The sequence below is a fragment of the Cellulosimicrobium arenosum genome, assembly GCF_014837295.1.
Classification (GTDB): Bacteria; Actinomycetota; Actinomycetes; order Actinomycetales; family Cellulomonadaceae; genus Cellulosimicrobium; species Cellulosimicrobium arenosum.
Genome location: NZ_JACYHB010000014.1, coordinates 56,689 through 114,359, shown reverse-complemented (window position 1 = coordinate 114,359; position 57,671 = coordinate 56,689). Strand labels below are relative to the sequence as shown.

Here is a 57,671-nt window from a genome sequence, read left to right as displayed (position 1 = left end):
CTGGGCCCAGGTGCCTGCACCACGGTCGCGGGTCCACGTGGCGACATCGTCCGATGTGGAAGCCAGCCTGGATGCGGCGGCTCGCCACCTGCGGGCGTGGGAGGCGCAACGGTCCGACGACGGACCCGATGACCCGTGGGCGGGTCAGGGCCCGGGCACCGGCGGCCACCAGCACGCCGGCAATGACGGCTCCGAGAGCGGTGACGGTCACGGGGGGCACAGTCACGATGGTATGGACGTCGCCGGTCTGCCGATGGCGTCCTCGGCACCGGACCGAGACGGACTCGACCTCGAGGCCCTGCGCGTGAAGCTGGGACCCTGGTTGCCCGGATGGCCCAACGGCTTGGTCGTCGAGGCGTCGATGCAGGGCGACGTGTTGTCCGACGTCGCGGTGCACTGGGTCGACGACGCGCACCCTGGGACGGTCGGCCCGCAGGAGAACGCGCTCGATGCGCTGGTCCGGCTGCTCACTCTGACCGGGCCCGCGCCGACCCTGCGGCGGTGGCGTGAGACTCGCGCCGCCGTCCGCCAACAACGGCCCGGCGCCGTGGCGCAGGCCGCACGGTCGGCGCACCGGCTCGCACGCTCCCGCGTGCTGGCCTGGTCGCTGGGCGGCGGGCCCGCGTTGGCCGGCGGGAATGCCGCGGATGTCCTGCACCGCTGGTGCGACGTGCTGAGCGGAGGCTCTCCGGCGGGCGGACGCGATCTTGTCGTCGACCCGCAGGAGCTGGCAACGGCGCTCCAGGGCGCGGATCTCGCCGGCGCCCGCCTCGCTGTGGCGAGCGTCGTCGTCGGTCCGGGACGCACCCCGGCGCACGGTGAAGGCGAGGACGGTGACGCGCACGTCGGGCACGCGGGCGGCCACCACGGGGGCGGGCATGGCTGATCCGACCACCTGGACGTCGGTGTGGGCGGGACTGGGCGTGGTGGCCGGCGCGCTGGTGCTCGGGCTCGTCCTGGCGTGGTTTGATGCGGTGGCCCGCGCCGGTGTCCGCGTCGGCTCCCGGGCGGTCCTTGTGCCGGCCGCGGCCGCACCGGTGCGCGAAGGTATGCGGTTGTTGCTGGGTCAGCGGCGCACCACCGTGGCCCCGGACCGGCTGCTGCGTACCCTCGCCGTCTGCGCTGTGCCGGTGCTGGCACTGACCTCCGCCGCGGTGCTCCCGCTGGGAGGTCACAGCGTGGTCTCCACGTCTGCTGACCTGGTCTGGTTCAACGCAGCCGAAGCGCTGCTGTGGGTGGCCGTGTGGATGCTGGGTTGGGCGCCGAACGCGGTGCACTCCCTGGTGGGCGCCTATCGGTTCCTCGCCCAGGGTCTCGCCTACGAGCTGCCGTTGATGTTCGCGATCATCACGGTAGGTGTGGGCGCCGGTTCCTTGCGCGCCACCGACGTGGTGGCCGCCCAAGCGGGTGGTGCGTGGTTCGTGTGGACCATGCCTGTCGCACTCCTGGTGTTCCTCCTGGGCGCGGCGGCCTTCACCTTCTGGGGCCCCTTCGGCGCGCCGGCCGCACGGGACATCGCCGAGGGGGTGCTGAGCGAGCTTGCCGGTCTCGACCGGTTGCTGGTCGAGCTCGGGCGTGCTGTCTTCCTCGGCGTCGCGTCCGCGACCGCGGCGGCCTGGTTCCTCGGGGCCGAGGACGGCCCCGTCCTGCCCGGGGCCTGGTGGTACGCAATCAAGACGCTGGCAGTGATGGCCTTCCTCGTGGGTGTCGGTCGACGGCTCCCGCTGGTGCGTCCCGAGCGGTTCGCCGACATCGCCTGGATGGTCCTCCTGCCGTTGACCATCCTCCAGACGGCCGTCGTCGCGGTCCTCGTCCTGGGAGGTTTCTACGGATGACCGAGCTGCTCGTGCTCTCAGCCCTCGGCGCCGCGGCGGTGTGCACCGGGGTGCTCGTGTTCGTCGTCGACTCCATGGCTCGCGCCACGTTCTGTCTGTTGGCGTCCTTCTTGGCGACCGGCGCGGCGCTGCTGGTCATGGATCTTCACTACCTCGGGCTGCTGACGATCCTGATGATGACGATCGAGATGGCGATCATGGTCGTGTTCATGATCATGCTGATGATGAACCCGGCCGGCCTCATGCCGATGACGATGGTGCACAACACCAAGGGCTCCGCCGCGGTGGGGGCCACGGTGTTCGTCGTGCTGGTCGTCGGCATCTGGACGGTGGACTGGCCAGAGCGCACCGGTTCGCCGCCGGCCGATCCCACGCGTCAGGTCGGTGAAGCGATCATGGGTCCGCAGATGCTGCTGATGATCGTCGTCGGCGTCGTCCTGCTGGCGACGATGGTCGCCGGCATCACGCTGGCGACGCACCGCGGGCGCTACGACCGGTTCGGGCCCGACCTGGACCGAGGAAGACCCGACGACCCCGTCCGTGGAGGGCTGCCTCGATGAGCGTGCTGACCTTGCAGATCGTCCTGACGATCGCTGCCGCGCTGGTGGGCACAGGATTGTTCGGCGCGCTGTCGCAGCAGTCGATCGTGATGGTCATGATGGGGCTCGAGCTCGTCGTCAACGGTGTGCTCCTTGCTGCCGGCTCGGCCTGGTACTTCTTGACGCCGCAGCTTCCGGACGCACAGGTGCTCATCCTGATGGCGACCGTCGTCATGGCAGTGGAGATGGCCATGGGGTTCGCCGTGGCACTGGCCATCTACCGCGCGCAGCAGGTCGACACGGTCGACGCAGCCGGGGAGCTCGGCGGATGAGCGCGGCGTTGCTCGCCCTGGTCCTGCTGCCCGCTTCCGGGGGGATGTTCTTGCTGCTGGGTAGGCATCGGTTCGATCGCGGCGCCGTCCCGCTCGCCCTCGTGCTCGGTGTCGCGGGCGTGTTCCTCGCAGGCACCGCGGCCGTCACGCGAGCCTCGTTATCGGTGCCCTTCCTGAGCAGCGGTGGCCGAGCGGTCGTCGACGGTGCGGATGTCGGCCTGGCGGTCGACGGACTCTCTGCCGTGCTGACGGTGACCGTGGCCGCCGTGGCCCTCGTGGTGTCCGTCTTCGCCGCCGCCGACCACGAGGCGCGGTCCTCGAGGGCACGATTCTTCGGCTACTGGTTGCTGTTCGTCGCGGCGATGCAGCTCACGGTCACTGCCACCACGTTCCCTGCTCTGCTCGTCGGTTGGGAGCTCATGGGTGCCACCTCCTACGCCCTGATCGGCTTCCGGTGGCGCGCGGCGGGCAAGACTGCTGCGGGCACCACCGCGCTGCTCACTACCCGGGCGACCGACCTCGGCCTGTATGTCGCGGCCGGTGCCGTCCTCGCCGGCAGCGGGAGCCTGTCCCTCGATCTTGTCGGCCTCGGATCACCATGGCTGGGAGTGGCGTCGACCGGCGTCGTGCTGGCTGCGCTCGGAAAGTCTGCCCAGCTGCCGTTCTCGGGCTGGTTGTCCGCGGCGATGCAAGGGCCGAGCCCGGTCAGCGCGCTGCTGCACTCCGCCACCATGGTCGCCGCTGGCGGCTACTTGCTGTTGCGTCTGCACGACGGGCTCGCCGGCCCGGCGACGGTGGTCGTCGTCTGGGCCGGCGCGTCCACCGCTCTCGTGCTGGGCGCGGTCGCCGTGGCGCAGACCGATCTCAAGCAGCTCCTCGCGGCGAGCACCGCTGCACAGATGGGGTTCGTCGTCCTCGGTGCGGGGGCCGCAGCCGCAGGCTCCGACGCCGGCCTGCTCGGTGGTGCCGAGCACCTGACCGCTCACGCCGCGGTCAAGGCGGGGCTCTTCGTGGCTGCCGGCGCATGGCTCAGCACGCTCGGCACCAAGCAGCTCGCCGGGCTGCGCGGAGCGGCACGTCGCACGCCCGCGGTGGGCGTCGCAGCGGTCGCGTGCGCCGCGGTGCTGGCGGGGATCCCGCCGCTGTCGCTGTGGACGACGAAGGACGAGGTGCTCGCTGGGGTCCAGGCTGCCGGCCTGCCCGCCGGTACCGTGCTGCACGTGGTCGCGCTGACGGCCGGGGCGCTCTCGGCCGCCTACGCCGCGAAGATCGTGGCGCTCGTCCTGGCTCCGTGGCGGGGCCCTTCCGCGCAGCGGGTGTCGGCCGCGACGACGGTCGCGGCCCTCGTGCTCGCGGCATCGGCCGTCGCGTTGGGAGCCGTGGCGCTACCGGCTGTGCGCGACGCCGCCGCCGACCTCTTGGGTGTACCACCGGGCCAGGGACCGGGGGTGGGAGCACTGGTGCTGTCGGGGAGCCTGGCGCTGGTGGTCGGCGCCGTCGTCCTGGCTCGGCCAGCTGTGGCTGGGGCGTTCGAACGCACCAGTCTGGCGCCGTGGCTCGGCACACTTGCGCTGCTGCGCGCCGTCGGGCGCGGAGCGTTGGGCCTCGCTCGGGCCGCCGACCGTACGGACCGATCTCTCGACCATGGCGTCATGGCGCTGTCTGCCGGCGTCCTTGCCACTGCTCGTATCGTCGAAATCGCGGACGTGCGGGGCATCGACGGAGCTGTCGAGGGCGCTGCCGTCGGGACGGTCGGAGCAGCCCGACGGACCGCTGTTCTCGACGACCGGGTCCTTGACGGCGCGGTGCGGCGAGTCGCGGGTACGGCCGGTCACCTCGGCGTGCTGGCGCGCAGACCCCAGACTGGTCTGCTGCACCAGTACTACGCCCAGGCCGCCGTCGGAGTCGGTGTGCTGTTCCTCGTCCTGCTGATCGTGAGGTGACGCCGTGCTGCTGACCGTCCTCGTCCTGCTTCCCGCGGTCGCCGGGATCGTCCTGATGGCTGCCCGTGTCCCTGAACGCGCGGCGGCATGGGGGTGGGTGGCGGCGTCGTCGGTCGTCGTTGCCATGGTCGCCTGGACCTGGTGGGGTCTGGACCCCGACGGTGGGATCCAGTACGACGTCAAGGTGCGCTGGATCCCCACCGTGGACGCCTCCTACCACGTGGGCCTCGACGGACTGTCTCTTCCGCTCATGGCCCTGACCGCCGTCCTGTTCTGGTGCTGCGCGATCTGGTCGCTGCGCAGACCCGAGCGGGCCCGCAGCCACGCGGCGATCTTCCTGCTGCTCGAGACCACCTGCCTGGGAACGTTCGCCGCTCTCGACCTCATCCTGTTCTTCCTGTTCTTCGACCTGTCGATCGTCGCGATGTACTTCGTCATCGCGGGGTGGGGACACGGCGACCGGCAGCGCAGCGCCCTGAAGTTCTTCCTGTACACGTTCGTCGGATCGCTGGCGCTGCTGCTCGGCTTCATCGGCCTGTTCCTCGGATCCACGCCACGAACGTTCGACATCGTGCGGCTCACCGCGAATCCGCCCTGGCATGACGCGCCCGGCACCGCCTCGCTCGTGCTGCTGGCCCTCTTCATCGGGCTGGCCGTCAAGACCCCCGTGTTTCCGTTCCACACCTGGCTGCCACCCGCCCACACCGACGCACCTGCCGAAGGATCGGCGGTCCTGGCCGGCGTGCTGCTGAAGCTCGGCACCTTCGGGTTCGTCCGGATCGCCATGCCGACCCTGCCGGACGCTTGGCAGCGTTGGGCCACCTGGATCGTCGTCATCGGCGTCGTCAGCGTGCTCTGGGGCGCGCTCGTCGCGCTCGCCCAGACCGACCTCAAGCGCATGATCGCCTACACCTCGGTCAACCACATGGGCTACGTGCTGCTCGGCCTCGGTGCCGTCGGAGTGCTGGCACGCGAGAACGGCGACGCCGCAGACGACATCGGGTCCGCAGGCGTTGCAGCAACCGGCGCCGTCGTGCAGATGGTCAGCCACGGTCTGCTCACCGGCGCGCTGTTCCTCGTGGCCGGCATCCTGTGGTCACGCGGGCGTTCCTACGCCTTCTCGCAGTGGGGCGGCCTCTCGCGCGTCATGCCGGGGTTCGGCGTCGTCCTTGCCGTGGCGGCGTTCGGCTCCCTGGGATTGCCCGGGCTGTCCGGCTTCGTGGCCGAGTTCGAGATCTTCGCCGGGTCGCTCGCCGGGGTACCCGTCGCGGTGACCGTCGCGGTCCTGGGCATCCTGCTCACGGCCGGGCTGTTCCTGCGCGCCTTGCGCCATCTGCTGACCGGCGACCTCACCGTGCCCGACGGAGTCGATGCTCGCAGCATCCAGGACCTGACAGCATCCGAGCGGGTCTCCATCGTCCCGCTGCTCGCGCTGAGCGTCGCCGTCGGCCTGCTGCCGTGGCTGCTGCTCGACGTCGTCGGCCCGGCGGCCGACGACCTGGTCGCCCTCGTCGCCAGGTAGGCCGCCGTGATGCCGATGCACGAGGACCCCCTCGCCCTGCTGCCCGAGATCATCTTGCTGGTCGCCGCGGTCGGTGGGCTGCTCCTGGGCCTGTGGACGCCTCAGCGGGCCCAACGGCGCGTCGCCGTCGTCGCCGCGACCGGCTGCCTCGGCAGTGCTGCGGCCGCGCTATCGACGCTCGCAGGACCTGCCCGCACGGTGTTCGCCGGGACCTGGACCGTGGACGCGACCACCACCGTCGTGCGCCTCGCCGCAGCGTCAGCCGCGCTCGCCGTCGTCGTCCTGCTGCGCACCGAGATCTCCGGGCACCCGCGCGAGACCGAAGCCTATGTCCTGGTCCTGCTGGCCGTCCTCGGCGCCGACGCCCTCGCCGCCGCGAGCGACGCCCTGATGCTCGTGGCCGCGTTCCTGCTGGCGAGCGTGCCGCTGTACGCCCTGGCCGGGTTCCGCAAAGACGCCCGTGCCACCGAGGCCGCGCTCAAGTACTACCTCCTCAGCGCCCTCGTCGGCGTCGTGCTCCTGGTCGGCGTCACCGCGCTCGTCCTGGACGGAGGGCGGACGACCTACGCGCTGCTCGGCGGCACCACGGCGAGCACCGCGCCCGCCCTCGTCGCGGTCGCTGCGCTCGGGTTGCTCACCGCCGTGCTGTTCAAGGCCGGTGCCGTCCCGGTGCACTTCTGGGTGCCGGACGTGCTCGACGGCACCAGCCCGGCCATCGCGGCCTGCATCTCCACCATCCCCAAGCTCGGAGCCCTCGCCGCAGCCTTCCGTCTCGTCGACGAACCGTTCGCAGACGCCCCGGCCGGCCTCCCGGTCGTGGTCGCCGTCGTGGCCGCCGCGAGCATGACGCTGGGAAACCTGGCGGCGTTCTGGCAGCAGTCGCTGCTACGCCTGCTCGCCTACTCCACCATCAGCCAGGTCGGCTACCTGCTCATGATCGTGGCCGCCGCCGGTGCGGATCTCGCCGCCCCGGCCCTGCAGCTCTACCTCGCCGCCTATGCCACGACGAACATCGGGGCGTTCGCGGCAGCGGCATCTCTGCCGCGACGCACCACCCTGATCGGCTGGGCCGCGGGGGTCGCGGGGCGGCCGTGGCTCCTCGTGAGCCTGGTCGTCTGCCTCCTTGGCCTCGTAGGCACACCGCCGACCGCGGTCTTCCTCGGAAAGTTCGCGGCGTTCACCACGGCAGCAGACCAAGGATTCGCCTGGCTAACCGTGCTGGCAGCCGCCAACTCCGTCGCCAGCCTGTTCTACTACCTTCGCTGGATCGCGCCGGCCTTCCGCGCCACGGCCTCAGCCCGTCCCGCACGAGGGACGGCTTCCGCACCGGCTGCTGCCGTGCTGCACGTAGCGGCCGTGGCGAGCCTGCTTCTCGGCATCACGGTCGGGCTGATGGCCACCTACCCGTAGGTCTCCACAGATGACCACCAGAGCACCGAGAAGGCCACGGGTCACTGCTACCTGCCGGTGATCGGTGCGTTCGCAGCCGCTGTGACCGTGAGGTCCACGGTCCCGACCGCAGGCAGCGCTCGGCGCACGGCGTGCTCGGCGGCGGCCGCCGTCCGGTCAGCGCCTGCGACCGTGGTGCCAGCGGGCAGGAGCAGTCTGGCCTGGACGGCGAGGCGATGGCCGGTCCACCGAAGTCGGACGTCTTCGACGCCGACGATCCCGGGCTCGGATTCGAGGGCACGCCGGGCGCGGTGGGTGAGGTCAGGGTCGATGCCGTCCAGGAGGCGGCGCCCGACGTCGCGGGCGGTGCCCCACAGCAGGATGAGGATGGCGGCGGTGATGAGCAGGCCCACGAGGGGGTCGGCGATCGGGAAGCCGGCCCAGACGCCGACGACGCCCAGGACGACGGCCAATGATGTGAACCCATCGGTGCGGGCGTGCACGCCGTCGGCGACCAACGCGGCCGAGCCGATGCGGCGTCCGACCCGCATCCGGTAGACGGCGACGGCCTCGTTTCCAGCGAACCCGACGACGCCCGCGGCCATGACCCAGCCGAGGTTGTCCAGGGGCTGCGGGTCGGCCAGGCGACGGATCGACTCGACGCCGGCGACGACGGCGGACAGGGCGATCATCGCGACGATGAACAGACCGGCGAGGTCTTCGGCGCGTCCGTACCCGTGGGTGTATCGCGTGGTCGCTGCGCGGCGGCCGAGGACGAACGCGATCCACAGCGGGACCGCGGTCAGTGCGTCGGAGAAGTTGTGGATCGTGTCCGCGAGCAGCGCGACCGACCCGCTGATCGCGACGATCCCCAGTTGCGCTGCAGCGGTGATGCCGAGCACGACGAGGCTGACCTTGACTGCTCGTACGCCCTCGTTGCTGGCCTCCAGAGCATCGTCGATCGAATCGGTGACGTCGTGGGAGTGCGGCACGAAGTCCTCGTGCAGCCAGCCCTTGAGGCCCGTCGGGTGGGTATGCCCATGCACATGGTCGTGGTGTTCCTCGGGCCGGACGTCCTCGCTCACGACGGCCGCCCGTGGTCGGGGTGGGCATCGTGGTGGGCCGGCTCTGCGTCGACGGTGTGCTGAGCCTGGAACACTGCCTGGGTCACCAGGGTGCGGGCGTGCTCGTCGACCAGCGAGTAGAAGACCCGGTTGCCTTGCTGACGCGCCCGCACGATCCGTCCCCATCGGAGCTTGGCCAGGTGCTGGGATACCGCGGTCGGGGACATGGCCACGACGTCAGCCAGGTGGTTGACCGAGAGCTCCTCGCCCCGCAGCGCCAGCACGATCCGGATGCGCGTCGCATCGGCCAGCAGGGTGAAGACCTCAGCGGCTAGGTCCACGTACTGCGACGCTACTCCGAATGTGCACATCTTCACATCTTCGTTCATACGCAGATACTACCGCGGTGCCGACGACTGCGGCCGGGTATGTGAAAGGGAAGCTATACCCCGCACGGGTACGCCTGCGTGAGGAAAGTGAAGGGCCCCACCTGGCTGGTGGGGCCCTTCACGCGTCAGCCGACGCGGATGTAGGTCGGGTTGGACTGCCAGATCTGCCCGTACCGGACGGTCTTGCCGGGTGAGGGCGCCTCGATCTGCATGTTGTCCCCGGCGTAGATGCCGATGTGGCCCGGGCTCCAGATCAGGTCACCGGGTTGTGCCTGGTCGCGGGAGATGACGGTGCCTGCATACCGCTGCTCGGAGGACGTGCGGGGCAGGTTGATGCCGACCTGGGCGTACACGTAGGACGTGAACCCGGAGCAGTCGAATCCTGCCGGTGTGGTCCCGCCCCATTGGTAGGGCACGCCGAGGTATTGCATCGCGACGCTGACCACACTCGAGCCCGCCGCGGACGGCGGAAGGTCGACGGGAGCCTGGGCCGCACCGGTGCCCGCCTGCTCTTGCGGAGAGGGAGCGCGCTCCTGGCTGCGGGATGAGCGGTCCTGGCGTTCCGGCTCCAGCTCCGGCTCGGGTTCGGGTTCGGGGGCGGGGGTGACCGCGACCGGTGCCTGTTCGATCAAGAACGCGGCGTCGGCTGAGACGGTGACCGCTGGGGCGGCGCTGAGCGCCTGGCGGGCGGGCTCGGTCAGCGCGCTCAGGTTGACGCTGGAGACGGCCTTGGGGCGGTCGGTGTTCGGTGCGGCGCTGGCCGGTGCCGCGAACACCGACACGAGCAGGCCAGATCCTGCCGCGAGCAGGGCGCCCTTGCGGGCGGTGTTGGCTGATCCTTCCTGGGCTGCGCGGGCTATCGGGGTCAGGGGTGTGATGGGTCGGTGGGACGCGCGGTGGCGTCCCGGCTTTCGTGCGGTCATGGTGTTCTCCTTCGCGCCTGCGGGGTGAGCTGTCGGGTTCGGGTCGGAGAGTGACCCGGCCTCACCGCTGGGTGCGGTGCGGCTTCACCCCGAGGGCACCGTGGTGCCCGGTTGAGTGGTTCCCCCGTCCCTGTCATGGGTGTTGGTGGTGTGCTCCAAGAGGTGACAGGGTTCGGCGCTCTCTTGGATCCCTCGCGGATGTCCCGGGAGGAGCATGGGGTGGTTCGCCGCGCGCGACCGTGCGGGCACGGTCGGTTCGCGGCGGGTGGGGCGGGATTGGTCTGTCGGCGCGCGGCCGGCCGGTGTCTCACCCGGTCTCCTGGCCGAGCACCGGGTCCCAGCTCGCGCCGAGGTCGCGGCTGGTGAACAGGCCGGTGTCGGTGACGATGACAATCCACGGCTGGTTCCCGGGACTGTCGTCGGGCACATAGGTCATGGCCTGCACCTGGCCGGGAGTGGCTCCGTGCGCGGTCCAAGGCTCCACGCCTGGGGTGCTGGTCCACACGGTGCCGCTTGGGTCCAGGCCGATCAGCTCGGCCCCGAGCCCTGCCTCGACGAACGCGAGGGTGGGCGCGTCCCGGTCCGGGGTGAACGTCTGTCCCGCGTCGTGGCTGACCTGCAGGCCTGTCGGTGTGGTGACCAAGACGGTTTCCGGGTCGCCGTCCATGACGTGCACGTCGCGAGCCGGCACGGTTGCCCCCGGTGTCCAGGTTGCTCCGGAGTCGTCGCTGATCAGCAGGCGGGAGGTAGCCGAGTCCAGGCCGACGACGCGCACGGTGCCAGCACTGGTGGTCGCGGTGCTCAGCGCGTGGAAGTCGACCTCCCCGGTCAAGGAGACCTGCTCCCAGGTCGCGGCACCGTCGGTGCTGCGGATCAGGCCCAGGTTGTGCGCCTTCAGGTCGGTCTGCTCCCCCGGCGCGGGGTGGCCGGAGGCGTAGATGGTGCCGTCGACCGCGAGGGTCATGCCCATCGTGTCTTGTCGGCCTTCCCCGGCCCGCTCCGGTCGTGCTGGTTCGTCGCCGAACGGGTCCGGCACGGTCCATACCCCGGTGTGGGTCGCGACCAGGATGGTGTTGTCGACCGGGTCGACCTGCACGTCGTGCACGTGGCCGAACTCGGCCACGTCCTGTGGCGGCTGGCTCGTGGGGGTGTTCGCAGGCGGCGGGGTTGGGGTGCAGGCGGCCAGCAGCAGTACGGTTCCTGCTGCTGCGCACCGGCTCGCCCATCTCTTCAGGGCAGGGTTCATCGAGGCAGTCCTTCGGAAAGGACCCGCGGTGCGTGCGCGACGCAGTGCACGCGCCGCGGGGCGAGGGTCACAACGAGGCGAGCAGGTCTTCCATGGTGGAGATCTCGGCCTGCTGGGTGTCGACGATCTGCTGCGCCATCGCGACGGCGTCCTCGTTCTTGCCCTCGTCCACCTCGGTCTGAGCCATCTCGATGGCGCCCTGGTGGTGGACGATCATCTGCTCGAGGAACAGGCGCCCTGCCTCGGCGCCCTGCGCGTCCTGCAGGGCCTGCATGTCCTCGTCGCTCATCATCCCGTCCATGGACCCGTGGTCCATGGAGTCCATCGAGTCGAACTCCGGAAGCGGCGAGCCCCACTCCCCGAGCCAGGTCGTCAGCTGCTCGATCTCGGGTCCCTGGGCGTCCTTGATCTGGTTCGCCAGGTCGGTGATCTGAGGGTCGACGATCTGAGGGTCGACGCCCTCCTTGGCCACGATGACGTCGGACATCTCGATCGCCTGCTCGTGGTGAGGAACCATCATCCGGGCGAAGTCGACGTCCTGCTGGTTGAACCAGTCGCCCTCTGCCGGGCTCTCCTGCTCCCCGGCCTCGGTCGAGGACATCGACGCCATGTCGTGCCCGGGCTCGTCGTCGTTCGAGCACGCCGCGAGACTCGCGGCGGTAACCAGCGCGATCGCCGGAACAAGCACACGCTTGAAGTTCATGGGAAAGGACCTCTCAAGTCAGCACCTAGAAACCACACACGGGCCCCACAAGAAGGGGGCATGAAACGGTCGACGCGCGCGTCGACGGCGTGTGGTTCCTACGTTCGAGAGATCCCCAGGACGTACAGCGACGGTGCGGCACCGGCGACCGTCGGCGTCCAGCGAGCCTCGACCAGGGGCGACCACACCGGAGCAAGACGCGCCAGCAGGCTCGCTCCCGGGCGGGTGAAGGCCAGCAGCGCGACCAGCACCATCAAGCACATGGCAGACGCCATCTCGTGGCCCCCGCAGTCGGTGCACCCGCCCGGCGCGTCGTGTCCGTGCGCCCCGGTCTCCTGCGCCCCGACCTCTGAGGTCGGGGCGTCGTGGTGATCGGGGCTGGCCATGATCGCCGCCGCGGGACCCACGTGCGTGTTGGCCGACCCGCTCATCGCATGCATCGTCACGACGCCCAGCAGGAGCGCCGCGATCAGCAGGGCACCCGAAAGCCCTCGCCGGCGACCGGCGAGCAGCGAGCGGAACGATGCCATGAGGTTCATGTCCCGGTCAGCCTAACCACTGCCCCCGCAGTTCTTCCAAGACCAGCCCTCGCCACGGGCTCATCCGAGCGCGGACAGAAGCTCTCGGCACGCCTGCTCGCACGCCCGGCACGAGCGCGCGCACACCGCGCAGTGCTCGTGCATCTGCGTGCTACTCACACTTGGCCCCGCACGCGACGCACACCGCCACGCACGCGTGCAGCTCTGCGCGCAGGACCCGCATCACCGCCGGCAACTTCCGGGTCCTCGACCGCCTCGCCACCCAGATCGAACGCATCCAGCAGGTCAACGACCTCCACGTGCTCACCCCCGAGATCGTCGACGCCGCCCGAGAAACTCTCCTCATCGGCCACTGATCGATCCAAGAACCACGCCATCGAGCGTCGTAACTCACACGCCGGGTAGAAACCGTCGCAGAACGAGCGTCCGGAAACTCTGCCGCCGCAGAGCGCGAACCGGGGGGTTTTCGCCACCGCCGCCTGCACCGCCCGATCGGGCAGCGCGCTCTGCCCTGCCAGGTAGCCGACCGGCCCTGAACACGACGCCACTGCCGGGCCACGCTGTCTTCACCAGCGTGTTCTCTAGGAGGCGACGACGACATGACGACGTATCTCTCTCCCGGCGTGTATGTGGAAGAGGTCGAGGCCGGCTCCCGGCCCATCGAGGGGGTCGGTACGTCGGTCGCGGCGTTCGTCGGACTCGCGGCCAAGGGTCCGGTGAACGAGCCGACGCTCGTGTCCAACTGGTCCCAGTTCTCGCAGACGTTCGGTGACTTCGTACCCGGCTCGTACCTCGCGCACTCGGTGTACGGGTACTTCCTCAACGGCGGCGGCAACTGCTACGTGGTCCGGATCGGCGGGGCGGCGCCCGCGTCGTCGGGCCGTGGCAAGAACGCCCCGAAGGCGCTCGCGGGACCGCCGGTGGCGGCCCTGGGCGGCTACCGGGTCACCGCGCTCGACGGCACCACGTCCGGCAAGCCGAAGAAGATCTCCGTCGAGGTCGCGGACGCCGGCGGCGACTCCGCGCCCGACGACCAGTTCAAGCTCGTGATCAAGGTCGACGGCAAGGAGGCGGAGTCCTTCGACAACGTCACGACCAAGCGCGGCGCGGACAACGTCGCGACGAAGGTGAAGGCGGACTCGAAGATCATCATGATCGAGGAGGTCGCCCAGGGCAGCGCGCTCATGAAGCCGGACAAGGGCGCCGTCGAGCTCGTGGCACCCGAGCCCGAGCCCGAGCCGCCGTCGACGGACGACCTCGGTGCCGAGGACTACATCGGCGACGCGGCCGACCGCACGGGCTTCAGCGGCCTCGAGGCGATCGACGACGTCACGATCGTCGCGGTCCCCGACCTCGTCGCGGCGCTCGAGCAGGACGCGATCGACCTGGAGACGTTCCAGGCCGTCCAGCTCGCGATGATCGCGCACTGCGAGCTCATGGGCGACCGCATGGCGATCCTCGACCCGCCGCCCGGTCTGAACGCCCAGCAGGTCAAGGAGTGGCGCGTCTCCGGAGCCGGCTACGACTCGAAGTACGCGACCCTCTACTGGCCGTACGTGAAGATCTTCGACCCGCTGTCGGGGACCAACGTGTTCGCTCCGCCGTCGGGGCACATGGCGGGCCTGTGGGCGCGCAACGACGGCGAGCGCGGCGTGCACAAGGCGCCGGCGAACGAGGTCGTCCGCGGTGCGATCACCCTGCAGACGAACATCACCCGCGCGGAGAACGACCTGCTCAACCCGGTCGGGATCAACTGCATCCGCGCCTTCCCCGGCAGGGGCGTGCGGGCGTGGGGTGCGCGCACCCTCTCGTCCGACCCGGCGTGGCGCTACATCAACGTGCGACGCCTGTTCAACTACCTCGAGGAGTCCATCCTCGTCGGGACGCAGTGGGTCGTGTTCGAGCCCAACGACCCGGCGCTGTGGGCGCGGATCCGCCGCACGATCGCGAGCTTCCTCGTCAACGAGTGGCGCAAGGGCGCGCTGTTCGGGCTCACGCCCGACGAGGCGTTCTTCGTCAAGTGCGACTCCGAGACCAACCCGGCCGAGGGCATCGACGCCGGCCAGGTCGTGTGCCAGGTCGGGATCGCCCCGGTGAAGCCCGCGGAGTTCGTCATCTTCCAGCTGTCCCAGTTCTCGGGCGGCACGAGCCTCGTCGCCGAGTAGCGCGACCGGCCTTCCTGACATCCACCGCACACAAGGAGCGCATCATGCCACTCGCCGACCCCCTCGACTCGTCCGCCGCGAACGGGTTCATCGTGACGATCGACGGGATCCAGGTCCCGAAGGTCGTCGAGGTCAGCGGCATCAAGGCCGAGGTCGAGAAGATCGAGCACAAGCAGCAGACGTCCGACGGCAAGTACGTGGTCCGCAACCTCATCGGACGGCCGAAGGCCGGCGAGTTCACGGTGACGCGCGGGCTCACCGACAGCAAGACGATCTCGGACTGGCTCAAGACCGTCATGGCGGGCGACGTGAAGGGGTCCCGCAAGACCGCGTCGGTCGCCTTCCTCGACTACGCGGGCACCACGCTGCAGTCGTACAACTTCACGAACTGCTGGGTGTCGAGCGTCGAGGTCTCCGCGATGAAGGCAGGGGCCACGGAGCCGGCCACCGAGAAGTTCACCGTCTCCTACGACGAGATGACGGTGGCCTGATGCAGCGCGGTCCAGCCCTCGAGACCCTGGACCGCGACGCGCCGGGCGAGCAGGAGACGCCCGGCGCCGGGCGGTCGTCGGGGACGCCCGCGCCGTTGCGCACGGAGTTCGACTTCGAGCTCCCGCGCGGGTTCGTCGACGCCGACGGGGTGCGCCACACCCGCGGCACCATGCGCCTCGCCACGGCCCGTGACGAGCTGCTGCCGCTGTACGACTCGCGCGTGCAGGAGAACGCCGCGTTCACCACGGTCGTCCTGCTCAGCCGGGTCATCACCTCGCTGGGCTCGATGTCGAGCATCTCCACGAACGTCGTGGAGAACATGTTCGCGTCCGACGTCGCGTTCCTGCAGGACTTCTACCGCCGGGTCAACGCCGAGGGCCACACGAAGGCTGCGGTCACGTGCCCCGAGTGCTCGCACCGCTTCACCATCGACCTCGCCGGCGGCCGCCTGGGGGAATCGTGACGTACGCGACCGACCGGCTGTACGAGGAGATCGCGTACGTCGCCTTCCACTTCCACTGGTCGCCGGACGACATCCTCGACCTCGAGCACGGCGTCCGGCAGCGGTACGTGCGCGAGATCTCGAAGATCAACACGCGCCTGTCCGAGGGGGGCTGAGGCGTGCGCTGGCCGTGGAGCCGCCGGGCGGCACGGCCGGGGGCGTCGGCGGGATCCGGCACGGCCACCGTGCCCGACGCCGGTCCGGCCGGTCCCGCGAGCGCGAGACCGCACGTGGGGTGGGCCTTCGTCCCACCCCTGCAGCGCACGCTGGGAGATCTCCGGACGACGACGGCGCCGACCGAGTTCGCGTCGTCCCTCGCGTCATGGTCGAACCCGACGTTCGTCGGGTCCATGGGGCACGCGGTGGACCACCGTGCGCCGTCGGGAGTCGTGGACGGCGACGGGGCGCGGCAGGTGCAGCGGGTCGTCGTCTCGTCCGACGACGAGCTCGCGCTCCTGATGCCCGAGGTCGCACCCGCGGAACCCGCGCCCGTAGAAGCGGCGGCGGCCTTGCCCGGCCCGGCCGTGCCGCGACGTTCCACCCCGCTGACCAGCGCCGCCTCCGTGATGGACCGCCTGCCGGCGAGCCGGCCGGTCGTCGTGGCCCGCACGGCGGCCGACCGCACGGTCACATCCCCCACCGTCACGGCACCCACGGGCACGGCACCCACGGTCACGCCTCCTGCACCTCCCTCGACCCTCTTCTCTTCCGCGCCGCCGCCCGCGGCACCGGCCGGGCTCGATACCGCGCACGCACCTGTCGAGCCCTCCCCGCCCGCCGCGCCACCGGCCGGACTCGCGATCGCGCACGCCCCGATCGGGGCCCCCGGGGCACCCGACGCGCCCGCAGCCCTGACGCCGCCGACGGTCACGGGAGGGCGCGTGGCCGGTGGACAGACCGTGCAGCGCACGGTCGGCTCGCCACGCCCGTCGATGCCCGACGTCGCCCCCGCCGTCGGTCCTCCCGTCCCGGTCCTCGCCGAGGCGGGGTTCTCGGACGGGAGCGGGATCGTCGTGCCGCTCAGAGCAGCTCCCGGCGGGGTGGAGCACGACTCGCCGAGCACCGCTGCCGCGTCGAGCAGCGCTGCCGCACCGGGCGACGTCGGCCTCCCCGCCACGCCTGGCGTCCCGCGTGCGCCCGGCGGGCTCGACGTACCCCAGAGGCTCGACGCACCCCAGAGGCTCGACGTACCCCAGAGGCTCGAGGTACCCGAGCGGCTCGTGGGTGTGCCTGCGCCGGTGCAGAGGGCCACGGGACCCGGGGCGACCCGCCGGCTCGGCCTCGGCGCACCGATGACAGCGGCCGAGCTGTCGCTCGGCCGGTCGCCCGCGGCACCCGTCGTCGCCCCCGGACCGGCCGGAGCGGACGTCGCGCCCCCTCAGGCGTCCCCTGCCAGCGACGGCGAGCCGACGTCCTCCGGACCGGGACGCACTGCCGTGGCCGCCTCCGCGTCCCGTCCCGCACCGTCGGCGCCGTCGCCTGCGGAGAGCCCGGACGTGCCGACGCTCGGCGCCGTGCAGCGTTCTGCGCGCGCCGGGGACGACGACACGCACGTGCTGGCCCCGACGACCGGCACCCTCGCACCGGTGGCACCGGCCGAGCCCGGACCTGCCGAGCCCGGACCGGCCACGCCCGGACCGGCCACGCCCGGACCGGCCGCGCCCGGACCGGCTGCACCCGGACCTGCCACGCCCGGACCGACTCCACCCGGAACGGCGACGGCCGAACGGCTCTCGGTCGCCGCGGGACCGGTCGAGGACGCGCGCGGGGAGTCGTCCGGAGTACCCACGTCTCCGCCGTCGGACGCGACGAGCCCAGGAACGGCAGTGTTCGTGAGTCGGGTCGTGGCACCGGACGTCGCCGGCGACGTGCCGGTGCTCGGCAACAGGTCGACCGTCGCCCCCGCGGTCGAGACGGCGACCTTCTCGACGCGGGCCGGTACGGTGCCGCGTCCAGCCGCCTCCCCGAGTCGACGAGCACCCTCCGCGGCCGAGGGCCGCAGCGTCCAGCGCGCGTCCGGGCTCCCGGTGCCGCCCGCTGCCGCGGCACCCGGGTCGGCCCCGGCGCCGAACGCTCCGGCCACGTCGATCCCGGTGTCGCGCGTCGCCGCCACGTCGGCGCCGCTCGCGACCCCCGAACCCCGCGACGCCGTGCCGGACCGAGTGCTCGAACCGCGCAGCCGTCGTTCGGCGCCCGACGCATCCGCGACCGCAGGCACGATCGTGTCACCGCCGAGTGCCAGCATCCCCGCCTTCCCCGTCGTCGTCTCACGCACCGGCACCGGCACCGGCACCGGCACCGGCACCGGCACCAGTGCTTCTGCTGGTGCCCCGACGGCCGGCCTCCCGCGCGGGGCCGGCGGGAGCACGGTCACGGGAGGTGCCTCGGTCGAGGTCCAGCGCTCGAGAGAGAGCCTCGTGGTCCCGGGCCCGGGGACCCGTCCCGCTCCGGGGCTCGCGCGGGTACGACGCTCGGCGGCCCATGGCGAGGGCTCGCCCGTGGCACCGCCGAGGACGCTCGCGGACGGCACTCCCGTCACGCAGCGCATCCCGGTCGAGGCGACCACCGGCGCCGCGTCGTCCCGTGGCCCGCTGACCGACGTCGCGCCGCACGTGCCCGGCCGGCCCGCCGACGTCGGGCTCGTTGCGACGGGTCGCGCGGCACCGACGAGGTCCGCCCGCCCGGTCCTGGCGCAGCGGTCGTCGTCAGGTGGAACGGCCACGCGGCCCGCGCCGGCACCGGTGCGGGTCCCGGTCGTGAGCAGCTCGTGGCCGGAGGCGCGCAGCCAGGCCGACCCCACGGACCCGGTCGGCCCGGTCGGCCCGGTCGCCACTCTCCACGCGTCCGTCGCGCAGGGTCCGGTCGTCGCCCGCGCGCGGGACTGGACGGCCGCGACGACGACACCTCGACGGTTGCGCTCGGCGCTCGGCGGTCACCGTGGCACGGCGGGGCAGGCCGCGGCCGCACCCCGCGCGGTCTCGGCGGCGCTCGCACCGCCCCAGGCACTGCTGGAACCGCACGGCGCGGACGTGGCGGACGGCGGCGTCGGGCACCTCGCGGCGCTCGCCCCGGCGGCACGGTCGGCGCCGTCGGTGCCCACCCCGCTCGTGCCCCCCACGACGCCCGTGCTCCCGTCGCTCGCGGTCCGTGCCGCACAGCCGGCACCTGCGGCTCCGGCTGCTCCCGCGGCTCCCGCGCCGGTGCCGGCGCCCGCCGCGGCGGCACCGCCGAGCCCGCCGACTCCCCAGGTGCCTGCGCGCGCGGACTCCGCGGCCGCACCGCAGGCGGCGGCGTCCGGCGCCACGCGCGTCGCGACGGACGAGGCGACCCTCGACGACCTCGTCCGCCGCCTGACCGACCCGCTGCTGCGGCGCCTGCGCCACGAGCTGCTCGTCGACCGCGAGCGCCTCGGCCTGCGGACCGACCGGAGGTGGGAGCGATGACGATCTACGAGGACACGACGCTCGCCGTCGGGATCCGGTACCGGATCTTCCTCGACGACTGGAACCTGGGGCTGTTCGGCTCGTGCTCGGGTCTGGGCGCCGAGGTGACGGTGGAGACGCGTGAGGAGGGCGGCAACAACGGGTCGGTGTGGCAGTTCCCGACGCGCCTGCGCTTCCCGAACGTCACGCTCACGCGGCCGCTGAACAAGGACAGCGCCAAGATCGGCGAGTGGTTCACGACCATGGTCACGAGCGGCTACAAGTTCGGGACCGCGACCATCGACGCGATGACGGCGGCGGGCGACGAGGTCGCCCGGTTCGGGCTGATGGGCATCGTGCCGGTCCGCTGGTCGGGCCCGACGCTCTCGACGACCGACTCGAACGTGGTGGTCGAGTCGGTCGAGATCGCGCACCACGGGTTCGTGCCGCCGAAGGCCGGGGGGTGAGCTGACGATGGCCGCACCGGTCGGCCTCGAGGCCGCGGGAGCCGGCGCCTCGGGCGCGGGCTCCAAGCTCGAGCACGCGTACCTGCTGCTGTTCGAGCCGTCGAAGGACGGCTCGCTCGCGAAGCCGGGACCGGAGATCGGGCGCATCGCGTTCCAGTTCAACCCGACCGAGCTCGCGCTCGAGAAGGCGGCGACGTGGACCCGTCCGACGAACCCCGGCAACCGGCGCTCCAGCCCGCCGCAGTTCCAGGGCCCGGCGCCGTCGCGCCTGTCCCTCGAGATGTTCTTCGACGCGTCGCAGGACCACGACGACGCCGTGGTCAAGGCGGTGGAGAAGCTGTTCACGAGCTGCGTCCCGACGTCGGCGTCGCACGACCAGCGCAAGGACTCCCCGCCGTGGGTGCTGTTCCGCTGGGGGAGCCTGACCGGGTTCCTCGCGTACATCAGCAGCGTCCAGGTGCGCTACACGCTCTTCACGTCGAGCGGGCTGCCGATCCGGGCGGTGTGCACGGCGACGCTCGAGGAGATCGCCGGGGAGGCGCCGCGGCAGAACCCGACGTCGGGCGGGCTGGTCCCGCACCGCGAGCACACCGTCGTGCATGGCGAGACGCTGGCCGGGATCGCGTACCGCGAGTACGGCGACCCGGCGCTGTGGCGCGCGGTCGCGGAGGCGAACGGCATCGACGACCCGTTCCGGCTGGGCGCCGGGGACCGGGTGCTGCTCCCGGCGGCGGAGGACCTGCGGGACCCGGCGATCGGGCGGCGTGGCGCGGGGGTGGTCGCCGGTGCACGGTGAGGAGCACAGCGCGCAGCTCGTGGTGAAGGTCGACGGCCGTGAGCTGCCGGCCGACGTCCACCCGTACCTGACGAGCGCCGTCGTGGACGCCCGCCGCGACGCGCCCGGGCTCTTCGTCCTGCACCTGGCCGACGAGCACGGCGTGCTCCTGGACAAGGCAGGCATCCGCATCGGCTCGGTGGTCGCGCTGCAGGTCCAGCTCAGCGGCTCGGGCGGCCCGACGCCGCTGGCCACCGGCGAGGTGACGTCGCTCGAGACCGAGATCGGGCCCGGCGGACGACGCACCACGGTGCGCGGGTTCGACAAGGGGCACCGCCTCGCGGGCTCGCGTCGCACGGCGACGTACGTCGGCATGTCCGCGTCCGACGTGGTGAGCAAGATCGCGGGGGAGCACGGGCTGTCGGGCGGCCGGATCGAGGCGACCACCGGCAAGCTCGATCACCTGTGGCAGCCGAACATCAGCGACTGGGACATGCTCCAGCGGCTCGCCGACATGTCGGGGTCGGTGGTCGGCGTCAGCGACGGCCGCCTCGACTTCCGGAGACCCACGGCGGCGACGGGCGCACCGGCGGGGGCGACGGGCTCGCGCCAGGACCCGCTCGTGGTCGAGCAGGGGGTCAACCTGCTCGACCTGCGCGCGACGGTGACCGCCGCGTCCCAGGTGTCCAAGGTCGAGGCACGGGGCTGGGACCCGAAGACGAAGAAGGCGGTCGTGGCGAGCGAGACCCCCGCGACGAACAGCGCCCGGCTCGCCGCGACGGACCCGGCACGGCTGGGCAAGGTGTTCGGCGGGGCTCCGCTCGTGGTGTCGAGCACGGGGCTCGCGACGCAGCAGCAGGCGGCGGCGAGCGCGAAGACCGTCTCCGACCGGGTCGCGGGTGGCTTCGCCGAGATCGAGGCGACCGTGCGGGGCAACCCGCAGATCGCCGTCGGGCGCCCGATCGCGCTCGCCGGGTGCGGGGACCCGTTCGACGGCAAGTACGTCGTGAGCTCCGTGCGCCACGAGTTCTCGGGCGAGCTCGGGTACCGGACCCACCTGACCGTGTCGGACGCGTCCGACCGGTCGACGTACGGCACGGTCGCGGGCCCGGCCCGCGGCGGGGCCCGCGGGGCGGCGCTGTACCCGGCGGTGGTCACGGCGACGAAGGACCCGGACAAGGCGGGTCGCGTCAAGGTCAAGATCCCCGCGCTCCACGACTCGCTCGAGAGCTGGTGGGTGCGCGTCGTGTCGCCGGGCGCCGGGAAGGAGCACGGGCTGTTCGCGCTGCCCGAGGTCGGGGACGAGGTCCTGGTGGCGCTCGCGGAGGGCGAGCTCGACCAGCCGTACGTGCTCGGGGGGCTGTACAGCCCCGTCGACGTGCCGCCCGCGCCGGGCCAGAAGGCGGAGTACGTCGACGCGAACAGCGGCGAGGTCACCCGCCGCTGCCTCGTGTCGCGCAGCGGCATGTACGTCGAGCTGGTCGACGCGGCCCGCGACGAGCGCATCGTGCTGTCGGACAAGGACGGCAAGGTCCAGGTGGTGATCGCGAAGAAGCCGGACGCGGCGATCGAGATCACGTCGTCGGGGCCCGTGACGGTCAACGCGAAGCAGAAGGTCGAGGTGACGGCCGAGCAGGACGTCACGTGCACCTCGAAGACCGGGAACGTCACCGTGAAGGGCGTCAAGGTCGCGCTCCAGGGCACCAGCGAGATCGACCTCAAGGCGCCGAAGGTCTCGATCACCGCCGACGCGCAGCTCGCGCTCAAGGGTGCCATGGCGACGCTCGCCGGCACCGGTACCACGGAGGTCTCGTCGTCGGGCGTCACGACCGTGAAGGGATCGCTCGTGAAGATCAACTGACGCGACGGGACGCAGGGACGGGTACGGCGGGGATCGACGAGGACGAAGGAGGAGCCGTGGGCCAGGAGTTCATCGGGGCGGGCGTGGGGTTCCCGCTGCGGACCGACCGTACGGGGCGCATCGCGCTCGTGCACCGGACGCAGGAGATCGAGGAGAGCATCCGGCTCATCCTCGCCACCGCCCCGGGGGAGCGGCCCATGCGCCCCGAGTTCGGCTGCGCGGTGCACGACTACGTCTTCGCGCCCGCCGACGCGGGGACGGCGGGCGACATCGCCTACGCGGTCCGGGTCGCGCTCGAGCGGTGGGAGCCCCGCGTCGAGCTGCACGACGTGCTCGTCCGGTTCGACCGCGCCGACCAGGGCGTGCTGTACATCGACGTCCGGTACGCGCTGCGCGGCACCAACGACCCGCGCAACCTCGTGTTCCCGTTCTACGTCATCCCGCGCGAGACGCCGAGCGGCGGCGCGCTGCTCGACGTCGGGGCGGGTGAGTGACGTGCTGCCCTCCCCGGACCTCGACGACCGCCGTTTCCAGGACCTCGTCGACGACGCGAAGCGCATGGTCCAGGCCCGGTGCCCGGAGTGGACGGACCACAACGTCTCCGACCCGGGCGTGACCCTCATCGAGACGTTCGCCTTCATGACGGACCAGCTCCTGTACCGGCTCAACCGCGTCCCCGACCGTCTCTACGTCGCGTTCCTCGAGCTCCTGGGGATCACGCTGCACCCGGCGACCGCAGCGCGTGCGGACGTCGTCTTCTGGCTGTCCGCGCCGCAGGACGAGCCGGTCGAAGTACCCGCCGGGACCGAGGTCGCGACCGTCCGCACCGAGCGGGAGGACGCCGTCGTCTTCCGGACCACGGCTGACCTCACGGTGCCGCCGCGCAGCCGCGCGCACCTCGTCAGCAAGGGAGCCGACGCCGCGGGCGTGCGTCGTGGGGACGCCGTGCAGACCGGGGCCGGGTTCCCGGCCTTCGGCGAACCGCCGGCACCGGGTGACGCGCTGCTCGTCGGTCTCGACGACGCCGCGCCCGGCTGCGCCGTCGTCCTGCGGTTCGACTGCGACGTGCAGGGTGTGGGCGTCGACCCGCGCCGGCCCCCGCTCGTGTGGGAGGCGTGGGACGGCGAGCGCTGGGCGCGGTGCGACGTCGACTCCGACGGGACCGGCGGGCTGAACCGCGCCGGCGACGTCGTGCTGCACCTCCCCGCGCACCACGCGACGTCCGTCGAGGACGGGCTGCGCGCCGGCTGGGTGCGGTGCCGCGTCGTCGAGCCCGAGGAAGGGGCTCGCACCTACAGCTCGTCCCCGGTGGTCCGGGACGTGTCCGCGTTCACGATCGGCGGCACCGTCGCAGCCGTGCACGCCGAGACCGTCACCGACGAGGTGCTCGGCACCTCCGAGGGGGTCCCGGGGCAGACGTTCGGGCTCGAGCGTCGTCCCGTCGTCGCCAGCGGTGGCCCGCTGACCCTCGAGGTCGCCTCCGGCGACGGCTGGCGGACGTGGACGGAGACCGACTCCTTCGCGGGTGCCGGTCCCGACGAGGCCGTGTTCACCGTGGACCGGGCGACCGGAGAGATCCACCTGCCGCCCGCGGTGCGCGACGTCGACGGCACGCTCGTCCCGTACGGCGCGGTGCCCCCCGCCGGCGCGCTCCTGCGCGTCCCCGCCTACCGCGTGGGTGGCGGGCCCACCGGCAACGTCGCGACCGGCGCCGTGCGGGTCCTGCGCGGGACCATCGGGTTCGTCGAACGCGTCGAGAACCGACGACCGGCGCTCGGCGGGGTGGACGCCGAGTCGGTCGACGAGGCGCGGGCCCGCGGCCCGCTCGCGCTGCGCACCCGGGACCGCGCGGTGACCGCGGAGGACTACGAGCACCTGACGCGCGCCGCCGCACCCGACCTCGCGCGCGTGCGCTGCGTCCCCGTCGTCGGGGCGGCGGAGGCCGTGCGCGTCCTCGTCGTGCCGGCCGTCCCGGCGGACGACGAGGGCCGACGCCGCTTCGAGGACCTCGTGCCCGACCCGGAGGTGCTCGCCCGCATCGTCGACCACCTCGAGCCGCGCCGGACCCTGGGCGCGCGGGTCGTGGTGGAGCCGCCCTTCTACCAGGGGGTGACCGTCGTCGCCCGGATCACGGCGCGCCGCCGGGCGCACCGGGTCCGGCTCGAGGTGGCGGCGACGCGGGCCCTCCACGAGTACGTCGACCCGCTCGGCGGTGGGCCCGACGGGCGGGGCTGGCCCTTCGGCCGGGCCGTCCGGGCCGGGGACGTCTACGCCGCGCTGCAGCGCGTGGACGGGGTCGAGACGATCGAGGACGTCAAGCTGTTCGCCGCCGACCCGATCACGGGCGAGCGCGGCGAGCCCGTGCAGCGCGTCGACGTCGCGCCGCACGCGCTCGCGTTCTCCTACCAGCACCAGGTCCGGGTCGTGGAGCAGCCATGAGCTCCGGGTCGACCGGGGGTCCGCTGCGAGGTCGCGGCGCCGTCGACGGGCTCGTGAGCCCCCACCCCGTCGCGTCCATGCTCCCGGGCGTGTACCTCGACGACGAGCTCCTCGGACGGTTCGTCACGGCGTTCGACGAGGCCCTGGCGCCCGTCTTCCTCACGCTGGACACGCTCGAGTGCTACGTCGACCCGCGCCTCGCCCCCCGGGACCACCTCGAGTGGGTGGGCCGCTGGGTCGGGGTCGAGCTCGACCCCGGCTGGGACCTCGCCCGGTGCCGGGAGGTGGTGGCCGACGCCGCCCGCACCCAGCGCCTGCGCGGGACGTCGCGCGGGGTGGCCGACGCGGTGCGCGCCGTGACCGGGGGCGACGTGGAGGTCACCGACACCGGAGGAGTCGTCGCGTCGACGACGGCGGGCGCCGACCTGCCGGGGTCCGACGGGCCGTCGTTCCACGTCCGGGTGCTCGCCGACGCACCCGGCGACGTCGACGACGCCCACGTCCGGGACGTCGTCACGCAGTCCTGTCCCGTGCACGTGCCGTACACGCTCGAGGTGGTGGAGAGACGATGACCACGACGACCATGACCTGCCCGACCTGCGGCCAGGCGAACGAGACCGGCGTCTCGTTCTGCGGGTCCTGCGGCGCCTACCTGGAGTGGGAGGAGCCCGAACGTCCGGCGGCGGCCGAGCCGGCGAGCGCCCCGGCCGCGTCTGCGGCCGTTCCTCCCGCGGCGGCGGCTTCCGGTCCGGTGGCCGCGTCGGTTCCCGGTCGTCCTGCGGACCAGGGGGTGACGACGGCCCGACCCGACGAGCCCGCCCCCGCGCCACCCGCTCCCGCGCCACCCGCCCCTGCGCCAGCTGCCCCTGCGCCACCCGCCCCGCCGTCCGATCGGGGCCGGTCGGATCCCGCCCCGCGTGCCCCCGCGGCCGTCCTGCCCGGTGCGCCCCGCGAACGCCCCGCCCCGCGCGCGCCGGAGCCCGACGAGCCACCACCGGAGGTCGGCGACCTGATCTGCGGCTCGTGCGGGACGGGCAACGTCCCGAGCCGCCACTTCTGCCGCCGGTGCGGCTCGAGCCTGACCGACGCGCGGGTGCAGGGCCGGCGGTCGTGGTGGCAGCGCGTGCTGCACCCCGACCGGAAGGCTCCCGTCGCCGGGACGCGGCCGCACCGCCGGCGGCGCCGGTTCCCGACGAAGTCCGTCGTCGCGCTCGTGGTCGTGGGAGGTCTCGCGTTCGCCGGGTACCAGCTGCGGGACCAGATCGGTGGCGGGGCCACGACGGTCCAGGACCGGCTCCAGGGCGGCGAGGTCTACAACCCGGTGGCCGTGCGCGCGTCGAGCGAGGCGAGCGACCGGCCCGCCACGCAGCTCGTCGACGGCACGAACGACCTCGCGTGGTCACCGGAGGCGCCGGGGGACGGCGTCGGGCAGGCGATGGTCTTCACGTTCGACGAGCCGTTCCGCCTGGTCAGCATCGTCGTCACGGGCGGCGCGTCCACCGTGCAGGAGGAGTACCTGCAGGGATCGAGCCCGCGGACGCTCGACGTCGTCGTCACGCGCGCCGACGGGTCGACGGGGGAGCACCGTGTGACGCTCGACGACGTCCCCGGCCCGCAGCCGTTCGACGTGGCCGAGGACGACGTGGTGGAGGTCAGGCTCACCATCGCCTCGACGTACCGGTCGAGTCCGGAGACGTCCGTCGCGGTGGCGGAGGTCGAGTTCCGGGGGCGGTCGTGACCGGTCCCTGGCCCCCGGGACCACCTGGCACGCCGAGCTCACGGAGCACCGCGCCGTGCTCGCGGCGCGCGTGCTCCGCCGCGGCGTGGTCGCCCATCGCGGTGAGCGACTCCACCAGGACCCGCCACGGCACGTCCGCCCAGCGGTTCAGCTCGATGCTGCGCCGCGCGGCGGCCACCGCACGGTCGAGATGCCCCTCGTGCATGACACCGACGGCCAGGAGCTCGGCCGCTCCCGCCGCCTGCAGCATGTACCGGTCGCGCAGCGGCACGACCCACTCGGCCGTCCCCTCCTCCGGGAGGAGGTCACCGCCGTAGGCGTCCAGCGCCTCCTGCCACGCGGCCGCGGCCGCGGCCGGCTCGTCGCGCTCGATCCGCCGCGCGCGTGCGATCCGCTGCTCGAACCGCGCGACGTCGCAGTCCGAGCCGGGCGGCAGCGGCAGCATGTAGCTCTCTCCGTCGCGTCGGACGAGCCCCTCGCCGCGTGGCGCACCGGCCGGTTCGAGCGCCCGGCGCACCGCGGAGACGTTCACGTGCAGGTTGTGCAGCGCCGGGCCCCGGTCGAGCTCGCCCCACAACGCCTCCGCGATCCGCTCGCGGTGCACCGGCCGACCGGCGTGCATCGACAGGAACCGCAAGGTCCGGCGCGCGCGGGGACGCAGCCGGGAGAGGTCGACGAGAGCGCCGTCGACCGCGATCGTGTACGCACCGAAGCACCGGACGGTCACGACCCTCCCCTGGCGGTGGACCACGGTGGGATGGGTGACCTCGGCGTCGTCCGCGGCCGGCTCGACCGGAGGTGCGGAACCCTGGGCAGACGGCGCGCGCTGCGGCGGCGCGGCAGGGTCGGGCAGACCGACCGACCGTGCGGTGGACGACGCGAGCGACAGCAGCTCGGCACGCTGGGCGGGCTTGCACCCGGCGAGCGCGACGTAGGCGAGCGCGAGCGCCCCCGGGACCTCCGCCGACCGCGCGAGACCCTCCGCCTGCTCGGCGAGGCCCTCGGCGTCGGGAAGCCCCACCTCCACCGCGCTCACGGCGAGGCGGGCGCGGGCCCACGCCTCGAGCGTCCCCGCACCGAGCACGCGGCAGCGCCGGGCCAGGTCCTCCCAGCCCTCGGGGTCCGCGACGCCTCGCCGCGAGCGCGCGATGACCTCCGACCCGGAGACGAGGAGCGCGCTCCACAGGTCACCGTCGCGCTCGCAGTGCGCGACGGTGCGCGCGACCTGGCCCCGCGCGCGCACGTCGTCGTCGAAGGCCATGACCACCCCGTGGGTGATGCGCGACAGCCAGACCAGACCGCGGCGCTCGGCCTCGGAGTGGATCCGGTCGAGCACCTCGTCGAGAGCGTCCTCGACCTCGTCGTCGGCGCCGGTCCCGTCGGCGCCGGTCCCGTCGGCGCCGGTCCCGTCCGTGCCGGTCCGCTCGACGAGCGTGGCGGTCACGAGCTGCGCCAGGAGCATGACCGTCGGGTCGGTGTCGACGTCGTTGGTCGCCGCGCGCAGGACGGCGCGGGCGCCCGCCCGGTCGCCGGCGAGGATGCGCGTGAGCCCCTCGGCCAGCGGTCTTCCCCGGGTGAGCACGGCCGTCTCCGGCAGCACGGAGAGCGGATCGCGCGCGCTCGCGGCGACGACGAGGTGGTACCAGCCGAGCCCGGGCGGTCGGGCCGGCCCGGTGAGCGGCGGGATCCGCGCGGTGCCCCGCAGCGCGTCGATCATCCCGCGGAGCACGGCGCACCGTGCGTGGTCCGAGTCCGCGCGCGACTCTGCCGCCCGCAGCGTCCGGTCCGCCTCGACGGTGCGCCCGTCGGCCATGAGCTCGCGCACCCGGCAGAGCTGCACCGCCGCGTCGGCCCCAGCGAGCTCGGGGGAGAACATGGCGTCCCACTGCCGCTCCCCGTCGTCGTGGGCGCCGAGGTCCGTCCGGGGAAGGAGGCGGCGCACGCCGTCGAGGTCCTGGGCCCGGCAACGTGAGCGCAGGGCCTCGCGCAGCGACCCCTCCTCCTCGAGCACCTCCGCGGCCCGTTGGTGCAGCTCGCGGGCCTGCGCGACCGACAGCTCGTCCGACACGGCGGCCAGGAGGTGTCGCCGGAGCACCCGGTGGACGCGTTGGCCGTCCTCGCGGACGGGCCGCACGAGCGACGTGGCGGCGGCGACGCGGGCGAGGGTCGCCCGGGAGTCCGTGACGCCCAGGAGCGCGTCGCACCGGTTCGGGGTGAGCAGGTCGAGCGCAGCCGTCGCGTGCAGGAAGCGCTGCAGGTCGACGGGCAGGGGGCGCAGCACCTGGGCCGCGAGGTAGTCCCAGGCGAACCGTTGCCGACGGTCGAGCCGGCGGATGGCCTGGCGGAGCTCGCCGGGCAGGTCGTCCTCCACGGACCGGCGGAACAGCTCCAGCGCGGCCGCCCAGCCGTCGGTGTGCCAGGTCAGCGCGCTGACGTCGTCCGGCTCGAGCGGTACCCCGTACAGCGTGCGGTAGAGCCGCTCGACCTCCCACGACCGGAACCGCAGCGCGGCGTCCGTCACGGTCACGGGTGCGGCGAGCTCGGCCCGCGCCAGGCTGAGCGGGAGAGGACGGCGCGATCCGACGAAGATCGCGACCTGGGGTGACGCGCGGGCGAGCACGCTCGCGAGCTCGTCCTCGAGCGGTGTCCCGATCGCGTGGTGCGCGTCGTCGACGACGAGGAGGGCGCGTCCGCCGGTGCCGGGAGTCTCGGGCACGAGGTCGAGCAGGCTCCCAGGGTGCGTGCTCCTCCCTCCCGGTTCGAACCGGACCCGGACGACCTCGCCCTCCGCGCGTGCGGCCGCCTGGCTCAGGAGCGTCGTCTTCCCCGCGCCCTGCGGTGCGAGGACCAGGGCGCGGTGGGCGCCGTCGAGCATCCGCAGCAGCCGGGGCCGGGCCAGCCAGGCCGTCTCCGGGGCGCTCCTGCGACCACCGTGCACGGGTGTCCCGTGGACAGTGCTCATCGCTCGCCGCCCCCCGCCCGTTCACGGATGGTTCGTCCGTCCGATACTAGGGAGGTGCGCGGCGTACGTCGCGGCCGACGGCGAACATCACCCGCTCGCGCTGCGTGGCATGCTTGGGGATCGTGGCCAACCGACCCCGCGTCCCCCTGCGTCCAGCCGTCGCGGCTCTGCCCGCCTACGTCCCCGGCGCCCGGTCGGGCCCGGGCGCGGCGGCGTTCAAGCTGTCGTCCAACGAGAACCCGTACCCGCCGCTCCCGTCCGTGGTCGCGGCGATCGCGGACGCCGCCGCCGACGTCAACCGGTACCCCGACATGTACGCGGCCGAGCTGGTCGAGGCCACCGCGGCGGCCCTCGGGGTGAGCGCCGAGGAGATCGTCGTCGGCAACGGGTCGGTGGCGGTCCTGGCGCACGTGCTGCAGGCCGTCGTGGAACCGGGGGACGAGGTCGTCTACCCGTGGCGGTCGTTCGAGGCCTACCCGATCGTGGCGGCGGTGTCCGGCGCGGTCTCGGTCCAGGTGCCGCTGCTCGACGGTGCCGCGGCCGGCCGGCTCGACCTGCCGAGGATGGCCGCGGCGATCACCGATCGCACCCGGGTCGTGCTCGTGTGCACGCCGAACAACCCGACGGGCCCGGCGGTGCACCGCGACGAGCTCGACACGTTCCTCGCCGCGGTGCCCTCCGACGTGCTCGTCGTGCTCGACGAGGCGTACGTCGAGTTCGTCCGTGACCCGCACGCGCCCGCCGGTCTCGACGTGTACGCGAAGCAGCCGAACGTCGTGCTCCTGCGCACCTTCTCCAAGGCGTACGGGCTCGCGGGCCTGCGCGTCGGGTACGCGGTCGCGCGCCCGCGCCTGGCGGCCGGCATCCGTGCCGTGTCGACCCCGTTCGGCGTCTCGCACGTCGCGCAGCGCGCCGCCGTCGCGTCGCTCGCGGCACGCGACGAGCTGCTGGCGCGCGTCGAGCACCTCGTCGCGGACCGGACCCGGCTGGTCGAAGGGCTGCGGGACCAGGGGTGGGAGCTGCCCGAGTCGCACGCGAACTTCGTGTGGTTCGACCTGGGGGAGCGGACGCTCCAGCGCGCCGAGGAGGCACGTGCCGCCGGTGCGATCGTCCGTCCGTTCGCCGGCGAGGGACTGCGCGTGAGCGTCGGCGAGCCGGAGGCGACGGACCTGTTCCTGCGGGTCAGCGCGACCTGGCGGTAGGTGGCCCGGCGCGGCCGCGACCGGTGGGCGCGCCGTCGTAGCGGTTGCTCCCGGCAGGGCCCGGGAGAAGACTCGCCGTCATGGACAACGTGGAGTACGACCAGTTCGTCGACGACTACGGGTGGCTGTTCGGGGGAGCGGCACTGATCTTCTACCTCGCGATCGCGCTGATCTTCTTCATCGCGTACGTCCGGATCATCCAGAAGGCCGGGTACTCGGGCTGGTGGATCCTCATCGCGCTCGTGCCCGTCGTGAACGCCGTGATGTTCCTCGTGTTCGCGTTCTCGCGCTGGCCCCTGCAGCGGGAGAACGAGGCGCTGCGCGCCGGCAGCCCGTACCCGAGGTAGCGCCGCGGCCCGCCGGCAGCGACCGACGCCTTGGAGGATTCCTCCATGTCTGACCCGGCAAGGTTGGACGCCGCGCCGCATGACCAACCTACGGTGCCGTAGCCTACGCTTGCGTAAGCTACGGAGACGTAGGTTACGGACGGCGCTCGGCACGGGCGCCGTCGCACCGAGCGGTCCGGCCCCGAGCCGGGTCCCGCACCGAAGGAGATCGCGCATGGAGAGCCGCGACGTGAGCACGGCACCCGACCTTCCCGACGCCGCCGGCGGGCCCGACGACGCACCCCTCGTCCAGCTCGTGACCCCCGCGGGTTCCCGGGTGACCACGCCGGAGGCGGAGGCCTACCGCGAGCGCGTCGCCCACCTGGACCCGGCGGCCCTGCGGGGCCTGTACCGCGACATGGTGCTGACGCGTCGGTTCGACGACGAGGCGACGTCGCTCCAGCGGCAGGGCGAGCTCGGGCTGTTCGCCCAGGCGAAGGGGCAGGAGGCGGCGCAGGTCGGCTCCGCCCGCGCGCTGGCGACGCAGGACTACGTGTTCCCCTCCTACCGCGAGCACGGCGTCTCGCACGTACGGGGCATCGACCCGACGGCGCGCCTGCGCATGTACCGCGGGGTCGACCATGGCGGCTGGGACCCGGCCGAGCACAACGTCCACCTGTACACGCTGGTCATCGGCTCGCACGTGCTGCACGCCACGGGTTACGCGATGGGCGTGCAGCGCGACGGGCTCGTCGGGACGGGCGACCCCGAGCGGGACACCGCCGTCGTCGCCTACTTCGGCGACGGCGCGACCTCGCAGGGCGACGTGAGCGAGGCGCTCGTCTTCGCCGCCGTGAACAACGCTCCTGTCGTCTTCTTCTGCCAGAACAACCAGTGGGCCATCTCGGAGCCCGCCACGAAGCAGGCGCGCGTGCCGCTCTACCGGCGCGGCAGCGGGTTCGGGGTGCCGAGCGTGCGCGTCGACGGCAACGACGTGCTCGCGTGCTACGCCGTCATGGCCGAGGCGCTCGAGCGCGCCCGGACCGGCGGCGGCCCCACGTTCGTCGAGGCGTTCACGTACCGGATGGGTGCGCACACGACGTCGGACGACCCGACGCGCTACCGCTCGCGCGCGCAGGAGGAGTACTGGCGGCGCCGCGACCCGATCGACCGGTTGGAGGCGCTCCTGCGTGCCGAGGGCACGTGGGACGAGGCGTTCGCCGCCGAGGTCGCGGCCGAGGGCGAGGCCCTGGGGGAGCGGCTGCGGACCGAGGTCCGCGCGCTCGAGGCACCACCTGCGTCGACGATGTTCGAGCACGTCTACGCGAGCCCGCACGCGGTGGTCGACGCCGACCGGTCGTGGTTCGCCGAGTACGAGCAGTCGTTCGAACCGGCCGACCACGTCGAGGGGAGCACCCGATGAGCGAGAGCACCAAGACCCTCACCGTCGCCCGCGCGATCAACGAGGGCCTGCGCCGCTCGCTCGAGCGCGACCAGAAGGTCCTGCTCATGGGCGAGGACATCGGAGCCCTCGGCGGCGTGTTCCGCGTCACGGACGGGCTCCAGAAGGACTTCGGCGAGGACCGGGTGGTCGACACCCCGCTCGCGGAGTCCGGGATCCTCGGCACGGCGATCGGCCTCGCGCTGCGCGGCTACCGGCCGGTGTGCGAGATCCAGTTCGACGGGTTCATCTTCCCGGCGTACGACCAGATCACGACGCAGCTCGCGAAGATGCACGCGCGGTCCGGCGGCCGGGTCCAGGTGCCGGTCGTGATCCGCGTGCCGTTCGGTGGCGGGATCGGTGCGGTCGAGCACCACAGCGAGAGCCCGGAAGCGCTGTTCGCGCACACCGCGGGGCTCCGGGTGGTCTCGCCCTCGACGCCGCAGGACGCGTTCACCATGATCCAGGAGGCGATCGCGTCCCCGGACCCCGTGCTGTTCTTCGAGCCCAAGGGCCGCTACTGGGAGAAGGGCGAGGTCGACGTCGCCGGTGCGGGCGAGGGCGCCCGGGTCCTCGACCGGGCGCGCGTCGTGCGTCCGGGCACGGACCTGACCCTCGTCGCCTACGGGCCCACGGTCGCGACCGCGCTGCGGGCCGCCGCCGCGGCGGAGCAGGAGGGGCGCAGCGTCGAGGTCGTCGACCTGCGCGCCATCTCGCCGCTGGACACCGCGACGGTCGTGGCGTCGGTCCGCCGGACCGGGCGCTGCGTCGTCGTGCACGAGGCCCCGACCTTCCTCGGCTCGGGTGCCGAGGTCGCGGCTCGCGTCACCGAGGAGTGCTTCTACTCGCTCGAGGCGCCGGTGCTGCGCGTGGGCGGGTTCCACACGCAGTACCCCGTCGCGAAGATCGAGCACGAGTACCTGCCGAGCCTCGACCGGGTGCTCGACGCCGTCGACCGCGCGTTCGCGTACTGACGCGTACTGACACGCACTGACGCGTACCGACACGTACTGACAAAGAGGAGTGCCGTGCCCACCTACGAGCAGTTCAAGCTCCCCGACGCGGGCGAGGGCCTGACCGAGGCCGAGATCGTGCAGTGGCACGTCGCGGCCGGGGACCGCGTCACCGTGAACCAGACGATCGTCGAGATCGAGACGGCGAAGTCGCTCGTCGAGCTGCCGTCGCCGTTCACCGGCGTGGTCAGCGAGATCCTCGTCGCGGAGGGCGTCACGGTGGAGGTCGGCGTGCCGATCGTCGTCGTCGACACGGACCCGGACGGCGCGGCACCCTCGCCGACCACCCCCGCAGCGGAGTTGTCAGCGGCCGGTGCGCCCCAGGACTCACCGGCCGCTGACACCACGGGCACGGGCACGGGGTCGGGCTCGGTGCTCGTCGGCTACGGCACGGTCGAGCCGGGCAGCGCACGCCGCCGTCGTCGTCCCGCGACCCCGGAGCTGTCAGCCCCTGCTGAGCCCTCGGTCTCACGGGCTGCTGACGGCTCGGCGGGCGCCACGTCGTCAGCAGCCCGTGAGGCCCAGGGCTCACCCGGTGCTGACAGCTCGTCGGCCGGCGCGCGAGCGCACCCGCCCGTGCTCGCCAAGCCGCCCGTGCGCAAGCTCGCGAAGGATCTCGGCGTCGATCTCGAGGGTGTCGCGGGCACCGGTCCGGGCGGCATCGTCACGCGCGAGGACCTCCTCGCGCACCAGGAGCGCGCGAAGGCACAGCCGCTCGCGACGTACGCCGACGACGACCAGCCCTGGCTCGCGTCCGGCTCGGTCACCGACGACGGACGCCACACCCGCGTCCCCGTGAAGTCGGTACGCAAGCGCACCGCCGAGGCGATGGTGGCGAGCGCGTTCACCGCGCCGCACGTCACCGTGTTCCAGACGATCGACGTCACCCGCACCATGAAGCTCGTGCGCACGCTGCGCGAGGACCGTGAGTTCGCCGACGTGCGCGTCACGCCGCTGCTCGTCACGGCCAAGGCGTTGATCCTCGCGCTGCGCCGGCACCCGGAGGTCAACGCGTCCTGGGACGACGCCGCGCAGGAGATCGTCTACAAGCACTACGTGAACCTGGGGATCGCCGCGGCGACGCCGCGCGGGCTCGTGGTGCCGAACATCAAGGACGCGCACCGGCTGGACCTGCACGGGCTCGCGGGCGAGATCGCGGACCTGACCTCGACCGCGCGCGCGGGGCGGACGAGCCCCACCGACATGTCCGACGGCACCATCACCATCACGAACGTCGGCATCTTCGGCATCGACACGGGCACGCCGATCCTCAACCCGGGCGAGGCCGCGATCCTCGCGTTCGGAGCTATCCGTGAACAGCCGTGGGTGCACAAGGGCAAGATTCGCAAGCGCTGGGTCACGCAGCTCGCGCTGAGCTTCGACCACCGCCTCGTCGACGGCGAGCTCGGGTCACGCTTCCTGTCCGACGTCGCGCGCATCCTCGAGGACCCCGCCCGCGGGCTGGTCTGGGGCTGATCGCTCGGACCCCGCTCTCTCACAAGGCCTGCCCCGCGCGTGTGCGGACTTCCTCACACGGGGTTTACGGCGGGCGCGGAGACGTGAAACACCACTTTCCTACCGTCGGGACCACTGTCAGGGTCCCGCCGCATAGGAGACGTGATGTCTGCTCCCACGAGCCCCACCACCCACGAGGACGAGTCACCCCCCGCGCCGTCGGTCGCGACCGGCACCGCCGCGACCACCGCACCGGCGGTCGTCGCACCCCACCGCCGCACCGGGCGCTGGATCGACGACTGGAACCCCGAGGACCCCACGTTCTGGCGTGACGGCGGCCGCCGCGTCGCGCGCCGCAACCTGTGGATCTCGATCTTCGCGGAGTTCCTCGGGTTCGGCGTGTGGGCCATGTGGTCGATCGTCGTGCCGCAGCTGTCCGCGGCCGGGTTCGCGCTCACCGTGGACCAGCAGTTCTGGCTCATCGCGCTCCCGAGCCTCGTCGGCGCGACGCTGCGCATCCCCTACACGTTCGCCGTCCCGGTGTTCGGCGGGCGCAACTGGACCATCGTGTCCGCACTGCTCCTGCTGCTCCCGTCGATCGCCCTGGCGGTCGTGGTGCAGAACCCCGAGACCCCGTTCGGCGTGATGCTCGGCGCCGCGGCGCTCGCGGGCTTCGGCGGCGGCAACTTCGCGTCCTCGATGGCGAACATCTCCTTCTTCTACCCGGAGAAGGAGAAGGGCAAGGCCCTCGGGATGAACGCGGCGGGCGGCAACATCGGCACCGCCGCGGTGCAGCTCGCCGTGCCGCTCGTCATCGTGGCGGGCGCCGGCATCGCGCTCGAGCGCGCGGGGCTGATGATGATCCCGTTCATCATCCTCGCGGCGTTCCTCGCGTGGCGGTTCATGGACAACCTGTCCACCGCGAAGGCCGACCCGCGCTCGTTCGCCGCGGCCACGCGCACCAAGCACACGTGGATCATCTCGTTCCTGTACATCGGGACGTTCGGCTCGTTCATCGGCTACTCCGGCGCGTTCCCCACGCTGCTGAACAACCAGTTCCCGGACGTGACGCTGTCCATCGCGTTCATGGGCGCGCTCGTCGGCTCGGTCACCCGCCCGCTCGGTGGGATCATCGCCGACCGGTTCGGCGGCACGCGCGTCACCATCGTCTCCTACGCCGTCATGGGGCTCGGGGCGTTCGGCGCGATCCAGGCCTTGGAGTCGGGCAGCTTCGCCCTGTTCTTCGGGTCGTTCATGCTGCTGTTCGTCGCGACGGGTGTCGGCAACGGATCGGTGTACCGCATGATCCCCGCGGTCTTCCAGGCCGGGGTGGCGGACGACGGCGCGGACGCCGACGCGCTCAAGGCGGCGCGGGCCCGTGCCACGAAGGCCGCGGCCGGGTGCATCGGGATCGCCGGTGCGATCGGCGCCTTCGGCGGCTTCCTCATCCCGCGCGGCTTCGCCGCGTCGAACACCTTCACCGGCTCCCTGGTCCCGGCCCTGTGGGTGTTCATCGGGATCTACGCGGTGATGGCCGTCGTCGCGTGGGCCGTCTACCTGCGCAAGGGCTCCGCCCTCGCTGCCGCCCAGATCTGAGCATGGCGCCCCCTCCCCAGGCCCAGTCGCACTGCCCGTACTGCGCGCTCCAGTGCGGCATGTCCCTCACCCCGCTGCCCGACGGCCGGAGCTCGCTCCCCGTGGAGGTCGCTCCGCGCGACTTCCCGACGAACAAGGGTGGGCTGTGCCAGAAGGGCTGGACGAGCGCGACGCTCCTGAGCGCGCCGGACCGGCTCACCACCCCGCTGCTCCGGGGCGAGGGCGGCGAGCTGCGGCCCGCGACGTGGGACGAGGCGCTCGACGTCGTGGTCGCCGGCGTGACGCGCATCCAGGAGGCCCACGGTCGCGACGCGGTCGCGGTCTTCGGTGGCGGCGGGCTGACGAACGAGAAGGCGTACGCGCTCGGCAAGTTCGCGCGCACCGTGCTGCGGACCGCGAACATCGACTACAACGGGCGCTTCTGCATGGCGTCGGCCGCGGCGGCGTCGAACCGCGCGTTCGGCATGGACCGTGGGCTGCCGTTCCCGCTCGCCGACCTCGGCGGGGCGGACGCGATCCTGCTGCTCGGCTCGAACGTCGCCGAGACCATGCCGCCGTCGGTCCAGCACCTCGCGGGCGCGCGCTCGCGGGGCGGACTCGTCGTCGTCGACCCGCGGCGCAGCGCGACGGTCGGGCTCACGGGCGACGCCGAGGTCCGCGCGGGCGTGCCGACCGGGGCCGGCCCGGTCGGCGACCAGGGCGTGCACCTGCAGCCGGTGCCCGGGACCGACCTCGTCGTGCTGCTCGCGCTGCTGCACGTCGTCGTGACCGAGGGCCTCGTCGACGAGGAGTACGTCGCCGCCCGGACCACCGGGTTCGACGACGTCCGCCGCTCGGTCGCCGCGTGGTGGCCCGAGCGCGCGGAGACGGTGTGCGGCGTCCCGGCCGAGCGGCTGCGGCACGTCGCACGACTGCTCGCCGCGGCGTCCCCGTCGCGCGGCGGCGCAGGTGCATACCTGCTCACGGGGCGTGGCGTCGAGCAGTCCTCCCAGGGCACGGCCACCGTGACCGCGACGATCAACCTCGCGCTCGCGCTCGGTCTGCCCGGCCGGGCCGGCTCCGGGTACGGCGCGATCACCGGCCAGGGCAACGGCCAGGGCGGCCGCGAGCACGGCCAGAAGGCCGACCAGCTCCCCGGCTACCGCAAGATCGACGACCCGGCGGCCCGCGCGCACGTCGCGGCGGTCTGGGGCGTGGACCCGGACACCATCCCGGGCCCGGGCATGCCCGCCGTGAAGCTGCTCCGCTCGCTGGGCGACACCGGCTCGGCCGCGCGGCCGCGCGGTCTGTTCGTGCACGGCTCGAACGTGGTGGTGAGCGCGCCGAACGCGGACCGGGTCGTCGCAGGGCTGCGGGCGCTCGACCTGCTCGTGGTGTGCGACGTCGTGCCGTCCGAGACCGCGCTGCTCGCGGACGTCGTGCTGCCCGTCACGCAGTGGGCGGAGGAGGAGGGCACGATGACGTCGCTCGAGGGCCGGGTGATCCGTCGGCGTCGGGCGGTCGCCGCACCCGGCGAGGTGCGGTCCGAGCTGTGGATCCTCGCGGAGCTCGCGCGTCGCCTCGGGTCGGACGTCGCGTTCCCGACCGACGCCGCGGTCGTGTTCGACGAGCTCGCCCGAGCCTCGGCGGGCGGGGTCGCGGACTACTCGGGTCTCAGCCACGCGCGCCTCGACGCGGACGAGGCAGCCGGCGGCCCGGGCCTGTTCTGGCCGGTCCCCGCCCCGGCCCCCGCTCCCGACGAGCTGTCAGCGCGCGGTGAGCGCACAGACTCACGGGGTGCTGACACCTCGCACCCCGGGACGCCGCGGCCGTTCCTCGACCGGTTCGCGACGGTCGACGGGCGGGCCCGGACGATCGCGGTCGACCACGTCGGGCCGAGCGACGACGTGCGCCCCGACGCCCCGATCTACCTCGTCACGGGCCGCGTGCTCCAGCACTACCAGTCGGGCGCGCAGACGCACCGCGTGAGCGAGCTCGAGCGCATCGTCCCGGACGCGTTCGTCGAGCTGCACCCCGTGCTCGGTGTCCGCCTGGGCATCGACGAGGGCGAGAGGGTGCGTCTCACGTCGCGCCGGGGCCACGTCGAGGCGGTGGCGCGGTGGAGCGACCGGATCCGCCCGGACACGGTCTTCATGCCCTTCCACTGGAGCGGGGCAGGCAGCGTCAACCGGGTCACGACCGACGCCACGGACCCCGTCTCGGGGATGCCCGAGTTCAAGGTCTGCGCGGTCGACGTCCGCCCGGTCGGCAGCGAGGAAGACGTGTCAGCGCCGGGTGAGCCCCAGGGCTCGCGGAGTGCTGACAGCTCGATGGAGGTGAGCGTATGAACCGCGTCGTGGTGATCGGTGGCGGGATGGTGGGGGCGCGGTTCGCGCAGGACCTCGTCGCGCGGGCGGACGCCGCCGGCGCGACGGTCGACCTGACCGTGCTCGGCGCCGAGGAGTACGAGCCGTACAACCGCGTGCTCCTCAGCGAGGTCGTGGCGGGCAAGGTCGACGTCGCGGCCATCGCTCTGCCCGGGCCCGACGACGCGCGCGTCGCAGTCCGCCGCGGGACCGAGGTCATCGCGATCGACCGCGACGCGCGCCAGGTCGTGACGGGCGAGGGGACCTACCCCTACGACGTCGTCGTCCTCGCGACCGGCGCCGCCGCCCGCATCCCCCAGACCCCCGGGCTCACCGATCGACCTGGCGGACTGCCCGGCGGTGCGCACGCGCTGCGCACGCTCGACGACGCACGCGAGATCGTCGCGGCGTCGGTCAACGCGCGGCACGCGGTCGTCGTCGGGGCGGGCGTGCTCGGGCTCGAGGCGGCGTGCGGTCTCGCGCGGCGCGGGGTCGCGGTGAGCATCGTGCACCCGGGCGCGAGCCTCATGGACCGCCAGCTCGACACGGCGGCGGGACGCGTCGTCGAGCGCAGCCTCACCGGGCTGGGCGTGCGCACGTGGACGCACGTCCGGACCGAGCACGTCCGCGTGGGACGCGACGGCCGGGTCGCCGGGCTGAGCCTGCGCGTGCCCGACGCCGGCGCGTCCCCCGCGCGGGACGGCGACGGCTCGCCGGACCGGACGCACGAGCGGATCGTCGACGTCGACGCCGACCTGCTCGTGCTCGCGTGCGGAACGGTTCCGGAGGCCGGGCTCGCGCGCACGGCCGGCCTGACGGTCGACCGGGGCGTCGTCGTCGGCGCCGACCTCGCGAGCCCGGACGACCCGCGGGTCTACGCGATCGGCGACTGCGCCCAGCCGCCCGAGGGCGGGAGCGGCCTCGTCGCGCAGGGCTGGGACCAGTCGCGCCGCCTCGCGGAGTCGCTCGCCGCGCGCGCTGCCGCGGCCGGTGCCGCGGGCCAGGAACCGGCGGTCGACGACGTCGAGCACGACCACCCGCACGTGCGGTTCGGTGAGCCGGACCGTCCGAGCATGGCGCTGCGCCTCGCGATGAGCGTCGTCACGCGCCCTGTCACCGACCTGTCAGCGCCCGGTGCACCCCTGGCCGCTCCGGGCGCTGACAGCTCGAGCTCCGGGACGTCGTCAGCGTCCCGTGAGGCTCTGGGGTCACCACGTGCTGACAGGTCGAGCGGGACCGACGTCGTCCGGGTGAAGGCCGCCGGGCTCGAGATCGTGACCATGGGCGTGTGCGGTACCCGCCGGGCGTCCGACCCGGCGCACCGCACCGTCGCGCTGAGCGACCCCGTCTCCGGACGCCACGTCGAGGTGGTCGTCGCGGACGGGCTGCTCGTCGGCGCCACGTGCGTGGGCGCGCCCGACGTGGGTGCCGACCTCACCGCGACCTACACGCGCCGCACGCCCGTCCCGGCCGATCCCGCCCACCTCCTGCTCCAACCTGTCGCGCAGGCGCCCGCGCCGGCGTCGACCCCCACGCACATGCCCGACCGGACCACGGTCTGCACGTGCAACGGCGTCACGAAGGGCGACATCGTCGCGTGCTGGCACGACGACGGCGCGCGCAGCGTCGACGACGTCGCGCGGGCGACCCGGGCGACGACGGGATGCGGCGGGTGCAAGGACGTCGTCTGCGGGCTCGTCGACTGGCTCGGCAAGGCGGACCCGGAGCAGCGCACGGACGACCGCTCCGCCGTCAGCGGCGCGACGGGGATGCCGACTGCCGTGTAGCCCTCGACGGCGTGCGGTCGCGCCGGTCGGGCCTACCGGCGCGCCGTACCGGCGGCCGTCGCTTCTCACACGGTCCGAGATGCCTGGGTGAGAAGACCGTTACGGACGGGCAACGGGTGAGGCACTGGTGCGAAACCACGCGTCCGTAGCGTCGTCCTCACCTTCCCACCCAGGGTCTTCCTCGGACGGGAGGGGCGCTCGCCCCCCGCACACCTCAGGAGCTCGCCGTGACCGGACCTCAGCCCGATCCCGCCCCGCACCCCGCACCCGGCGCTGCCGGCCCGCGGCACCTCGTCGTCGTCGGCGGCGGCATGGTCGCCCAGCGGCTCGTCGAGGCGCTGCGCGCCCGGGACGATGCCGGTGCCTGGCGCATCTCCGTGTTCGCCGAGGAGCCGCGCAAGCCCTACGACCGTGTCGCGCTGACGAGCTACTTCTCGGCCCGCGACCCGGAGGAGCTCACGCTCGGCGACCCGGCGCTGTGGGACGACGAGCTCGTCACGCTGCACCGCGACTGCAAGGTCACGGAGATCGACCGCCAGGCGCGGACCGTCACCGACCGGCTCGGCCGGGTGCACGCCTACGACGAGCTCGTGCTGGCGACCGGGTCGTCCGCCGCGATGCCGCCCATCCCGGGCAACGAGCTGCCCGGCGTCTTCGTCTACCGCACGATCGACGACGTCGCGGCGCTGCGCGGCTGGGTCGAGGAGAAGCGCGCCTCGGGCGAGGTGGCGCTGCGCGAGGGCGGGACGTTCGAGCGGCCCGTGCGCGGTGCCGTGATCGGTGGCGGTCTGCTGGGCCTCGAGGCGGCGGGGGCGCTCAAGGCGCTCGGCGCGCAGGCGACGGTCATCCAGTTCGGCACGCACATGATGGACGCGCAGATCGACCTCGGCGGCGGGCAGGCGCTCAAGCGCCTCATCAACGACATGGGCATCGCGGTCCGGTGCAGCTCCGCGACCCAGGAGATGAAGGTCTCGCGCACGACCGGCCACGTCGGCCGGCTGGACTTCGGCGACGGCGGCCGGCTCGACGTCGACGTCGTGGTCGTCGCGACGGGCGTTCGTCCGCGGGACGAGCTGGCGCGGACCGCGGGGCTCGAGATCGGGGCGCGGGGCGGCGCCGTCGTCGACCTCGGCTGCCGGACCGCGGACGAGCACGTCTGGGCGATCGGCGAGGTCGCATGCATCGAGGGGCGCTGCATCGGACTGGTCGCGCCCGGCTACGCGATGGCGGAGGTCGTCGCGGACCGTCTGCTCGGCGGCGAGGCCACCTTCCCCGGTGCCGACACGGCGACCAAGCTCAAGCTGCAGGGCGTCGACGTGGCGAGCTTCGGCGACGCGTTCGCCCGCACCGAGGGCGCGATGGAGCTCGTCTACGCGGACCCGGTCGCGGGCGTGTACAAGAAGCTCGTCCTGTCCGACGACGCGCGCACCCTCCTCGGCGGCGTGTTCGTCGGGGACGCGACGCCGTACGCGTCGCTGCGGCCCATGGTGGGTGCGGAGCTGCCGGGCGACCCGGGTGCGTTCCTCCTGCCGGAGGGCGGCGGGTGCGCGCCGGCCCTCGAGCTGCCCGACGACGCGACCGTCTGCTCGTGCAACAACGTGTCCGCCGGGACGATCCGTGGCGCTGTCACCGAGCACGGGTGCACCGACCTGGCGGGCGTCAAGGCGTGCACGAAGGCCGGGACGTCGTGCGGGTCGTGCCTCCCGCTGGTCAAGAAGATCACGACGGCCGAGCTCACCCGGGCGGGCGTCGAGGTCTCCAACGCGCTGTGCGAGCACTTCGACATGTCCCGCGCCCAGCTCTTCGACGCCGTGCGGGTCGCCGACCTGCACACGTTCAGCGAGATCATCGGGCGGTTCGGGCGGGTGCCCGAGCCCGTCGCCGACACGGAGGGTGCGGTCCTCGTCCGCGACGCCGGGCGTGGTTGCGACATCTGCAAGCCGGTGGTCGCGTCGGTGCTGGCCTCGCTCGGCAACGGGCACATCCTCGACGGCGAGCAGGCGACGCTGCAGGACACCAACGACCACGTCATGGCGAACATGCAGAAGGACGGCACCTACTCGGTCGTCCCGCGCGTCCCCGGCGGCGAGATCACGCCGGACGGTCTGCTCGTCATCGGCCAGGTGGCCAAGGACTTCGGGCTCTACACGAAGATCACCGGCGGGCAGCGCATCGACATGTTCGGCGCGCGGATCGAGCAGCTCCCGCACATCTGGCGCCGGCTCGTCGAGCACGGGTTCGAGTCCGGCCACGCGTACGGCAAGTCGCTGCGGACCGTGAAGTCGTGCGTGGGGTCGACGTGGTGCCGGTTCGGCGTCCAGGACTCCGTGGGGATGGCCGTCGAGCTCGAGCTGCGCTACCGCGGTCTGCGCAGCCCGCACAAGCTCAAGCTCGGCGTCTCCGGCTGCGCGCGGGAGTGTGCGGAGGCCCGTGGCAAGGACGTCGGCGTCATCGCGACGGACAAGGGCTGGAACATGTATGTGGGCGGCAACGGGGGCTTCACGCCGCGCCACGCGCAGCTGCTCGCGGAGGACCTGACGTCCGAGGAGCTGATCCGGACGATCGACCGCTTCCTCATGTACTACATCCGCACGGCCGACCGGCTGCAGCGCACGGCCGCCTGGGTCGAGGACTTCGAGGGCGGCCTCGACGCGATCCGCGAGGTCATCCTCGAGGACAGCCTCGGGATCGGCGCAGACCTCGACGCCGCGATGGTGGGCCACGTCGGGGCGTACGAGGACGAGTGGCGCGCGGTCCTGGAGGATCCGGAGAAGCTGCGGCGGTTCGGCTCGTTCGTCAACGCGCCCGCCGAGCCCGACCCGGACCTCGCCTATGTCACCGAGCGCGGCCAGATCCGTCCCGCGACGGCCGCCGAGCGTGCCGCAGCCCTCGAGTCCGCCCGCGCCGCGGGCAACGACCCCGTCCCCGCCGGCCCTGTCGTGATCGCCGGCTCGACCCTGGAGGTACGTCGATGAGCGCCGTGTCGCACGCCCCGTCGACCGGAGCGGACCCGGACGACGTGGGGGAGTGGGAGCGCATCTGCCTCCTGCGGGACCTGCTGGTCGAGCGGGGCGTGGCCGCGCTCGTCGGCGGCGTGCAGGTCGCGCTGTTCCGCCTCCCGGGGGACGAGGTCCGCGCGGTGCAGCAGCGTGACCCGTTCTCGGGGGCGAACGTCATGTCCCGGGGGATCGTCGGCACCCGTGGTGGTGTACCGACCGTGGCCGGCCCGATGTACAAGCAGGTCTTCGACCTCGCGACGGGCCGCTGCCTCGACAAGGTCGGGTTCGAGCCCGTCGCCGGCCTCGCCGAGGACCTGGTCACCTGGCCGGTCGAGGTCCGGGCCGGCGTCGTGCACGTGGGGGCGCGCCCCGCGGTCACGGTGCCGGCGGCGGACGTCGACCTGGACGCGCGATGACCAGCCTGCTCGGACTCGACCTCGCCGGCCGCACGGTCCTGGTCGCCGGCGGTGGCCCGGTCGCGGCCCGCCGCGCCCGCACGATGCTCGACGACGGCGCGCACGTCCGCGTCGTCGCACCCCACGTCTGCGAGGACCTGCGCGACCTCGTCGCCGCGGACCTCCTCGGGGCCTCGGGCGCCGCGGCGGACGCGGAGGCGCGGGGGACCCTGACCTGGGTGCCGCGCGAGGTCCGTGAGGCCGACCTCGACGACACCTGGCTCGTCCTCGCCGCGACGGACGATACGGGAGCCAACCGGGCCGTCGCGGCGTGGGCGGACGCGCGCCGCACCTGGTGCATCAACGCCGGCGCCGCCCACGAGGGCTCCGCCCGCACCCCGGCGACGACCCGCCACGGCGACCTCCTCGTCGGCGTGGTCACGGACGCCGCCCCCGCCGACCTGTCAGCGACCGGTGACTCCCAGGGCTCACGGGGTGCTGACACGTCGCTCGGGCAGGGTGCCGACCCGCGTCGTGTGCGGGCGGTGCGCGACTCCGTGGCCGAGCACCTGCGCGCGGGCGGTGCGGACCGGCGCCGGTACCGGCGCCAGCCCGGCGGGCTCGGCACGGTCGTCCTCGTCGGCGGGGGGCCGGGCGCCGTCGACCTGCTCACCGTCCGGGGCCGCCGCGCGCTCGCGGAGGCCGACGTCGTGGTCGCGGACCGGCTGGGACCGGTCGAGGTGCTGGAGGAGCTCGCGGCCGGGGTCGAGGTCATCGACGTCGGCAAGACGCCCGGCAACCACCCCGTGCCGCAGCACGAGATCAACGCGATCCTCGTCGAGCAGGCGCAGCGCGGGCGACACGTCGTGCGCCTCAAGGGCGGCGACCCGTTCGTCTACGGCCGCGGGGGCGAGGAGGTCGTCGCGTGCCGGGAGGCGGGCGTGCCCGTCGAGGTCGTGCCCGGCATCTCGAGCGCGCTGAGCGTGCCGGCGCTCGCGGGCATCCCGGTCACGCACCGGGGAACGGTCGCGGCGTTCCACGTCATCAGCGGTCACGACGGCCTGGACGACACCGCGCTGTCCTGCGTGCGCGACCGCGCGGCTACGCTGGTGGTCCTCATGGGTGTCTCGCAGCTCGCTCGCATCACGGCCCAGGCGCTGGCCGCCGGGGCCGACCCGTCCCTGCCCGTCGCGGTCGTGGAGAACGGCTCGACGCCGCGCCAGCGCGTCACGCGCGCGCGCCTGGACGACGTGGTGCGACGCGCCGCCGAGGCCGGCGTCCGCTCCCCGGCAGTCATCGTCCTGGGCGACGTCACCGCGGACACGCTCCTCACCCCGGCACCCCCGGCAACCCCGGCATGACCGGCACCCCCACCGAGATCGACCCGCCGGGCGCGAGGTCGACCCACGGAAGGTCGACCTCGAACGCTCAGGCCGATCTCGGGACTCGGGCGCTCGGGCAGGTGATGGCCGGGTGCACCGTGCTCGTCACGGCCGACCGGCGGAAGAACGAGCTCGCCGCGGCGCTCGAGCGACGCGGCGCGGCCGTACGCCACGCCCCCGCGCTGAGCATGGTCCCGCACGTCGACGACGTCGAGCTCCTCGCCGCGACGCGTGACCTGATCACCCACCCCCCGGACGTCGTGGTGGTGACGACGGGGATCGGGTTCCGGTCGTGGATCGAGGCGGCAGACGCGCACGGTGTCGCCGACCCGCTGCTCGAGGTGCTCGACGGCGCCCGGCTCGTCGCGCGCGGGCCCAAGGCTCGCGGTGCGATCCAGGCCGCCGGGCTCACCGCCGACTGGGTCGCGGAGTCCGAGACGTCGGCCGAGATCGCCGACGTCCTGCTGGGCGAGGGCGTCGCGGGCCAGCACATCGCGATCCAGCACCACGGTGCGGGCGCCGACGGCCTGGACGTGGTCTTCGCCGAGGCCGGGGCACAGGTCGCGCCGCTGGTCGTGTACCGCTGGGGCCCCGCACCGGACCCCGAGGCGGTGCGCGCGTCGGTCGAGGCCGCGGCGGTCGGGGAGATCGACGCGGTCGTCTTCACGTCCGCGCCCGGTGCCGAGGCGTGGCTCTCCGCCGCCGAGGACCACGGCGTGGGCCGCCTGATCGTCGGCCGCTTCCGGGACGGCTCGATGGTCGCCGCGGCCGTCGGGCCCATCACGGCGAAGCCGCTCGAGCACCGGGGGATCACGCCGCTGCAGCCCGACCGCGGGCGCCTCGGTGCGCTCGTCCGCACGTTGGTCGCGTACTACGAGGAGGCGGAGACGGTCGCGCTCACCACGGTCGCCGGGGTGCTGCAGATCCGGTCCCGGGTCGCGGTGCTCGACGGTGAGGTCCTACCGTTGTCGCCGAGCGGTCTCGAGGTCCTGCGCCTCCTCGCGTCCCGCGGTGGCGACGTCGTGACGCGCGACGACGTCCTCGACGTCCTGCCGGGGGACTCGTGCGACCCGCACACCGCCGAGGTCGCCGTCGCGCGGCTGCGCGAGGCCACCGGCCGGCGCGACCTCGTCAAGACCGTCGTCAAGCGCGGATACCGATTGGAGCTGGCGTGAGCACGGAGATTCTCGGCTTCCCGTCCGGGCCCGCCACCGCGGGCGGCGGCGCGGGGCAGGCGGACGGCCCGACGGCGCGGGTCCCCGTGCTGGTCGGCTGCTCGCACGGCACGAGCGACCTCACGGGCCGCGAGGTGATCCGCGCGCTGCTCGACGACGTCCGCGCCGCCCGCCCCGACCTCGACGTGCGCGAGGCGTTCGTCGACGTCCAGCAGCCGGAGGTCGCGGACGTGGTGACGTCGGTCGTCGCACCGGACCGCGCGCAGGACGGCGGGACCGTCGACCACCCGGGGGACGCGGTCGTCGTGCCGCTCCTGCTCTCGGGCGGGTTCCACGTCGGCGTCGACATCGCGGAGTCGGTCGCGGACCGCGGCCCGGGCTCGGGCCACGCCGCCGCGGCGACCCCGCTCGGTCCGGACGACCGGCTCGCGGACCTCCTCGCCGACCGCCTCGTCGAGGCCGGTTTGCGACCCGACGACGCGGTCGTGATCGCCGCGGCAGGATCGTCGCGGCCGAGCGCGGCACAGGACGTCGAGCGCCTCGCCGCCGCTCTCCGCGACCGCATCACGGCTCCGGTGAGCGTGGGCTACGGCGCGATGGCAGAGCCGTCGGTGCCCGACGCCGTCGCCGCCGCCCGCGCCGTGCTCGCCGCGGGGGCAGCGTCAGACAGGCAGGGCGGGCCACGCGTCCTCGTCGCGGCCTACCTGCTCGCGCCGGGGTACTTCTACGACCGCGTGCTCGAGGCGGGCGCCGACGTCGTGACGGCGCCCCTGGCGCCCGACGCGCGGCTCACCGCGATCGTGCTGGACCGCTACGAGGCCGCCGCGGCCGCCCTCGCGACGGCCTGACCCGCAGGCGGACTGGCCGGCCGGCAGTCGCGAGCCTGGCCGGCGGTGGGCGCGCACTGCGTTCGGCGCCCACCGCCTGCACAGGCGGGGGCTATCCGCAGCTCACGGCCTCGTGCGCCGCCTCGACGGTCGAGGAGCGGTCCCCGATCGTCGAGGTGACGCTCACCGTGCCGGCCTCCAGCGTGTCCTGACGCGAGCTGAACGCCTGGTAGGCGCTCTTCCCGACGGCGACCTCGTCGAACTGGCGGCTGCCGTAGGGCGTCGTCAGCTCGACGGCCGCCGGGGCCTCGTCGGTGTTGAGCGCGCGCACCGCGAGGTATGCCCGTCCGGCGAGGCAGCGAGGCTGCACCTGCACGTCCACCGAGACCTCGCCGGCCGTCACCGCGGTGTCCTCCGACGCCTCCAGGATGTCGAAGCCGAGGAACTCGGCCCGGACGGTCTCTCCCGCGCCGAGGTCGGTCGGCAAGGTCGCCGACGCCACGCCCTCGTCCAGGTAGACGGTCTCCGACCACTCTCCTGCGCTGAAGCGGACCTGTCCGCCGGTCTCGAAGGTGTCCTCCGCCCGAACGGTGGCGGTGACCGTGACGGCATCGCCCTCCTGGGTGGGGGAGCCGACCGTGAGCTCCGTGGTGGTGGGCACGTCGCTGTTCGGGATGCCCCGGATGTCGTTCCACTCACGCAGCGTGATGGGGGTGACGGTGCCGTGCCGGGGACGCGGGACGCCGGCATTGGTCATCGTGATCGTCTCCGCCTCCCAGGTCTGCGCCTCGATGTCCTCGCTGCAGGCGGCCTGGTAGCCACCACCGTTGGTGTACCGGTCTCCCCACAGGTAGAACTGGCCGGGGCACGCGGTGTCACCGGGGTTCGCCTCGAAGACGATAGGACCCTCGTAGCCCTGGTCGGCGGCCCAGGTGGTCCGGCCCAGCGCCGGGGCGACGAGCTCCCAGTTCTCGATGTCGCTGTCGAGGAAGTCGGTGTGCTTCTCGGAGAAGATGTCCGATCCTCTGTTGCCGGCCTCGTTCTTCGTGACGCGGTAGTAGTAGTCACCCACCTTGATCGCGGTGGTGTCGATCCGCGACAGCGGGGCCGGGTTCTGCCACACCTGCGGCTCGGAGAACGTCTGGAAGTCGCGCGTGGTGTTGTACCACATCTGGGCGTTGCCCTGGCCGGTGCGGTTCACCGGGTCGTCCCACAGCGACTGGGCCCAGAAGACCGCGTAGGCGCCGATCTCCTGCACCCACAGCGACTCGGGGGCGAAGGCGTTGCCTGCGTCGTCCGGCGCCACCTCGACGTGACGCTGCGGCGTCCAGCTCACCAGGTCGTTGGACTCGAACACCTCGATGTGCTGGGTGTCGTTGATCGCGTAGCCACCCTGGTCGTACCAGTTGAGGTCGGTGGCGATCATGTAGAAGGTGTCCCCGTCGGGGGAGCGGACGATGTGCGGGTCGCGCAGGCCCTGGTCCCCGAGCTGGGAGATCAGCGACGGCCGACCACCGGTCAGGCCCGTCCAGTCCAGCGCCGTGTTCCCGTTGGACGTGGCGAACATGATCTGCTCGCCGTCGGCGATGTTCTCCCCCTTGAAGTAGCCCAGGAAGTAGCGCTCGTACTCCTCCACGCGCGGCATCGGCTTGATCGTGACGTCGAACGTCTTGTCCTGCGACGCCGCGCCCTGGGTGAGGGTGGCCGTCAGCGTCGCCGACACGTCCGGACGGCCGTAGGCGGGCCGGGTCACCTCACCGGTCGGGCTGACGAGGTCCGAGGTGGACTCCCACGTGATCGTCGAGCCGAACTCGCCCTCGGCCGGCAGGTCGATGTTGCCGCGGACGTCGTCGGTGTCGTACAGGGTCAGGTCGTAGGCGTCGCGGTCCACGGCCTGGGCGTCGTCGAACTCCGCCTTCACGGTGATGGGGATGTCCCTGGTCACGACGTCGTCGGTGCCCTTGCGCACCGTGGCCGTCAACGTCGCGGTGGCGTCGGGCTGCCCGGCGGCCGGCCGGGTGACCGTGCCCGTCACCGGGACCTTGGGAGCGGTCTCGGGAGGGTCGTAGACGTCGACGACGGACGGGTCCGAGCTCTCCCACGTGATCTCCGAGCCGGCCACCGAGCCGATCTCGGGCAGCTCGATGTCGTGCACGATGGCGCTCGTCAGGCCCAGGTCGATCGCCTCGGCGTCGGCGGTGACGCCGGTCGCGTTCGTCTCCTCGGCCAGCACGAGCACCTCGTCGGCGTCCACCGCCCTGTCGTAGACGCGGAGGTCGCTGATCGTGCCGCGGAAGGAGTAGTCGCCCGGGTTCTGCGACCGGGCGAGGAAGTTGCAGTTCGTCCCCGCGGCCGCGTTCACCGACGGCGGGGTGGTGAGGCCGGTGGACTGGGCGTGCTGCACGCCGTCCACGTAGAGCGTCCCCGTCCAGGTCTCGCCGCCCTCGTCGAGAGACTGGGTGTAGGTCACGTGCTGCCAGGCACCCTCCGGCAGACGGTCGCCCTGCTGGATGTCCGTCGCGCCGGCGCGGACCCGGAAGCGATCTCCTGGGCGACGTTCGGCGCTGTTCGACGCGAAGATGGAGCCCTGGAGACCCGAGCTCGCGTCACACTCTCCCGTCTTGCTGCCGAAGCTCCACATCTGGTGGTTGCCGACGTTCGCCGGGTCGACCCACACGTCCCAGTCGACCGTCAGCTCCGACATGCCGGCCGTGAGGTCGTCCGGCAGGGCCACGTACGCCCCGTCCACGGCGCTCTCGTACGAGTCCGGGTTGAACCGCACGCCGTCGCCCGTCAGGGCCGCCTTGTCCGGGTTGACCAGGGTGGCGTCGGCTGCCGAGCCCGCGCTGCCGGAGTTGGCCAGGGTGGTCCCGCTGGTCTCGTCGAGCCTGAAGTGATGCACCAGGCCGTCCGTGATCTCCGCCTGCGCCGTGGTGGCGTTGAACGTGCCGACTCCCATGACGAGGATCGTGACGGCGCCGACGAGCCGGAAGCGCCCCGACCGTCGTGGGATAGCTGTGGTGGTCATGTGATCACGCACTCCTTTGTGGTGGTCAAGAATCGTGGGGCGCATGCCAGCACGTCAACGAGCCCCTCCGTGGGCCTGCTCACGTCGCCGTGTCACCGCGCTCGACGAGCGACACGATCATCATCGAAGGTGTGGTCGAACGGTCCAGCCATTGTGAGCGATCACATACCCGGCGTCAAGGCCAGTGCGGCAGCGACCCTGGCGCCCACGCGACCGCAACCGCCCCCGACGACGCGAGCCTCGCCGGGTCGCTCTCCGGGTCACCAGTTCTTGGTGCCGCCGCCCCCGCTGTCGTCGCCCGACTCGCCGCCCGATCCCGGTTCGTCGCCGTACAGGTTGTTGTACTCCTGCTCGAGCTCCTCCTGCTCGTCCTGCGCGTCGGAGTTCTGCTCGTCCAGCTTCTCCTGGCGCTCCTGCTCCTCGCGCTCCGCCTCGGTCTGGGGCTCCTCGGACTCGCCGCCGTCGTCCTCGGACTCGCCGCCCTCGCCCTCCTGCGGGTCGCCCTCGCCCTCCTCGGGGGGGCGCGCGTCCTCGGCCTGCTGCTGCTTGTCCTGCAGACGTTGGACGGCGGCCTCGTCCTGCTCCTCCTGCTCCGGCGTCTGCTCCGACTGCGCGCAGTCCGGCCAGCCCCGGATCTGCTCGGCCGTCGCGAACTCCTGCTGCGCGTACTGGGCGTAGTCGTCCGCCGTCGCCCGCAGCTCGTCCGGGTCGACCTCGGTGCCGTCCCCGTCCGGGTCGAGCACGCTCTCGTCGTAGTCCTGGCCCGCCTCACGAGCTGCGAGCGCGTCCTCGACCGCCTCGAGCTCGGCCGCCGCGTCCTGCGAGTACGCCAGGTCCGAGTCACCCGTCAGCTCGTACGTGAGCGACAGGTTCGTCTGGATCATGCAGCGCACCTCGGGGGACTCGTCGTGCGCCAGCTCGTACGCCGTGTGCAACGACGAGGTCGCGTCGTAGAGCGCCCAGGAGTCCTGCGTCGCCGCGCCGGCGGTCCCCGCGTTGTAGTGGGCCTTCCACGGGTCGACGATGTTCATCGTCTTCTGGCCCTCGTACGAGGTCTCCGCGCCCTGGTAGTCGCTCGCGTCGTAGTCGTCCTTCGCGGACGACGCGATCGGCGCCAGGAACGTCAGCCTGACGCCGAGCACGACCAGGACGACGACGAGCGGCATGGTGCCGACCAACCACCAGGTCCGACGCCGCACGCGGGCCTTGCGCGCGTGCGTCGCGGCATCCGTGGGCAGCGGTGCACCCCCGTACGACGGCGGTCCGTTCCAGCTCATCGGCGTACCTCCGGCCTGCGGGTCGTGACGACCGGGCGGCTCGCCGACCGGGCCCAGAACCATGCCTCGACGCCGAGCAGCACGGCGAGAGCCAGCGCGAGCGGCCACACCACCGGGCGGTAGGTGGTGATCTCGCGCCGCCCGTCGGCGGCGACCTGCTCCGGGTCGACGCCCTCGACGAGCGCCGCGGTGTCGGCCGGCTCGGTGCGGTGCACGTACGGCACGCCGAGCTGGTCCGCGAGCTCGGTCAGCGTGTCCTCGTCGATCATGGACAGCGCGTCGGGCGCGACGCCGTCCGCACCGGTCTGCGACGGGTCGACGATGTACTGCGCGTCGGCGGGGTCCACGTCCGGGTCGTACTCCTTCATGCGGCCGCCGTCCTCGGTGCCGTAGCCGAGCACGGCGCCGCCGTCGACCAGGGGAGCGACGTCGGCGAACGAGCGCGGCTCGCCGTCGGCGGTCTGCTCGCCGTCGCTCAGGAAGAACACGAGGCGCGTGTTCCCCGGGTTCTGCTCGGCCGCGCCGGTCAGCGCAGCGGTCAGCTCGTCGAGCGGACGGTCGGTGAGCGAGCCCTGCGAGTACAGCGTGATCTCCTGGTGGACCGTCTGGGCCCACGACTCGATGGCGTGCGCGTCGGTCGTCAGCGGGAGCTGGCGCGAGGCCTGCGAGTCGAACGAGATGATCGAGTACCGGGCGCCGGGGATGTCCTCGGTGAGGCCCACGATGTCGGACCGGACGCCGTCGAGCCGCTGCTGGTCGCCGCCGGTGCCGTAGTCCTCCGCGCCCATCGACCCGGTGCGGTCGACGACGAAGAACATGTCGACGTTCGTCACCGTGTCGTCCGTCGTCGTCGAGACCACCGACGGGCCGATCCCGATGACCGCGAGCAGCACGACGGCGCCGGTCCGCCGCAGCCAGGCCGCGCGCGGGGCACCGGGGCGGGGTGCGCCGTCGGGCCCGGGCCGACCGGCGACGACCGACTGCCACACCGTGAACGCGAGCAGCGGCACGACGAGCAGGACGAGCGCCCACCAGGGGAGCAGCGGCTGGAGCGTCATCGGTCCCTCACTCCCTGACCCGCCACGCGGCGACGAGCAGGACCGCCACGCCGCCGAGCGCGACGAGGAACCAGCCGGCGGGACGGTCCGTGACCTGCACCTCCGGGGTGGCGTCGAGCTCGACGGCCTGCTGTGCGACGACGTCGTCGACCATGCTCTGGACGGCCGACGGGTCGTCGGCGAAGAAGTACAGGCCGCCACCGTCCTCGACGGTCTCGCGGTACTCCGTCTCCTCCGGGGTGTCCCGGTAGAACTCCGTGCCCCCGTAGAGCCCGTTCAGCGTGATGTCGCGTGAGGACACGAGGTCCGCGGCCTCCTCGAGCGTGTAGATCGGCTCGCCGGACACGTAGTTGTCCGTCGCGAGGATGATCGAGCGCGAGCGGTCGGTGTCCTCCTCGTCGAACTGGAGCGCGCAGTTCGCGAGCCCGTCGCCGACGAGGCTCGCGCCGGCCAGGTTCGCCGTCGTGCCCGCGGTGAACTGCGCGAACTCGAGGATCTCGGCGTCGTCGCTGCCGTCCCAGTCGAAGTCGGAGGGGTCCTTGTCCACGGCGTCGACGCCCGCCTGCAGCTGTTCCTGGACGAGCGTGTAGTCGTCGGTGAGCGGGAAGACGGTCCGCGAGGACGAGTTCCAGATCGACAGCGCGATGCGCTCCCCCTCGAAGTTCTCGACCAGCTCCTGGTACACCTTCAGCACCGCGCCGTCGTAGGGGAGCATCGACCCCGACACGTCCAGGCACAGCACGATGTCGCGCGTGCCGAGCCGGTCGGTGACGACGTCCGTCTGCGCCGGTCGGGCCGCGACGGCGCCCGCGCCGACCACACCGACGAGCAGGCCCACCGCGACCACGCCCTGCAGCAGCCGGTACCGCCGCACCCAGGCCGTGAAGGCGGGGAGACGGGCGAGGTACGCCGAGTTCGCGACCCACAGCACCTCGCCGCCCGTGCGGTCCGCCCGGCGACGGCGGGCCAGCCACCACGCGATCCCGCCCGCGGCGAGCACCCCGACGACGACCCCGACCCAGACCCACGGCCACAGGATCGTGCTCTGCGGCCCGCTCACCAGGTCCTCACCACGGTCCGGGCGCGGGCGACGGACGACCCGGGGTCGACCTCGTGCGCGCGCGGGTCCTGGTCCTCGGCGAAGGACGGCCGGTAGTAGCTCGCGATGAGCTGCGTCAGGTGTCCCGCGCCGGAGAGCTGCTGGATCTCCGAGAGCGTCATGGACGACGCGTCCTGCCCGAGCCGGCGGCTCGCGAAGGCGCGCACCTCGGCGGACAGCGCGAGGTGCAGGGCCCGCTCGTCGAGCTCCCCCTCGTGGTAGCGGCGCTCGACGGCGTCGAGCCGCGCCTCGTACTCGCTGCGCAGAGCCGCCCACCGGTCGGCGGACAGGTACCCCCCGGCGGGAGGCCGGACGTCCTTCTCCACGGCGCGCGCACGGGTGAACCACAGCACGGCGAACACGACCGCCCCGGCCAGGAGCAGCAGACCGAGACCGGCCACGGTCCACCAGCCGGAGTAGCCGACGGGGTCGACGAGCTCATCGACGGGCACGCTTCTGCCTCCCCAACAGCTCGACGAAGCGCGGCACGACGTCCTCGGTGCCGGTGACGGTCACGCCCGGGATCTGCAGGCGGCGCAGGCGGTCGGCGACCTCGGCGCGCCGCTCGTGCGACGCGGCCTCGGCGGCGTGCGCGAGCTCGGGGCGGCCTCGCAGGAACGCCGGCAGGTCCAGCGTGCCGTCGACGTCCTCGATCTCCCGGTCCCGACGCCGGCCCCGGCCCGCACGGGTGGGGGAGCCCGCGGCGTCGGGCACCCGGACCGAGAGCGCGGACAGGTCCGCGACCTGCACGACCATGAGCTCGTGGCGCACGCGCAGCGTGCGCAGCACCTGCTCGTGGCGGGCGTCCGGGCGGGCCTCGTCGGTGATGACCACCATGAGGGAGCGGCTGCGGAACGCGGTCATGGCGCGGTCGAGCGCTCGCGTCAGGTCGTTCGCGGGCGCGTCCGGGCTCCACTGGTTCTCGACCGTGCGCAGCAGCACCTCGAGGTCCTGCGTGCTCGCGCGCGGCGGGAGCTGCACGAGGCGCTCGGCGTCACCCGCGACGAGCGCGACCCTGTCCCCGCGGTCCCGGGCGATGTAGGCCACGAGAGCGCAGCAGAAGCCCGCGACGTCGGCCTTGGTCTCGCCGCTCGGCGCGGTCGCGCCCAGGGTGCGGCCCGTGTCGACGACGAGCACGAGGTTGAGGTTGGACTCGCGCACGAACCGCCGGATCACCGGGATGCCGGCACGCGCCGACGACTTCCAGTCGATGTCGCCGACGTCCTCGCCGGGCGCGTACAGGTGCAGGTCGTCGAAGTCCTGGCCGTGCCCCTTGTAGATGGAGCGGTGACGTCCCTCGAGCAGGCCCGTGGCCCGGCGCGCGACCGGGAGGTCGAGCCGGGCCCGGACCTGGGCGAGACGGGAGACGTCGGTCATGGGTGCTCTCAGGACGGGGCGGTCAGGGCGTGGGGACGGCGTCGAACACCGCGTCCACGAGCTGCTCCGGCGGGACGTTGTTGGCGAGCGCGTCGAACGTGCGCACGAGCCGGTGGCGCAGCACCGCGTAGCGCACGGCCTTGATGTCGTCCGGGACCACGAACGCGCGACCCGCGATGACCGCGAGCGCCTGACCCACGCGCATGAGCGCGATCCCGCCGCGCGGCGACGCCCCGACGCGCACGTGCCGCTGGAGGTCGGCGACCGGGCGCGGGCCGGAGAAGCGCGTGGTGTTGATGAGGTCCACGATGTAGCGCTTGATCGAGTCGTCGACGTACACGTCGTCGACGAGGCCCCGCAGGAACCGCACGTCGTCGAGCGAGATCGGCTGCGCGGTCATGGGCTCGGTCATCTGGCCGGTCGCGACGCGCTGCAGGATCTCGAGCTCCTGCAGCGGCGCCGGGTACGTCAGGACCTCCTTCATGAGGAAGCGGTCCATCTGCGCCTCGGGCAGGACGTACGTGCCCTCCTCCTCGATGGGGTTCTGCGTCGCGAGGACCATGAAGGGGTCGGGGAGCTTGAACTCCTCGCCGCCGATCGAGGTCTGCTTCTCCTGCATCGCCTCGAGCATCGCCGACTGCGTCTTGGCCGAGGACCGGTTGATCTCGTCGAGCAGCACGACGTTCGCGTGCACCGGGCCGAGCTGCGTGGAGAACTTGCCCGACGCGTAGTTGAAGATCTGCGTGCCGACGATGTCGTTCGGCATGAGGTCCGGCGTGCACTGGATGCGGTGGAAGCTGCCGTCGACCGCGGACGCGAGCGTCTGGGCGGCGGTCGTCTTGGCGAGACCGGGCACCGACTCGAGGAGGATGTGGCCCCCTGCGAGGAGCGTGCTCACCAGGGCCGTGCGCAGCGCCTCCTGCCCGACGACGCGCTGGTCGAACACCAGGCCGACCCGCTTGAGCAGGTGGCTCGCGCGGTCGAGGTCCTCGGTGGGGATGCTGCCGTGCCCTACGGCCATGGGGACGTCCTTCGCAGTGGTCTCGTCGGATGCCCGCCCGGGTGGCCGCGGCCCCCGGCGAACCCGGCCCAGTATGCCAGCGGGGGTCTGGTTCCCCGGCACCTGGTCCACAGGGCGGCATGGGGAGGGGTCCCCTGCGACGCCCGGAGAGCTCCCCTGCGACGCCAGGCGGCCCGGCGGACCCGGTGGCCCGGGAATCTTGCCCGGCGGCGCGTGGTTGGCCGGGCATGAGCACCGACGAACGGGCGGCCCGCGCCGCCGACCCCGCCCTGCTGGATCTCGCCGCCTCGCTGCACCAGGGCGTCCTGACTACGGTCAAGCGCGACGGCCGTCCCCAGCTCTCCAACGTGCTGTACGCGTGGGACCCCGACGAGCTGGTCGCCCGCGTGTCCGTCACCGCGACCCGCGCGAAGACCCGCAACGCCGCGCGGGACCCGCGGGTCTCGCTCCACGTGAGCGCGCCGGACTTCTGGAGCTACGTCGTCCTCGAGGGGGACGCCGAGCTGAGCGACGTCGCGGCAGACCCGGCCGACGCCGTCGTCGACGAGCTCGTGGACACGTTCCGCGGCACGGGCGCGGAGCACGACGACTGGCCCGCGTTCCGCCGCGCGATGGTCGCCGAGCAGCGCCAGGTGCTCCGCGTGCGCGTCACCCACGTGTACGGCATGGCCCGCCCGCCCCGGGCCTGATCGTGGCGGCTCCGGCCGCTCGTTCCCGAGCGCCCGGCCAGCGTCGTTACCCTGGTCCGGTGACCTCGACAGCCGCGCGTCGTGCGCCGTCGGGCGCTCGGTCGGCGAACCCGTGGTGGCTCGTCGCCGCCGGCCCGTTCGCCGTCGCCGTCGCCGTGGTGGCCGTGCTCGCCGCCGGGGCGTTCTCCGGGGCGTTCTCGATCCCCGTCGGGTTTCCCGATCCCGGCGTGCTCGCGCGGCTCGGGACCCCCGTCGCCACGGTGCTGGTCGAGCTGTCGCTCGCGCTGACCCTCGGGTCGCTCGCGCTCGCGGCGTGCGTCCTGACCCCGGGCGAGACGGTGCGCCGCGCGCTGGGCGTCGCCGGAGCGGCGTCGGCGACGTGGGCCGTGCTGACGGTCGTGCAGCTCGTGCTGCGCTACTCGTCGATCTCCGGGTCGGCGATCTCCGATCCCACCTTCGGTGACCAGCTCGGGCTGTTCGTCTCCGAGGTGGGCCTCGGGCGCAGCTACCTCGTCGTGATCGTCGTCGCTGCGGCGACGTCGGCCCTCGCCCTGGGCGTGCGCGGCCCGGTCGGGTCGATGTGGACCCTCGGGCTCGCGCTCGTCGCCGTGGGGGCCCAGGCGAGCACGGGCCACGCTGCGGGGGCGGCGAGCCACGAGCTCGCGGTGTCGACCATGTTCGCCCACCTGACCGGCGCCGCGCTCTGGGTCGGCGGGCTCGGGACGCTCGCCGTGGTCCGCGTCCGCGGCGGGCTGGGGCGCGCAGACTTCGCGGCCGCCGTCGGGCGCTACTCCGTGATCGCGCTGTGGTGCTACGTGGCGGTCGGTCTGTCCGGCGTGGTCAACGCGACGATCCGCGTCGACTCGGCCGCCGGGCTGCTCACCGGCTACGGGATCCTGCTCCTCACCAAGCTCGCGCTCCTGCTCGCGCTG

50 protein-coding genes and 1 riboswitch (2 of these 51 only partly in view) are annotated in these 57,671 nt (G+C 73.1%); of the genes, 35 read left to right on the top strand and 15 right to left on the bottom strand.

Going from position 1 to position 57,671, the window contains the following annotated elements:
• The 7 genes in view from IF651_RS15080 to IF651_RS15050 are tightly spaced (at most 9 nt apart) and all read left to right on the top strand, a layout consistent with a single transcriptional unit that may run on beyond the window.
• A protein-coding gene (locus IF651_RS15080) for a hypothetical protein (RefSeq protein ID WP_191829954.1) crosses the window boundary here: on the top strand, positions 1-886 show its 3' portion. Its footprint begins 191 nt before the window's first position; only the last 886 of its 1,077 coding nucleotides appear in the window; the start codon falls outside the window, past its left edge; it ends in the stop codon at positions 884-886.
• On the top strand, positions 879-1,835 hold the full coding sequence (locus IF651_RS15075) for a complex I subunit 1 family protein (RefSeq protein ID WP_191829953.1): 957 nt from the start codon (positions 879-881) through the stop codon (positions 1,833-1,835). Before IF651_RS15080 ends, IF651_RS15075 begins: the two co-directional genes overlap by 8 nt.
• The gene (locus IF651_RS15070) at positions 1,832-2,395 is read left to right on the top strand and encodes an NADH-quinone oxidoreductase subunit J (protein WP_191829952.1); all 564 of its coding nucleotides are present in this window, start codon (positions 1,832-1,834) and stop codon (positions 2,393-2,395) included. Before IF651_RS15075 ends, IF651_RS15070 begins: the two co-directional genes overlap by 4 nt.
• The gene (locus IF651_RS15065; RefSeq protein WP_191829951.1) at positions 2,392-2,706 is read left to right on the top strand and encodes an NADH-quinone oxidoreductase subunit NuoK; all 315 of its coding nucleotides are present in this window, start codon (positions 2,392-2,394) and stop codon (positions 2,704-2,706) included. The genes IF651_RS15070 and IF651_RS15065 overlap by 4 nt, the downstream gene beginning before the upstream one ends.
• Entirely contained in the window at positions 2,703-4,649 is a 1,947-nt protein-coding gene (locus tag IF651_RS15060; RefSeq protein WP_191829950.1) for a proton-conducting transporter transmembrane domain-containing protein, read from the top strand. The genes IF651_RS15065 and IF651_RS15060 overlap by 4 nt, the downstream gene beginning before the upstream one ends.
• Before the next feature lie 4 nt (positions 4,650-4,653).
• The gene (locus tag IF651_RS15055) at positions 4,654-6,171 is read left to right on the top strand and encodes a complex I subunit 4 family protein (protein WP_338403995.1); all 1,518 of its coding nucleotides are present in this window, start codon (positions 4,654-4,656) and stop codon (positions 6,169-6,171) included.
• A 9-nt stretch (positions 6,172-6,180) separates the two neighbouring features.
• Positions 6,181-7,581, top strand: a complete 1,401-nt coding sequence (locus IF651_RS15050; protein WP_191829949.1) for an NADH-quinone oxidoreductase subunit N — start codon at positions 6,181-6,183, stop codon at positions 7,579-7,581.
• A 47-nt stretch (positions 7,582-7,628) separates the two neighbouring features.
• On the opposite strand, the gene IF651_RS15045 is transcribed toward IF651_RS15050, so the two are convergent.
• From IF651_RS15045 to IF651_RS15020, 6 genes are all read right to left on the bottom strand, one after another.
• The gene (locus IF651_RS15045) at positions 7,629-8,645 is read right to left on the bottom strand and encodes a cation diffusion facilitator family transporter (protein ID WP_191829948.1); all 1,017 of its coding nucleotides are present in this window, start codon (positions 8,643-8,645) and stop codon (positions 7,629-7,631) included.
• Positions 8,642-9,013, bottom strand: a complete 372-nt coding sequence (locus IF651_RS15040) for an ArsR/SmtB family transcription factor (protein WP_191829947.1) — start codon at positions 9,011-9,013, stop codon at positions 8,642-8,644. Before IF651_RS15040 ends, IF651_RS15045 begins: the two co-directional genes overlap by 4 nt.
• Before the next feature lie 125 nt (positions 9,014-9,138).
• Positions 9,139-9,795, bottom strand: coding sequence for a C40 family peptidase (locus IF651_RS15035; protein ID WP_338403993.1), 657 nt, complete (start codon positions 9,793-9,795; stop codon positions 9,139-9,141).
• A gap of 140 nt (positions 9,796-9,935) precedes the next feature.
• Positions 9,936-10,094, bottom strand: a riboswitch (cyclic di-AMP (ydaO/yuaA leader).
• A gap of 149 nt (positions 10,095-10,243) precedes the next feature.
• Positions 10,244-11,059, bottom strand: a complete 816-nt coding sequence (locus tag IF651_RS15030) for a F510_1955 family glycosylhydrolase (protein ID WP_191829945.1) — start codon at positions 11,057-11,059, stop codon at positions 10,244-10,246.
• A gap of 190 nt (positions 11,060-11,249) precedes the next feature.
• Positions 11,250-11,885, bottom strand: coding sequence for a DUF305 domain-containing protein (locus IF651_RS15025; RefSeq protein ID WP_191829944.1), 636 nt, complete (start codon positions 11,883-11,885; stop codon positions 11,250-11,252).
• Between the two features lie 98 nt (positions 11,886-11,983).
• On the bottom strand, positions 11,984-12,424 hold the full coding sequence (locus IF651_RS15020; RefSeq protein WP_191829943.1) for a DUF6153 family protein: 441 nt from the start codon (positions 12,422-12,424) through the stop codon (positions 11,984-11,986).
• Positions 12,425-12,585: 161 nt separating this feature from the next.
• Here IF651_RS15020 and IF651_RS17885 point away from each other — a divergent pair, with 161 nt between their 5' ends.
• The 5 genes from IF651_RS17885 (at position 12,586) to IF651_RS14995 (ending at position 15,699) form a co-directional block, all read left to right on the top strand.
• A complete protein-coding gene (locus IF651_RS17885; protein WP_241744516.1) occupies positions 12,586-12,780 on the top strand; it encodes a hypothetical protein in 195 nt (64 codons plus the stop codon).
• 243 nt (positions 12,781-13,023) lie between these two features.
• Positions 13,024-14,589: a phage tail sheath family protein gene (locus tag IF651_RS15010; protein ID WP_191829942.1), complete on the top strand. Its 1,566-nt coding sequence runs from the start codon at positions 13,024-13,026 to the stop codon at positions 14,587-14,589.
• 44 nt (positions 14,590-14,633) lie between these two features.
• Positions 14,634-15,080, top strand: coding sequence for a phage tail protein (locus tag IF651_RS15005; RefSeq protein WP_191829941.1), 447 nt, complete (start codon positions 14,634-14,636; stop codon positions 15,078-15,080).
• A complete protein-coding gene (locus tag IF651_RS15000) occupies positions 15,080-15,544 on the top strand; it encodes a hypothetical protein (protein ID WP_191829940.1) in 465 nt (154 codons plus the stop codon). The genes IF651_RS15005 and IF651_RS15000 overlap by 1 nt, the downstream gene beginning before the upstream one ends.
• Entirely contained in the window at positions 15,541-15,699 is a 159-nt protein-coding gene (locus IF651_RS14995; RefSeq protein WP_191829939.1) for a DUF6760 family protein, read from the top strand. The genes IF651_RS15000 and IF651_RS14995 overlap by 4 nt, the downstream gene beginning before the upstream one ends.
• Before the next feature lie 1,262 nt (positions 15,700-16,961).
• Here the strand turns inward: IF651_RS14995 and IF651_RS14990 are convergent.
• A complete protein-coding gene (locus IF651_RS14990) occupies positions 16,962-17,957 on the bottom strand; it encodes a hypothetical protein (protein WP_191829938.1) in 996 nt (331 codons plus the stop codon).
• 124 nt (positions 17,958-18,081) lie between these two features.
• On the opposite strand from IF651_RS14990, the gene IF651_RS14985 reads away from it, so the two are divergent.
• From IF651_RS14985 to IF651_RS14950, 8 genes are read left to right on the top strand one after another with little or no spacing between them, the layout of a single operon-like run.
• Complete coding sequence (locus tag IF651_RS14985; RefSeq protein ID WP_191829937.1) at positions 18,082-19,026, top strand: hypothetical protein; 945 nt, start codon at positions 18,082-18,084, stop codon at positions 19,024-19,026.
• The gene (locus IF651_RS14980; RefSeq protein ID WP_191829936.1) at positions 19,023-19,472 is read left to right on the top strand and encodes a phage tail protein; all 450 of its coding nucleotides are present in this window, start codon (positions 19,023-19,025) and stop codon (positions 19,470-19,472) included. The genes IF651_RS14985 and IF651_RS14980 overlap by 4 nt, the downstream gene beginning before the upstream one ends.
• Before the next feature lie 7 nt (positions 19,473-19,479).
• The gene (locus IF651_RS14975; protein WP_191829935.1) at positions 19,480-20,268 is read left to right on the top strand and encodes a CIS tube protein; all 789 of its coding nucleotides are present in this window, start codon (positions 19,480-19,482) and stop codon (positions 20,266-20,268) included.
• Positions 20,258-22,108 (top strand): VgrG-related protein, encoded by a 1,851-nt coding sequence (locus IF651_RS14970; protein ID WP_191829934.1) that lies wholly within the window; start codon positions 20,258-20,260, stop codon positions 22,106-22,108. Before IF651_RS14975 ends, IF651_RS14970 begins: the two co-directional genes overlap by 11 nt.
• A 56-nt stretch (positions 22,109-22,164) precedes the next feature.
• The gene (locus IF651_RS14965) at positions 22,165-22,602 is read left to right on the top strand and encodes a GPW/gp25 family protein (protein WP_191829933.1); all 438 of its coding nucleotides are present in this window, start codon (positions 22,165-22,167) and stop codon (positions 22,600-22,602) included.
• Entirely contained in the window at positions 22,595-24,547 is a 1,953-nt protein-coding gene (locus tag IF651_RS14960) for a putative baseplate assembly protein (RefSeq protein WP_338403992.1), read from the top strand. Before IF651_RS14965 ends, IF651_RS14960 begins: the two co-directional genes overlap by 8 nt.
• Positions 24,544-25,119 carry a phage tail protein gene (locus tag IF651_RS14955; protein ID WP_191829932.1) on the top strand — a complete coding sequence of 192 codons (576 nt, stop codon included), beginning with the start codon at positions 24,544-24,546 and terminating at the stop codon, positions 25,117-25,119. Before IF651_RS14960 ends, IF651_RS14955 begins: the two co-directional genes overlap by 4 nt.
• Complete coding sequence (locus IF651_RS14950) at positions 25,116-26,285, top strand: NADase-type glycan-binding domain-containing protein (protein ID WP_241744500.1); 1,170 nt, start codon at positions 25,116-25,118, stop codon at positions 26,283-26,285. Before IF651_RS14955 ends, IF651_RS14950 begins: the two co-directional genes overlap by 4 nt.
• On the opposite strand, the gene IF651_RS14945 is transcribed toward IF651_RS14950, so the two are convergent.
• Positions 26,206-29,247 (bottom strand): AfsR/SARP family transcriptional regulator, encoded by a 3,042-nt coding sequence (locus IF651_RS14945; protein WP_191829931.1) that lies wholly within the window; start codon positions 29,245-29,247, stop codon positions 26,206-26,208. The two genes, IF651_RS14950 and IF651_RS14945, sit on opposite strands and share 80 nt — an antisense overlap.
• A gap of 119 nt (positions 29,248-29,366) precedes the next feature.
• Between IF651_RS14945 and hisC the strand changes: the two genes are divergently transcribed.
• The 13 genes from hisC to IF651_RS14880 all read left to right on the top strand — a co-directional run bounded on the left by hisC (position 29,367) and on the right by IF651_RS14880 (position 47,211).
• Entirely contained in the window at positions 29,367-30,449 is a 1,083-nt protein-coding gene (hisC, locus tag IF651_RS14940; RefSeq protein ID WP_422110496.1) for a histidinol-phosphate transaminase, read from the top strand.
• Between the two features lie 80 nt (positions 30,450-30,529).
• On the top strand, positions 30,530-30,796 hold the full coding sequence (locus IF651_RS14935; RefSeq protein WP_241744499.1) for a DUF805 domain-containing protein: 267 nt from the start codon (positions 30,530-30,532) through the stop codon (positions 30,794-30,796).
• A 214-nt stretch (positions 30,797-31,010) separates the two neighbouring features.
• Positions 31,011-32,198, top strand: a complete 1,188-nt coding sequence (gene pdhA / locus IF651_RS14930) for a pyruvate dehydrogenase (acetyl-transferring) E1 component subunit alpha (RefSeq protein WP_191829929.1) — start codon at positions 31,011-31,013, stop codon at positions 32,196-32,198.
• Positions 32,195-33,190, top strand: coding sequence for an alpha-ketoacid dehydrogenase subunit beta (locus tag IF651_RS14925; protein WP_191829928.1), 996 nt, complete (start codon positions 32,195-32,197; stop codon positions 33,188-33,190). Before pdhA ends, IF651_RS14925 begins: the two co-directional genes overlap by 4 nt.
• Positions 33,191-33,244: 54 nt before the next feature.
• Positions 33,245-34,705, top strand: coding sequence for a 2-oxo acid dehydrogenase subunit E2 (locus tag IF651_RS14920; protein WP_191829927.1), 1,461 nt, complete (start codon positions 33,245-33,247; stop codon positions 34,703-34,705).
• Between the two features lie 144 nt (positions 34,706-34,849).
• Positions 34,850-36,280, top strand: a complete 1,431-nt coding sequence (locus tag IF651_RS14915) for an MFS transporter (RefSeq protein ID WP_191829926.1) — start codon at positions 34,850-34,852, stop codon at positions 36,278-36,280.
• 2 nt (positions 36,281-36,282) lie between these two features.
• On the top strand, positions 36,283-38,607 hold the full coding sequence (locus IF651_RS14910) for a molybdopterin oxidoreductase family protein (RefSeq protein WP_191829925.1): 2,325 nt from the start codon (positions 36,283-36,285) through the stop codon (positions 38,605-38,607).
• Positions 38,604-40,412 (top strand): FAD-dependent oxidoreductase, encoded by a 1,809-nt coding sequence (locus IF651_RS14905; RefSeq protein ID WP_191829924.1) that lies wholly within the window; start codon positions 38,604-38,606, stop codon positions 40,410-40,412. Before IF651_RS14910 ends, IF651_RS14905 begins: the two co-directional genes overlap by 4 nt.
• 311 nt (positions 40,413-40,723) lie before the next feature.
• Entirely contained in the window at positions 40,724-43,387 is a 2,664-nt protein-coding gene (nirB, locus tag IF651_RS14900) for a nitrite reductase large subunit NirB (protein WP_191829965.1), read from the top strand.
• Positions 43,384-43,827, top strand: a complete 444-nt coding sequence (gene nirD / locus IF651_RS14895) for a nitrite reductase small subunit NirD (RefSeq protein ID WP_191829923.1) — start codon at positions 43,384-43,386, stop codon at positions 43,825-43,827. Before nirB ends, nirD begins: the two co-directional genes overlap by 4 nt.
• Positions 43,824-45,167, top strand: coding sequence for a uroporphyrinogen-III C-methyltransferase (cobA, locus tag IF651_RS14890; RefSeq protein ID WP_191829922.1), 1,344 nt, complete (start codon positions 43,824-43,826; stop codon positions 45,165-45,167). Before nirD ends, cobA begins: the two co-directional genes overlap by 4 nt.
• Positions 45,168-45,271: 104 nt before the next feature.
• Positions 45,272-46,363 (top strand): uroporphyrinogen-III synthase, encoded by a 1,092-nt coding sequence (locus IF651_RS14885; protein WP_191829964.1) that lies wholly within the window; start codon positions 45,272-45,274, stop codon positions 46,361-46,363.
• A gap of 86 nt (positions 46,364-46,449) precedes the next feature.
• Complete coding sequence (locus tag IF651_RS14880) at positions 46,450-47,211, top strand: CbiX/SirB N-terminal domain-containing protein (protein ID WP_191829963.1); 762 nt, start codon at positions 46,450-46,452, stop codon at positions 47,209-47,211.
• 91 nt (positions 47,212-47,302) lie between these two features.
• Here IF651_RS14880 and IF651_RS14875 read toward each other — a convergent pair whose 3' ends face one another.
• From IF651_RS14875 to IF651_RS14845, 7 genes are all read right to left on the bottom strand, one after another.
• Positions 47,303-50,218 (bottom strand): immunoglobulin-like domain-containing protein, encoded by a 2,916-nt coding sequence (locus IF651_RS14875; protein ID WP_191829921.1) that lies wholly within the window; start codon positions 50,216-50,218, stop codon positions 47,303-47,305.
• A gap of 260 nt (positions 50,219-50,478) precedes the next feature.
• Entirely contained in the window at positions 50,479-51,495 is a 1,017-nt protein-coding gene (locus tag IF651_RS14870; protein WP_191829920.1) for a prolipoprotein diacylglyceryl transferase, read from the bottom strand.
• Positions 51,492-52,553 (bottom strand): vWA domain-containing protein, encoded by a 1,062-nt coding sequence (locus tag IF651_RS14865; RefSeq protein WP_191829919.1) that lies wholly within the window; start codon positions 52,551-52,553, stop codon positions 51,492-51,494. Before IF651_RS14865 ends, IF651_RS14870 begins: the two co-directional genes overlap by 4 nt.
• A gap of 7 nt (positions 52,554-52,560) precedes the next feature.
• Entirely contained in the window at positions 52,561-53,613 is a 1,053-nt protein-coding gene (locus tag IF651_RS14860) for a vWA domain-containing protein (RefSeq protein ID WP_191829918.1), read from the bottom strand.
• Positions 53,610-54,104: a hypothetical protein gene (locus IF651_RS14855; RefSeq protein WP_191829917.1), complete on the bottom strand. Its 495-nt coding sequence runs from the start codon at positions 54,102-54,104 to the stop codon at positions 53,610-53,612. Before IF651_RS14855 ends, IF651_RS14860 begins: the two co-directional genes overlap by 4 nt.
• Positions 54,091-55,029 carry a DUF58 domain-containing protein gene (locus IF651_RS14850; RefSeq protein ID WP_191829916.1) on the bottom strand — a complete coding sequence of 313 codons (939 nt, stop codon included), beginning with the start codon at positions 55,027-55,029 and terminating at the stop codon, positions 54,091-54,093. Before IF651_RS14850 ends, IF651_RS14855 begins: the two co-directional genes overlap by 14 nt.
• Positions 55,030-55,051: 22 nt before the next feature.
• Positions 55,052-56,050 carry an AAA family ATPase gene (locus tag IF651_RS14845; RefSeq protein WP_191829915.1) on the bottom strand — a complete coding sequence of 333 codons (999 nt, stop codon included), beginning with the start codon at positions 56,048-56,050 and terminating at the stop codon, positions 55,052-55,054.
• Between the two features lie 227 nt (positions 56,051-56,277).
• On the opposite strand from IF651_RS14845, the gene IF651_RS14840 reads away from it, so the two are divergent.
• Together IF651_RS14840 and IF651_RS14835 are read left to right on the top strand one after the other, a co-directional pair.
• On the top strand, positions 56,278-56,739 hold the full coding sequence (locus IF651_RS14840) for a PPOX class F420-dependent oxidoreductase (protein ID WP_191829914.1): 462 nt from the start codon (positions 56,278-56,280) through the stop codon (positions 56,737-56,739).
• Between the two features lie 59 nt (positions 56,740-56,798).
• On the top strand, positions 56,799-57,671 hold the 5' end (the start) of the coding sequence (locus tag IF651_RS14835; protein ID WP_191829913.1) for a cytochrome c oxidase assembly protein. The gene runs 1,299 nt beyond the window's last position; the window shows 873 of its 2,172 coding nt (coding positions 1-873); the start codon lies at positions 56,799-56,801; its stop codon lies off the right edge, out of view.

Bases quoted from the DNA above. Each gene is read 5' to 3' on its own strand.
- IF651_RS15075 (WP_191829953.1), top strand. From the start codon at position 879: ATGGCTGATCCGACCACCTGGACGTCGGTGTGGGCGGGACTGGGCGTG.
- IF651_RS15070 (WP_191829952.1), top strand. From the start codon at position 1,832: ATGACCGAGCTGCTCGTGCTCTCAGCCCTCGGCGCCGCGGCGGTGTGC.
- IF651_RS15065 (WP_191829951.1), top strand. From the start codon at position 2,392: ATGAGCGTGCTGACCTTGCAGATCGTCCTGACGATCGCTGCCGCGCTG.
- IF651_RS15060 (WP_191829950.1), top strand. From the start codon at position 2,703: ATGAGCGCGGCGTTGCTCGCCCTGGTCCTGCTGCCCGCTTCCGGGGGG.
- IF651_RS15050 (WP_191829949.1), top strand. From the start codon at position 6,181: ATGCCGATGCACGAGGACCCCCTCGCCCTGCTGCCCGAGATCATCTTG.
- IF651_RS15040 (WP_191829947.1), bottom strand. From the start codon at position 9,013: ATGAACGAAGATGTGAAGATGTGCACATTCGGAGTAGCGTCGCAGTAC.
- IF651_RS15025 (WP_191829944.1), bottom strand. From the start codon at position 11,885: ATGAACTTCAAGCGTGTGCTTGTTCCGGCGATCGCGCTGGTTACCGCC.
- IF651_RS15020 (WP_191829943.1), bottom strand. From the start codon at position 12,424: ATGAACCTCATGGCATCGTTCCGCTCGCTGCTCGCCGGTCGCCGGCGA.
- IF651_RS15010 (WP_191829942.1), top strand. From the start codon at position 13,024: ATGACGACGTATCTCTCTCCCGGCGTGTATGTGGAAGAGGTCGAGGCC.
- IF651_RS15005 (WP_191829941.1), top strand. From the start codon at position 14,634: ATGCCACTCGCCGACCCCCTCGACTCGTCCGCCGCGAACGGGTTCATC.
- IF651_RS15000 (WP_191829940.1), top strand. From the start codon at position 15,080: ATGCAGCGCGGTCCAGCCCTCGAGACCCTGGACCGCGACGCGCCGGGC.
- IF651_RS14980 (WP_191829936.1), top strand. From the start codon at position 19,023: ATGACGATCTACGAGGACACGACGCTCGCCGTCGGGATCCGGTACCGG.
- IF651_RS14975 (WP_191829935.1), top strand. From the start codon at position 19,480: ATGGCCGCACCGGTCGGCCTCGAGGCCGCGGGAGCCGGCGCCTCGGGC.
- IF651_RS14955 (WP_191829932.1), top strand. From the start codon at position 24,544: ATGAGCTCCGGGTCGACCGGGGGTCCGCTGCGAGGTCGCGGCGCCGTC.
- IF651_RS14950 (WP_241744500.1), top strand. From the start codon at position 25,116: ATGACCACGACGACCATGACCTGCCCGACCTGCGGCCAGGCGAACGAG.
- IF651_RS14945 (WP_191829931.1), bottom strand. From the start codon at position 29,247: ATGAGCACTGTCCACGGGACACCCGTGCACGGTGGTCGCAGGAGCGCC.
- IF651_RS14935 (WP_241744499.1), top strand. From the start codon at position 30,530: ATGGACAACGTGGAGTACGACCAGTTCGTCGACGACTACGGGTGGCTG.
- pdhA (WP_191829929.1), top strand. From the start codon at position 31,011: ATGGAGAGCCGCGACGTGAGCACGGCACCCGACCTTCCCGACGCCGCC.
- IF651_RS14925 (WP_191829928.1), top strand. From the start codon at position 32,195: ATGAGCGAGAGCACCAAGACCCTCACCGTCGCCCGCGCGATCAACGAG.
- IF651_RS14915 (WP_191829926.1), top strand. From the start codon at position 34,850: ATGTCTGCTCCCACGAGCCCCACCACCCACGAGGACGAGTCACCCCCC.
- IF651_RS14910 (WP_191829925.1), top strand. From the start codon at position 36,283: ATGGCGCCCCCTCCCCAGGCCCAGTCGCACTGCCCGTACTGCGCGCTC.
- IF651_RS14905 (WP_191829924.1), top strand. From the start codon at position 38,604: ATGAACCGCGTCGTGGTGATCGGTGGCGGGATGGTGGGGGCGCGGTTC.
- nirB (WP_191829965.1), top strand. From the start codon at position 40,724: ATGGTCGCCCAGCGGCTCGTCGAGGCGCTGCGCGCCCGGGACGATGCC.
- nirD (WP_191829923.1), top strand. From the start codon at position 43,384: ATGAGCGCCGTGTCGCACGCCCCGTCGACCGGAGCGGACCCGGACGAC.
- cobA (WP_191829922.1), top strand. From the start codon at position 43,824: ATGACCAGCCTGCTCGGACTCGACCTCGCCGGCCGCACGGTCCTGGTC.
- IF651_RS14885 (WP_191829964.1), top strand. From the start codon at position 45,272: ATGGCCGGGTGCACCGTGCTCGTCACGGCCGACCGGCGGAAGAACGAG.
- IF651_RS14875 (WP_191829921.1), bottom strand. From the start codon at position 50,218: ATGACCACCACAGCTATCCCACGACGGTCGGGGCGCTTCCGGCTCGTC.
- IF651_RS14870 (WP_191829920.1), bottom strand. From the start codon at position 51,495: ATGAGCTGGAACGGACCGCCGTCGTACGGGGGTGCACCGCTGCCCACG.
- IF651_RS14865 (WP_191829919.1), bottom strand. From the start codon at position 52,553: ATGACGCTCCAGCCGCTGCTCCCCTGGTGGGCGCTCGTCCTGCTCGTC.
- IF651_RS14850 (WP_191829916.1), bottom strand. From the start codon at position 55,029: ATGACCGACGTCTCCCGTCTCGCCCAGGTCCGGGCCCGGCTCGACCTC.
- IF651_RS14845 (WP_191829915.1), bottom strand. From the start codon at position 56,050: ATGGCCGTAGGGCACGGCAGCATCCCCACCGAGGACCTCGACCGCGCG.
- IF651_RS14840 (WP_191829914.1), top strand. From the start codon at position 56,278: ATGAGCACCGACGAACGGGCGGCCCGCGCCGCCGACCCCGCCCTGCTG.